Origin of the sequence: Tenacibaculum adriaticum (assembly GCF_008124875.1) — a bacterium.
Lineage (GTDB): Bacteria > Bacteroidota > Bacteroidia > Flavobacteriales > Flavobacteriaceae > Polaribacter > Polaribacter adriaticus.
Genome location: NZ_VNIA01000001.1, coordinates 1 through 57,671 on the forward strand (window position 1 = coordinate 1; position 57,671 = coordinate 57,671).

The following is a 57,671-nucleotide window of genomic DNA, read 5'->3' on the forward strand; positions in this document are numbered from 1 at the left end:
CAATGCGTTAAGCTACTAGTAATAGTGAGTAATTTCTTAAAACCAGAAACGTCATTTCTAAACTGATGCCAAATTCCTTGAGAATCATACACATCGATAACTTCTTTACTAACGTCGATTCCTAAAAATTGTTTATTTTTATCCATAAGAAAAAAGATTGGAAAGAAAGAACTACCTACAATTCAACAACTTAAAGTCGAGATCTAACTCTCACAGAACTGAACGAATTTGAAGTAGTAAAAGCGTAGGGATTATCAATGTTGACGAAATCTAGGTTTCCACGTATATCATAACCTTATTCTACGCTTCTTTCTTTCTGATTTATATCTCTAAATTTAAACAATTGCTAACTTAAGATGTGTATAATTAATTACTTGGCTCAGGTCTGCTCGGAAAATTCCAAAGGAATTTTCTCTGACACGTTTTTATTTGTTAAATTAGTTGCTTAACCACGCAACTAACCATACACAAACATTATAACGAAGAACATTACTCTATGAAAAAAAAATACTTATTTATTTCATTAACTCTATTGTTAATTTCTTGCGGAAGCAGTAGAAGTTTTCAATCGTTTTTTAATGAACATAAAAATGAAATTGGGGTAACCACTTTTCAAGTGCCTAATTTTATGAGAAGTGTGCTAAGTTCCATCTCTCCTGAAATGAATGGAATTTTTAGTAATATTAACGATTTTAAATTTATTACATTCAACGAAATATCTGTTGAAAAACAAAGAGAACTTATTCAGCAAATAAATTTGGTGACAGCGAACAATTACAAAGATGTTTTAAGGCAAAACACCCCTGAGAAAACTAAAATTTTATCAGTTATTGAAGATGGCAATATTGTAAAAAAAGTAATTGTTTTTAATTCAACTTTAGCAAAAACATCCGTTTTTTATTTAAAAGGAACATTTAACCCAAACACTCTACGTAAAATTTCTGAAACCAATCAATTTGACGATCTATCAAAAAAATTACTTCAAAGTTACCAATTACCTACAAATACAGGTTTTAATCCGAATTACTAAAATGAAACAGTACATACCTTTTTTATTACTTTTTATACTGATGTCTTGCAACGCTCAAAAGAAAAGAACTTTGACAGGAAAATCGGAGTTTCAATTAGAAATGAACGCAAAATTTAAAGACGCTAGTAAATCTCCGCTTACCAAAAAAGGATTGAAGAAATTTAAAGGTTTAGATTTTTTTCCAATTGACGAGAAATACAAGGTAACTGCTAAATTAACAAAAACACCAGATGCTCCTCTTTTTAAATTCCCTACAACTACCAACAGAGTAGTTACTTACAAAAAATACGGTGTGGTTTCTTTTATAATTGACAACAAAGAATTTGAATTGGATATTTACCAAGATGAGCATCCGAAGGAAGAATATAAAGACTATTTATTCTTACCTTTTTTAGATAAAACCAACGGAAAGACATCATATGCAGGAGGTCGTTTTGTAGAGGTGTACACTACTGATGAGCAACAAAACGGAACCATAACGATTGATTTTAACAAAGCTTACAACCCGTATTGTGCTTATAGCAACCGGTATTCTTGCCCAATTACACCAAGAAATAATTATTTAGATATTAAAATTGAAGCAGGTGTAATGACTTATAAAAAATAGTAAAAATCGTCATTGCGAGGAGTAAAGCGAAGAAGTAATCTTTATGTTGAGATTGCTTCATTACATCCATAATGACGATTTTTATTCTATCAAAAAACTCTTATTACTGATTAAACGAAATCTCTTCAATTACGTCTAATTCAATCGCTTTTTGTAATCTTTCTAAATAGGGCTTACGCACTTTTAATTTTGTTTGTGCATGTGCTTTTTTATTCAGTTTACTAAACATTTCTGCTATCTTTACAGCTGTTGGTAATAAATGTTCTTGAGAAACGACTTTATCTAAGAAACCAGCTGTTATGGCATCTTTCGGGTTGTAAATTTCTGAATTGTTTACACTTCTTTCAAAAAATACTGGTGCTAAACGGCTTTTTGCAAGCTCAATCCCTGCGTGATGCATGGTCATACCAATCATCACTTCATTTAAACCGATTTTAAAATCACCTTCTACACCTAATCTATAATCGGCAGACAATAATAAAAAAGCCCCTTTGGCTACAGCATGACCAGAACAAGCAACAATTATGGGCATAGGAAAAGACAACATTTTATGAGCCAATGTTGATCCTTTTTTTACCAATTCTTTAGCGGAATCTGCTGATTTTGTCATCACTTTTAAATCATACCCTGCAGATAAAATCCCGTCTTGACCTGTTAAAATCACCACTTTTTCGTCTTGAGCTGCTTGGTCTAAAGCTTCATTTAACGCATCAATTACTTCATGAGAAACTGCGTTCGCTTTTCCGTTCACAATCTTTATGATTGCATACTTATCTTCTGATGTATAGTGTACTAATTTGTTCATTTTTATAAAAATTTAACTAAGTATATTCCTGAAAAAACTGCTAAAAACCCTACCACAAAACTTGCAATCGTATATAATGCAAAAGTGGTGAAATCTCCAGATTTTAAGAAAACATGATTCTCGTAAGCAAAGGTTGAAAAAGTGGTAAACCCACCACAAAATCCTGTAGCCAGCAACAAGGTGTGATTTTGTGTAATCGCTTCATTTTTGGCTGCTAACCCAAGTATAATACCTATAAACAAACTTCCCAAAATATTAGCTGCAAAGGTTCCGAAAGGAATTCCAGTTTGTGAATTATTAAGGGCTTTACCCATTATAAAACGTAAAACGCTACCAAATCCTCCTCCGATAAATACTAATAACAATTGCTTCATTACTTGCGAAAATAAGAAAACCTCACAACAATTGTGAGGTTTTCATTTATAATAAAATTGAATATTATTGCAACGGATAATAAATGTCTGTTTGAATATCTTCTTGTTTTACTTGAGTAGGATCATTTACATACAATTCGTAGATTGGCCATTTAGAAATGAGATTATTTACCTTTAAATAGGTATCAATAGCCATGTGAGCTTCATAATCTCCTTCATTATAATTACCACATTTAGTAATCATAACATTTTTACCTCCTGTTACTTTTATAATTTCCATGTCTTCTCTCGGTTTGATATTTTTCTCTATCAAAATGCCAATATGAAACTCTGTTTCACCTTTTATTTGATCCCATTTATGGTAAAGTGCTCCTGGTGTAAACTCTGCGTATTTTAACCCTGATTGTATAGCATAATCAATTACTTTAGGCATCGCATCAGCAAATACTTTTTGGATTTCTGCGTAATCAATTTTCATTTTATACGGAAAACCAAGAAATATTTTGTCTTGATTTTCAATAATTTTCACCTCCCCAAGACTATATTTTAGAGGTTGGCTTTTAACAACTTCATCTAAATTATTTAAGCCTTTATCTAACATTGGTCCTAACATATTTTCCCAACCGCCCGATAGTGTAGAAAAAACTTTAAAAATAAAAGGTGCTTTATCATCTTTCATCGTCCAAGTAACTTTTGTTCCTTCTGCTATTTTTTCAAAATCCCAAAGAACATCACTTGGTTCATTATCTCCAAATCTAATTTCTTGAACTATTCTTTTGTTCTCTATTATAGAAACAGTTTTTATACTCCCTGAACCGTCTTTGCTCGTCCAACGATTACTTGCCCCAACACCTACTGTTTTATCGGCATACGTAACCATAATTGTTGAGTCTTCATCGTGCCAAGGACCCCATTTTTCCCAAGTTTTTAAATCGTTTACTATATTAAAAACAGAATATACTGGGTATTTCATCAACTTAGTTCTAGAAACTTCATAATTTCCAGATTGGATAGAAACATACAACAACCCTATTACTAGAAGTGTTAACGACAGTAATAGTAAATATTTAAAAAACTTCATAGTTTATGTATTTTAATTGATATTATAAAGATACAAGAACTACTATAAATTAGAATTTTACATCATCAGCATCGGTCCAATTCCATTTTCCTTTTATAACTCCTTTTTCTACAGTTATAATCCCTGGATTTGCTCTAATTGCTGTTTTTAAAGCTGTTTCATCACAAAAGGCGAAAGTATATGGCAAACCAAATTCTTTTTGGGTAGCTTCTAAATCTTCGACATACGATGCAGTTAGCACATAAATTTCGTATCCTGCCGCTTTTGCTTCTGCTGCTGCTTTTGCGATAGCAGGAAGACCTTCTTTTTCCGTTTTATCGAAATTATACAACGTAATTAACATTGCTTTATCTTTTGCCAACATTTCTTCAAGTAAATCTCCTTCATCTGTTTCAATCATAAAATCATGAATTGGTGGAACTTCTCCATCTCCTTGGTATTTCATTCCTTCAGCAATATCAGTTCCAACAGCATATGCTCTAAAATCAATAATTGGTAAATGGTTTAATACATAATACACGATAACCGTTGAAATGAATAATGTAACGAATGTTGATAAGCTTGCAACTTTATCTGAAATTAAAGGTTTTATATATTTTAATCCTGCAATCAACACCAAGATAAAGCCCATAAAAATTACATTTTTATAGAATGTTGCTTTCGGCGAAATTTTTAATGCATCACCAAAACATCCACAATCGGTAACTTTATCATAAGTATACGAATACCAAGTTAAAAACAAGAAAATAAGTGTAAAACCAAAAATACTCCAAACAGTTAATTTTGGCTTATAACCAACAATTAGCATTACACCCAATACTAACTCTGCTATTACTAACAAAATAGAAAATAGTAAGGCGTAGGGAATTAAAAACTCCATATTTAAAACACCTTCGCTAAAGTATTCTTGAAATTTGAATGCAGAACCCATTGGATCTACTAATTTTACGAAACCTGAATAAATAAATAAAGCTCCGATTAGAAATCTTGAAATTTGTGTAAGTAATTTTAACATAATTAGGGATTTTATTTTTTGTTTTCTGATAAATGAATCATTGCAAATATTGCATAGTTAATCATATCTTGGTAATTAGCATCTATTCCTTCAGATACCAATGTTTTTCCTTTGTTGTCTTCTATTTGCTTAACGCGTAATAGTTTTTGTAAAATTAAATCGGTTAATGAAGAAATTCTCATGTCACGCCATGCTTCACCATAATCATGATTTTTGTTCTCCATTAATTCTTTAGTTATTTTCACGTGCTTATCATACAAAGCACTTGCTTCTTCAATATCTAAATCAGGATTCTCTACCACTCCTAGTTCTAACTGAATTAACGCCATTACCGAATAATTAATAATTCCGATAAATTCAGATTTTTCACCTTCATTAACCTTTCTTACTGCATTTTCTTGCAACTGACGAATGCGTTGTGCTTTTATAAAAATTTGATCTGTTAACGATGGTAAACGTAAAATACGCCACGCACTACCATAGTCACTCATCTTTTTTATAAATAAATTTCGACACTCATTAATAACCGCATCGTATTGTTTTGAAGTATTTTGCATTATGTTTCTACTGAAAAAATAACGTAAAAATAGTAAAACGAAAGAGTTTTCATTTATTTTTACAAAGAAATTTAATTAAAAAGCACTTAAACTCAATGACAATAAATTGTCGCGGAAAACTTATCGATTTTTCTAGCCCTAAAGTAATGGGTATTTTAAACGTTACTCCTGATTCTTTTTTTGATGGTGGAAAATACAAAAACGAAAAAGACATTCTTTCTCAAGTAGATAAAATGCTAACTAACGGTGCTACTTTTATAGATGTTGGAGCGTATTCGTCTCGTCCTGGAGCAAAACATATTTCTGAAGAAGAAGAATTACTTCGCATCGTTCCTGTTGTTGAATTACTAGTTAAAAACTTTCCAAAAATCATTATTTCTATAGATACCTTTAGAAGTAAGGTTGCAAAAGAAACCATTATTACAGGTGCTGCAATAATCAATGATATTTCTGGTGGAAAAATGGATGAGGAGATGTTTAAAACTGTTGCTAAACTACAAGTTCCTTATATTTTAATGCATATGCAAGGAACGCCACAGAACATGCAATTAAATCCAAAATACCATGATATTACTCAAGAGTTAATTTCATTTTTTGCGGAACAAATTTTTAAACTTCGTCAATTAAAACTTAATGATGTTATTATTGATGTTGGTTTTGGCTTCGGAAAAACCATAGAGCATAATTTTGAATTATTAAGAAAACTAGAACTTTTTAAAAGTTTAGAAGTTCCTATTTTAAGTGGTTTATCTAGAAAATCTATGCTTTACAAACCTATTGGTAGTTCCGCCAAAGAAGCGTTAAACGCTACAACTTCCGCAAATACAATTGCTTTATTAAACGGCGCTAATATTTTACGTGTACACGATGTAAAAGAGGCAGTTGAAGCGATTAAAATTGTAAATCAATTATAATAAAATTAGTACTTTTACCCAAAACATAGTAAGAATAATGAGCTTAGATTTTATCGATTTTTCGTTTCTCGACATACTTGACATTATTCTTGTTGCTATTTTACTCTATTATATATACAAACTGCTTAAAGGAACCGTAGCTATTAATATTGTTATTGGAATTGCCTTAATTTTTTTAATTTGGAAAATTACCCAAGCACTTAATATGGAAATGCTAAGTGGTATTCTTGGTTATTTACTTTCTGGTGGTGTAATAGCTTTAATTATCGTTTTTCAACAAGAAATAAGGAAATTTCTACTAATGATTGGTACAACCAATTTTTCTACAAAACGTGGTTTCTTAACTCAATTAAAGTTTTTAAAATCAGAAATTAATGCGGAAACCGATGTTGAAACAATGGTAACTGCATTAGAACATCTAGCAAAATCTAAAACAGGCGCTTTAATTGTTATAGAACGTACTAATAAACTAGATTTTTTAGTAAGCTCTGGAGATAAAATGAACGCTTTGGTTAACGAAGCTATTATTGAAAGTATTTTTTATAAGAATAGCCCTTTACATGATGGTGCTACTATTATTCGTGATAATTATATTATAGCTACACGTGTTATTTTACCTGTGTCGGACAATACAAAAATTCCAGCTCGTTTTGGTTTACGACATAGAGCAGCATTAGGTGTTTCTGAAAAAACAGATGCGGTTTGTTTGTTAGTTTCGGAAGAAACAGGAGAAATATCTTATATTAAAGATGGTGAGTTTGTATTATTTAAAAACTCTGAACAGTTAATAGAAAAACTTCAAAAAGATTTAACGGAATAAAAAAAGCTCTCGTATGAGAGCCTTTTTGATGATATAAAATCTAAAATTATTTAGCTGGTGCCATTTTAGATTGAATAGCGTTCATTACGCTTTTGAATTTAGCAGCTGCTTCTTCATCTAAAGATGCTAAAATTTCTTTTCCTTTAGCAGCTAATTCAGTACCTTTTTTTGCTAACTCAGAGTTCTTTACTACATCTCCTTTAGCATCGATATATTCTTTTGCATACTCAGCATAAGCTTTTAAGTGCTCTCCTACTTTAGGATCCTCAAATTCTGGAATTGTTACTCCTTCTAAAGCAGAGTCTACAGCTTCATTAGCTGCATCAACTGCATCTTCCACACCTTCAGCTACTGCATCAGCAGCATCTTCTGTTGCTTCTGCAGCTTCAGTTGCTACTGCTTCAGTTGCATCTTTTAAATCGCTTCCTGCTTCTTTTGCCTTCTTACATGAAGTTGCCATTAATGATCCAGCAACTAATACAGATAAAATTAATTTTTTCATTGTTAATGATTTTTAGTTTAAGATTGAATAACAAATGTAACATTTTGGATGTACTAATCAAATAAAAGTTAAATAATTATACGACTTCTACATTAAATTGTTTTTCATACAAATTACGGTAATAACCATCTTCTTTTTTTAGTAATTCTTGATGGTTTCCTTTTTCTACAATTTGTCCTTTATCCATTACAATAATAGTGTCGGCTTTTTTTATAGTGTCTAATCGATGGGCAATTACTATAGACGTTCTTCCTTTCGTAATTTCATCTGTAGCATATTGAATCATCTGTTCTGAATAACTATCTACTGACGAAGTAGCTTCATCTAAAATTAAAATACTTGGCTTACTCACATAAGCTCTAAGAAACGCAATTAATTGACGTTGCCCAGATGACAACATAATTCCTCTTTCTTTCACATTATAATTATAGCCGTTTGGCAAAGTCATAATAAACTCGTGAATCCCTATTTGTTTGGCCGCATTTCTTACTTCTTCTAAAGTTATATTTTCGTTTTTCAACGTAATATTGTTTAAAATACTATCTGAAAACAAAAATACATCCTGTAAAACAACTGCTACTTTTTCTCTTAAAGATGTTAAATCATAGTCTTGGACGGGTATTTTATCAACTGAAATTAATCCACTATCAATTTCATAAAAACGGCTAATTAAATTAATAATAGTAGACTTTCCCGCACCTGTAGCACCAACAATTGCAACGGTTTCACCTTTTTTAACATCAAAGGAAATTCCTCTTAATACTTCTTCTCCTTTAACATAACTAAATCGAACATCCTTAAAGCTGATGTCTCCTTGTAAATTATCTGCTAGTATTGTTCCCGATTTATCAATAAAACTTTCGGTGTCCATTACTTTAAATACACGTTCACCTGCTACAATCCCCATTTGTAACTGATTAAATTTATCGGCAATTTGACGTAGAGGGCGGAATAGCATTTGTGCCATTTGAATAAACCCTATAATTGCTCCAACTGTTACTACTTTATCACTTATTACTTGCAAACCTCCATACCAAACAATTAATCCGATGGCTATGGAAGAAAGAATTTCTGCAATTGGAAAGAAAATAGAATAATACCAAACTGTTTTTATATGTGCTTTTTTATGTTTGTCATTTATTTCCACAAATTTTTGGTATTCAATTTTTTCACGATTAAATAATTGAACAATTTTCATCCCTGTAACACGTTCTTGCACGAATCCGTTTAAGTTTGCTACTTGATTTCTAACTTCCTGAAAAGTTGCTTTTATAGCAATTTGAAATAGTTTTGTTGCGTAAATTAAAATAGGCATTACTGCAAATGCTATTAATGCCAACTTCCAATTAATAACTAACATAACAACAACTATCACCAACATTTGTAGGATATCACTTACAATGGTAAAAACACCTTGGGTGAAAAAATTTGCGATTGTTTCTATGTCAGAAACAACACGAGTTACTAATCTACCAACTGATGTATTATCAAAATAGGTCATTCTAAACTGCATAATATTTCTAAATATTTTAGCTCGCATATCTCTAATAATATGCTGACCTACCCAATTAGCGTAGTAAATAAAAGTAAACTGTAATAGTACTTTCAATAATAAAATAACAATCATTACTATTGTAAAATACAACAGCCTTGTTAAATCTTTTGTTTCTGTAAAATCGTTGATTGCTTGCATTAGTACAACTGGACTCGCTGCTGAAAATAATGCTAGTGTTATAGTCGAAATAGTCGCTACCCAAAACTGGAAACGATATCGTTTTGCAAAACTCATTAGTCTTACAAAAATCTTCATGTCAAATGCATTACCTGTATTATTCTTGCTCACAATTTATATATAATTGTATTCTACTTTTGTTAAAAATAATCCTTTTGCTGGCACAGAAACTCCAGCATTACTCCTGTTTTTACTTTCAATAATTTTTCTAAAATCTTTTATAGTAATCTTCCCTAAACCTACTTCCAATAAAGTTCCTACAATGGCTCGTACCATATTTCGTAAAAATCGATTAGCAGAAATATGAAAAATCAATTCATTTCCTTTTAAAACCCATTTAGCATGAGTTATAATACAATTAAAGGTATTTACATCTGTTTTTACTTTAGAGAAACACTCAAAATCTTCGTATTCATACAAAATTTTTGCTGCCTTGTTCATTAAATCTATGTTCAGTTTTTGATAATGTAACTGCCATGTAGTATCTAATAAAAAAGGATTACGTCCTAACCAAATTTTATATTCGTAACTTCTGCTATTAGCATCAAATCTTGCATGTGCTTCACCCTTCACTAAAATCGTTTTATAAATAACAATATCTTCTGGTAAAATTGCATTAAGCTTATATGTAAAATTTTCATCCACGGCTTTATCAACATCAAAATGCGCAAACATTTGTGAAGCGTGCACACCTGCATCCGTTCGACCAGCACCAACAACATTAATCGTCTCTTGCAAGATAGTACTAATTGCTTTATTAATTTCTCCTTGCACAGAAATAACATCTGGTTGAATTTGCCATCCAAAATAGTTTTTCCCGTTGTATGAAAGTTCTAAAAAATACCTCAAAAAAACACTGTTTTACAAGTAGCTAAACTACGGATTTTATTTTGTTCTTTGTACATTCGTCGTGTGAAGAAAATCTTACTTTTATCAGACACCCATAGCTATATTGATGATCAAATTTTAAAATTTGTACAACAAGCTGATGAAATATGGCACGCAGGCGATATTGGTGATTTACAAGTTACCGACACTCTTAAAAAATTAAAACCTTTACGTGCTGTCTACGGAAATATTGATGATAAAGATGCACGTACCGAATTTCCTTTAGATAATAAATTTACAATTGAAGGAGTTTCTGTATGGATTACTCATATTGGTGGATATCCAAATAAATACAATCAACGTGTTAGAGAAGAATTAAAGTCGAACCCTCCGAAATTATTTATTTGTGGACATTCTCATATTTTAAAAATTCAGTTTGATAAAAATTTAAACTTATTACATCTAAATCCCGGGGCTGCTGGTAAACATGGTTTTCATAAAGTTAGAACCATGATTCGTTTTGAACTGGACAATAAGGAAATAAAAAATATGGAAATTATAGAATTAGCGAAGCGAAATTAGATTCATCTCTTTTTACATATGGTACCTCAATCATAGCCTTAGTTCCTTGTTTAATTGAAGATTCTATAACAAAAGTTCCTTTCATTATGTGAATTCTTGCCTGAATTTGATTGAGACCAATGCCCACAGTATTTTCACCATTATTTTCAAAACCTAAACCATTATCTTTAACAATAATTAAAAGTTTACTGTTTTCCTCCTCTATCGTAATATAAGCGTTTGTTGCCTTGCTATGCTTTAAAATATTATTAATAAGTTCTTGAACAATATTGAATATTTTAATTTCAAAATCTTGAGAATATCTATCAATATTTGTAATTGCCGTATGTATTTTTATTTCAGAGTTTGAATATTTTTTGGCAGCATCTTTAATTGCGTAGCCCAGACCAAACTTTAATAAAACAGACGAAACTAAATTATGAGATAAATCTCTAATTTTTTGAGAAGCCTCTAAAATTATTTCTTGTGTTTTTTGAATTTCAATAGGTGTTTCTTTACCAAATTGCTTTTGACTTGCTTGTAAATGCATATTTGCCGACGACAATAAAGCACTAACATTATCGTGTAAGGTTTCAGCTATTTGTTTACGTTCGGTTTCTTTTCCATCTAAAGCTGCATTAAGAATTTTTACCTGAGACTCAGATTTTAATTTTTCAAGATTTCTTTGCTGTTCCAATTCACTTTTAGACAATTGTAAATTTAAATCTTTCTGCTTTAATTTATAAAGATTCGCTAAATAGAGCAACAGTAAAGAAACTAAAACTCCTATAACACCGATTAACCAAGTATTTCTTTCTAAACGCAATCTTTTATTCTCTTCTTCTTTTCTGATTAAATCAATGTTATGTCTTAACTCAATTTTTTTTAATTCCGCTTTAAGCTTGTTATCATTTAAACTATCTCTAATATCATATGATTTAGTAACGTACTCATAAGCTGTATAATCTTTTAGATTATATAATGACCATGCCAAATTATCATACAATAATTCTTTATAATCTATAGCTCGATTAGTAGTTTCATTTTCTAAAAACTTTAAAGCTTCCTTATACAAAACTTTTGCTTCTTGGTACTCCTTTCTTTGTACATAAATACTTGCCAAATTACTATAATCCCCTGCCAATAAAATCTTATTATCAAATCTTTCGTGTATTCCTATAGCTTTTTCTAAATATATTTTTGCTTGATCTAAATTTTCACTATCATTTATATATACCGCAGCAAGATTACTATAAGCATCTCCTTTTAATTTCACAACATCTTTATTAATCGACTCAATACCTATTAGTTCTTTTAAATAATAAAGTGCACTGTCCTTTCTTTTTTCCCTAAAAAAAGCAGCTGACATGTGTAGATAATTATCCGCTTTTATTAAACTTAAATCTTTAACAACCATGTTGTCAAAAACATCTATTTTAACATTTAACAACAAAAGAGATTCTCTTAAATAATTTAGGGCTCCTTTGTAATTTTCTGTCTTAATTAAAATTTTACCTATTAGTAAATTCGCCTTAGCTTTTAACCTCTGATTATTATCACCTTCAGTTATAGGAAGTATCATCTTTAGAGCTTTTGAATACTCTTCTTCTTCATAAAGTTTATTTGCTAACTCATATTTTCTTTGAGATATGCTCAAAGTATCATTTTCTTGTTCTATATAAGCAGAAAAAGCTGAGTCTAAAAACTCAGCTCTTACTTGTGAAAATAAAAATATAAATATAAGGGGGACTATATTTTTTAATCTAGAAAAATCAAACACTTCACATTATAAATTTAAAGAGTGATTATAACCACTCTTGGCATTTTTTCAATATTACTTTCAGTAGCTTTAGCAAAATTATTTGAATAATTTACAAAATCTATTTTCAAAACCTCTGAAGTTTTACTATAAGTTTTAGAAAAACTAACACCGTTAGACTTTCCTTCTTTTAAATGTACTTCGTAAATATCTTCAAGTTCATTATACACAAAAACAACATTTACACCATCTCTAACCTTAAAATTCAACTGATAATTTTCATCACCTAAATCCTCTACACTATATTGCTCTAAAAATTCACTTGACTCCTCTCCTTTAGCTAAAACTATATTATCATCTTCAATAATAACAGATTTTCTTTTTTGGTTATTTTCAAAAAAACCTACTTTTAGTTGATCGTTTTCTATTGATAATGATTCAGAGCGTTTATTTCCCATAGCAACTTTCCCTGAGAACAAATAAATTTCATTATAATTCGTTTTAATATCTTTAACAACATCTACTGATGCGTCTTCTTTAACCTCATAATCAATCGAATATCTCCCCTGCTCATTCTTAGTTATTTTATATGATTTTAAAAGAGTTTCATCCAATTCTATGGTTTCTTCAGACGAACAAGATGCTAGAAAAATAAATGCAATAAAAAATGGTATTAATTTCTTCATAATTTATAATTGTTTTGGGTTATATTTCTAGTACAATTTAAAAAATTTGGCAACGTATGCATATAGTTTTAAGGGGCTTATTTTATCGGGGGACTATAATAAAATAAATGAAGGGTTATCTTTAAACTATATTGTTTTTAACAGCATACATTGCCAAACCTACCACATTTTTTACTTTTAATTTTTTATACAGACTTCTTCTGTGTGTCTCTATTGTCTTTATACTTACATCTAGTTTTTCTGCCATTTCAGATGTACTAAATTCTTGAGTAATTAATTTTAAAACTTCTTTTTCTCTATCTGTTAATGGCTCTTCTACAACATTTTTTATGGTTTCATCTGTTTTAGATTCATTAACAAAAAGCTCAAATAAACTACTCTTTATTTCATCACTATAATATTGTTCTCCTTTATGAACAGTTTTAATGGCTCTTATAATATGTTCACTTGCAGAACTTTTTTCTATAAAACCATTTGCTCCTAATGCAATCATTTCTTGCACCAACTTAGGATCGCTTAAACCAGATAAAATAATTGTTTTTTGTGATATATTTCTTTTTTGAAATATTTTCAAAACTCCTATACCATCTAACTCTGGCATATTTATATCAAGTATTAAAACATCTGCCTTATTTGTTTTAAACCACTCTATAACTTCTTTCCCAGTTAATGAATAGCCTTCAACTTCAATATCATCTTCCGTATTTAACAACGCTATAACACCATCAATTAATATCTTATGGTCGTCAGCGACATGAACTTTGATTTTTTTAATCATTATTTCTTTTACAAATCTATATGGTTACAACTTCTCTACCAAATTACAAACACCCTGAATATCGACTAAGGGTTTACCCTAATCATCTAAGGGAAAACCCTTAGGTAACATCTAAGGGTTTTCCCTTAGACATAGCTGTTAATGTATTCAAAAATAAGTAATTATTATATATTAAAAAACCGAGACAAAGCCTCGGTTTTTTTCGCACTAAATATACTAAGATGTTAGGCTTATCGTAATCTATCGACAGATTTTACAAGATCCTCGTCCTTTTTAATGGCCTTATTTGCTAAAACTAACAGCAAAATAACAATAACAGGAAAGAACATCCCAATACCTTTCTCAGAAACTAAAGTTTCTCCAGATAAGTTTAGTGATAGGTATACTAATAATCCTAATAAAATAAGGTTTATCAAAATATTTAATCGCCCTAAAACAAATTGTAACTGACGTTTTTTAAATAAAAAAATAGTTATCATTGATAAGGCGGCTGATAAAAAGAATAATGACGGAATGCTTTTTTCTAGTATAGTACTAGATGAAAACAAATCTAAAGCAAACAAATTTCCATTTGTATTAGACCATAAACTCACAAAAAAAATCAACCCACCAGAAATAATTCCTGCTAATAATAAGTATATAGATTGTATTCTTTGTATCATTCTTTTTTAATAGGTAGCAAATGTAATATTCTTTTTTTTGAAAAAGAAACTTTGCAAATTAAAATATTTATATATATTTGCTTAGAATTAACCGCGCAATATACTTTTTGTATTTTCACTTATACTTTAAGTTAATCATAAAAAACTTAACAATTTAAGCAAAATCTTTCCTCAAAGATTTTCTAACCTTAATTATTTAATTATAATGTTCGAAATTTCGGATTTAAAAGCGAAAAAATTGGCAGAACTTCAAGAGATTGCCAAAACAACCGGTTTAACTAAAGTTAGCCAATTAAAAAAACTAGATTTAGTTTATAAAATTTTAGATGCTCAAGCAGAAGCTAGTGCAAAAGCTACGGAACCTGTGGCAGAAAAACCTAAAAGAAAACGTGTTGCCAAACCTGATGGTAATCAACATCAAGAAACAGCAAAACCTATTGAAACTAGAAAACCTGTTGAAGTTAAAAAAAACGAATCAACTACTCCTAAAGCAGTTGCTCCTAAAAAAGAACTTTCAGAAGAAAAAAAACAATCACAAAGTAATAAGCCTCGCCCTCAACAAGGTCAACAAAATCGTAATGTTAAAAGCAATAAAGGCCAAAACGTAAAACATCATAAAAACGGAAATCGTTATCGTGATCCTGATTTTGAGTTTGATGGCATTATAGAAAGCGAAGGAGTATTAGAAATGATGCCTGATGGTTATGGTTTTTTACGCTCTTCTGATTATAGTTATTTATCATCCCCAGATGACATCTATGTTTCTCAATCTCAAATAAAATTATTTGGATTAAAAACTGGTGATACCGTTCTTGGTAATGTACGACCACCTAAAGAAGGCGAAAAATATTTCCCTTTAATCCGCGTATCAAAAATAAACGGGTTAAATCCAAATATAGTTCGTGATCGTGTTTCATTCGAACACTTAACTCCTTTATTTGCTCAAGAAAAATTCAATTTAGCAGAAAAAGGAAGTTCTCTCTCAACAAGAATTATTGATTTATTCTCTCCTATTGGGAAAGGACAACGCGGTATGATCGTAGCACAACCCAAAACTGGTAAAACCATGTTATTAAAGGATGTTGCCAACGCAATTGCAGCGAATCATCCTGAAGTATATCAAATTGTTTTATTAATTGATGAACGACCAGAGGAAGTTACAGACATGAAACGAAACGTACGTGGTGAAGTTGTTGCCTCTACTTTTGATGAGCCAGCAGATAAACATGTACGTGTTGCTAACATCGTTTTAGAAAAAGCAAAGCGTTTGGTAGAATGTGGGCATGATGTTGTCATTCTTTTAGATTCTATTACACGTTTAGCAAGAGCTTATAATACAGTTGCTCCTGCTTCTGGTAAAATTTTATCGGGTGGTATTGATGCAAATGCATTACACAAACCAAAACGTTTCTTTGGTGCGGCTCGTAATATTGAAAATGGTGGTTCTTTAACTATTATTGCCACTGCTCTTACAGAAACTGGCTCTAAAATGGACGAAGTTATCTTTGAAGAATTCAAAGGAACTGGTAACATGGAGCTACAATTAGACCGTAATATTTCTAACCGTAGAATTTACCCTGCAATCGATTTAATTAAATCGAGTACACGTCGTGATGATTTATTATTAGATGATAAAACCGTACAACGTATGTGGGTATTAAGAAAATATTTAGCAGATATGAATCCAATTGAAGCTATGACATTTATCAATGAAAGAATTAAGTTCTCTAAAAACAATGAAGAGTTCTTAATCTCCATGAATGGATAATTTCAAGAAAAATACCTATAAAAAATCCCGCACTCAGCGGGATTTTTTATTTTGGATAAATTACCGTTTGCAACGGAACATCGAACTCGTTAATATCTTCAATCTTTTTTATAGGCTCAAAAAAATTGAGCCCAATCGTTTTTACTTCGGATGAACATTCTGATAAAAATCGATCGTAAAATCCTTTTCCGTAACCCACTCTATAATTTTTTTCATCAGAAATTAATAACGGAACAAATACCAAGTCAATATCTTTTACATCTATTTTTTTAGCATTTATAGGTTCAGGAATTCCGTAAGTATTGGTTTCTAATTGAGTTTCTTCTTCAAATAAAAAATGCTGTAAAGTAACGGTTGAAAAATCAGTTTTACTGATAATGATTGTTTTATTAAGCTTCCGAAGAAAACTAATAATCGGATATGTATTAATTTCTTTTTGTCTTTCAATAGGTAGAAAAATATGAATGTTTTCTACAGAAGAAAAATCAAACTTAAAAAGTTGCTGATAAATGTTTTTTTGCAACCGATCAATTTCAACTTCTTTTAAATTTTTTCGTTTTTGTTTGTATTGTTTTCGAAGATCCTGTTTTCGCATTAATTACATTGCTTTTAATTCTTCTCGTAGTTTTTTAGTTAACCCTTTTACAATTAAATCATACGAATGATCTATCAATTCAAAGGCAAATACGTCAGAAACATCTGCATTTAACGTAACTGTATTCCAATGCTTTTTATTCATATGAAACCCCGGATTAATACTTTCATATTCTCCTCGTAATTCTTCTGCCCAATCAGGATCACATTTTAAATTTACTCTAGCTTCACCTTGTTCCCAATGATCTAATCCTATCAATATAAATATTTTTCCCATAACTTTAAAAACTAAAGTTACTTCATCAAAAGGAAAATGTTCGGTAACCCCTTTTTTATTTAAACAATACTCACGAAGTTGTTCTATGTGCATTACTCTAATAATTTTTGATCTCCTTCAGGTAATTCTATAGCAGAATAATCTAATTCCCAACCAATAGTTTCGACCAAGTTTTTCATTAAGGCAATTGCTTCTAACGCTTCCAAGCTGGCTGTTTGCATCAAGTTACTTTCTGGTATTTTTTGTAAAATAAACTCCTTAGCTTCTTTATTTACTTGGGTTAAATCTTCTGAATTAAATTTATTTAATAATCCATTTTGAATATCGTAAAACTGAATGTTTGGCTCTATCGATAAAACTTCAGGTTTTGGAAACTCAGACATTACAATTATTTTTTTAGCATTGTCTGCATGCATTCTTATTTTTCTAAAATCGAACCCAATATGCGTTTTTGCATTGATAATAATAATGGCTTTTTTCTTACTCGAAATAAGTCCTAAAAATTTTTCCTGGGTATTTTCATGATGATAAATTTCTGCAAATTCACCTTCTACCGTAATCAATTTTGATACCTTCTTTATTTTATCTAACAAAATAACAGATTGCTTTTCTGTTAAATTTTTCTTTTTTACGGAAGTAAACTTTTGAAAAATAAAATAAGAAATGATGGCGCCAATGGCTAATCCTAAAAACAATAATTCCATAAATACGAAGTTACAAATTTGGTTTGATTTTAGGATAAATTTCGACTAACTTCGCTACTGCACGAAGAAAAAATATACAATGAAAAAATATATTCTACTTATACTAATTATAATTCTAACCATTGGATGCAATGAGAGAAAAGAAATTAGCTCTATAAATTCAGAAAATTGGTCAAAAAGAAAAATAGATATTAGTAAAAAAGATTCATTAGAATATGGAAAATCATATCTCTCTATTTATTCTCAAATTTATAGTCTTTCCGAACACAAAACACACAACCTAACCGCCATGGCTAGTTTACGTAACACAAGTGATGCAGACACTATTTACTTACTAAAAGCAGAATATTTTGACACCCATGGCAAATCTATTAGAGTATATTTTAACAGCCCTATCTATTTAGCGCCTATGGAAACTACCGAAATAATAATAATAGATGAATCAGATATTGAAGGAGGAACTGGCTCGAATTTTATAATTGAATGGAAAATACCTAAAAATTGCCCTGAACCTTTATTTGAAGGAATCATGAATTCAACTATGGGGCAACAAGGACTCTCATTTACAACACAATCTAAGCGAATCAAATAAGAAGAAGAAGTCCTAAAACGCTAATTCCATAAACACGAAGTTACAAATTTGGTTTGATTCTTAAGTTATTTTCTAATAACTTCGCTATCGTACGATATTCATCATTAAAACGACGGGTATCTTAACATTGACAAACATATGAAAAAATCATTTTTATTATTTATATATGCAATTATATTGACAGGATGTGCTTCGAATCCTTCCAAACTTGCACCAACGACTTTCAATCTAAATAGCTCAAACGGACTAATGATTGGAACAATAACAATCATAGATGAAAAACCGAGATTTAATTCGTACGATTTTTTTTATCGTCCAATAAATGAAAAAAAAATCATCGAATCAATATCCAACCAAATCAAGGCGGATTTAAAAAAGTTCTTAAACCTGACTACACAGACGGTGAAAAAATGATATTTCAGTTTGCAATGGAGCACCCTCAAGACGAATATGAATTTTGGTCTTATAGCCTTTTTACTAATCTAGGCTATATTCAAGATACATTTCGCCCGAAAAAAGACTTCTCTATTCCGATTGAATTAAAAAGTGGTGTTATCACCTATATTGGAAATATAATTTTTTATCCCCAAGGCAATGAAAATGGATATCAAATTGAATGGACTGATAATTCAGAATATGACTTAACGAAATTCAAAGAAAAATACCCTAACTACAATTGGTCTAGTCTTGAAAAGAACGTTCCAAGTGAAGGAAAAAATTTGACTGATAAATTAATTGAGTTTAAATAACGCTTTACAACAACGTATAAAAATAATCGTTATTTTTAGGCTTAAACAAGGGTCGTTATACTTTTGCTACATCAGATTTTCCTAACGGAAAATTCTCGCATACAAAACCGCACAATTCTTATACATAAACGATAGCGAAATTTTCTACTTTTCCAACATAAAAATTCAATTTTTAAAATCATTAAACTAAAAGAACTTCTTATATAAATTTTCCATACTTCATTTTTAAATGAAATATCATAAATACTAATCAAATATTTTTGAGGTATTAAATGATTAATAATTATAAAATGAAACATCACACTAAAATAGTTTGGAAAAAAAACACATCAGAGAATTTTACTTCGGGCAAATACAGTAGAGTACATAAATGGTATTTTGATGAAGGAACAGAAATTAGAGCATCCTCCTCTCCAAAAGTTATCCCTGTCCCAATGTCTGATCCTTCTGCTGTAGATCCTGAGGAAGCATTACTCGCTGCACTTTCTAGTTGCCACATGTTATTTTTTCTTTCCATTGTCTCTTCTAAAAAATATACTATCGAAAGTTATGAAGATACAGTTGAAGGCATTATGCAGAAAAATGATAACGGGAAGATATCAATGTCTGAAATAACCTTAAATCCAAAAACTAAATTCTCTAGCACAAACATTCCTTCAGTAAAAGAAATTACAGACATGCACCAACTAGCGCATAGTCAATGCTATATAGCAAATTCATTAAATTCAAAAATCAACATCTTTCCAAATTAAACTAAATATATAAATGAATTCCATTGAAATTATAGTACTAAATTTTTCAGAAATTAGAAGGAGAAACATAAAATTATGGGAAGCAATTCCTAGTAAATACCTGAACTGGCAACCAGACAAAGATGCCTTTTCAATTATTGAAATGATAAGACATGTGCTAGAAGGCGAACATTTATATCATAAAATAATCGAAAACAAGGGAGACTTAGGTAATTATAAATCTCCTTGGAAACAATTAGAATATACTGATTTAAAAAATGAATTAAAACAATCTGAAAAATATCGGGCTCAATTTTTAGAGATGGTTAAAAGCCTCAAACAATCCGATTTAGAAAGTACAACCATTGAGCGAAAAGAGATAAACCAAAGTAGAAAACTAGGAGATTATTTAAACCGAATTGCTTATCATGAAGCTGTTCATACAGGACAAATGTTAAGTTATTTAAGGACATTGAGAATTGAAATTCCTAAAATATGGGATTAACTAACAACTATAAAAAATGAAAGATTTAGAAATACGATTAAAAAATACACCCGGTGCAATTGCCGAAATGGGAGAAATTTTAGCAGAAGCCAATATTAGTGTAGAAGGTGGTGGAGTTTGGCTTTCTGGAAATAAAGGAATTGCGCATTTTTTATTTAAGGATACCGCTAGAGCTCGTAAAGCTTTAGAAGCAGCAGGCATTGAAGTAATTAAAGAAAATGAAATTCTTATTCAAAAACTAAAACAAGATGTTCCGGGTCAATTAGGTAAAATTACACGCCTTATGGAACAAGCAGGAGTGAATATTGAAGTACTTTATAGTGATCATTACAATCAATTAATTTTAGTCGTTGATGATTATAAAAAAGGTAAATTTGTTTCAGATAAATGGACAAATGAGCAATAACACAATAAATTATGGAGGAATTTGAAAGTAAATTTAGTCAGATTGCCTCTATTATTGGAGATAAAGCACGCTCTGTTATTCTATGGAATTTATTAGATGGCAGAGCTTATACTGCTACAGAGTTAGCCACAAGTGCTAATATCTCACTTCAATCTACTAGTAATCATTTATCAAAAATGATTAAAGCGAATATACTTTCTGTTGAAAAACAAGGAAGACATCGTTATTACAACTATGCAAGTGCAGAAGTAGCTCAAGTTATTGAATCGATGGCTAGCTTGGTTCCTTTATCTGAAGCATACACCAAAATTAAGAAACCAAAAGCCAATGACTTTACATATGCTCGAACTTGCTACGATCATATTGCTGGCTGTGTGGGCGTTAAAATAACCAATTCTTTAATAGACCATAAAATACTCGAGATTTCAGAAAAAAAATATATTGTGACTGATTATGGAAAAGAGTGGTTTCAGAAAATTGATATTGACACTAATCTTATTAAACTTCAAAAACGTTCATTCGCCCATCAATGTTTAGATTGGAGCGAGAGAAAACATCATTTAGCTGGAGCCCTTGGAGCCTCTCTTCTTGAAATAATGATAAAAAAAGATTGGATTCGAAAGAAAAAAAACTCTAGAGAATTAATTATTACCTCTATCGGAAAAACAGCTTTGAAAGACACCTTGAACTTAGAAATTTAATTTGGGTTACCCACATTAAATAGGCCATTCTACTTTAATCTTTTCCTATTTTTCCTAAATGTGTGTTTTTAAAACTATCAGGGTATTTTAATCCGTAACCGAAAAATCTATCCATTGCAGAATGGGAAAATAAAATAACTCCTATTAGTGTATAAAACTCGTTTTTCAGAATAAACATTCCGGTAACAAGAATTGTTAATGCAATAGCTTTATTGTGAAATAAATTATAGGTAATTGCTCCGATTTTTGTATTAAATAAATACCCAACCATACCGATATCTGGCAGTAAAATGAACGCTGGAAAAATCCACCAAGCATATTCTGTTTGCGAAAAAAGTAGTATTCCAAAAATAAACTGAGCAAGTTCTTCTATTTTTAATGTGTTTTTCATGGTATTATTTGATATAAAACAGGCTTACTTGGTGTTGCATCATTTTCAAAAGGCGCAACCATTAAATTGAGAAAATACGTTTCGTCTTCTACTGAATTTGGCACGTAAATAAACTCCGTAATCGTAGCGTCTAATCGTAATTTACCCGAGGTATTCCAAAATGCGTTATGCGCTAATAACAAACCACCATCCTTTTCTTTATCTACCGAAGGTAAATCAATCAACAAATGTCTTACTCCTTTCTCACGTAAATAAATAGCTGCTTCTTCTAATAAATAAGGTGGATTCGTATTTGAATATCTGTACGATTTTTTTTCATCTAAATTTGGTAACGTTCTAATTACAACCGCATCTCTTTTTTTATTTCCTAAAGCAAATTGTAATTGCTTTTTAGAAATCACCTCATCATCATTTAAAGTTTCCGGAACAACCGTAATCACTTCTGTCAAAAAGAAAAACTGATTTAAGTTTTTATTTATAGAGTATACTTTTTCAGTAATATGCCCTACACATTCTGTATGTGTAATATGCGAATGCGGATTAAAATGAATATTATTAAAATTAACATCAGCTCCTTGTGCTACGCTTCCTACCCATTTTCCATCAGATACAGGAAAAATTTTCGGATCATCAATATACCAAGCATTTACATTCTGCTTAGATACATCTATAGGAATAGAAATGTCTATAGGTTTCGATAAATCTATTTCGTATTTTCTTGAGTTATATTTTATTTCTGCAATCAAAATTAATCTAGTTTAAAAAGGTCAGACGCAATTCCATCCGTTAAAAATTTTCCTTTTTTAGTAGTTTTTAACGTTTGTTTTTCAATATACAATAAATCTTGTACAATAAATTTTTCGGCTTGCTTTTGTAAATAAACAGCAAATTCACATCCAAAATCTTCTCTAATTTTATCTAACGAAACCCCCCAAATAGTTCGCAAACCTGTCATTATATATTCGTTGTAGTTGTCTTTTTTTGATAACTCCTCCACTTCAAAAGGTAATTTACCTTGCTGAATTTCTTTTATATATTTTGCATTATTAGCTACATTCCAACTACGTTCTTTTCCGTTAAATGAATGTGCTGAAGGACCAATTCCTATATATTTTTTTCCTTGCCAATAAGCAGAATTATTTTTACTGAAAAAGCCTTCTTTTCCAAAATTAGAAAGCTCATAGTGTATGAAACTTGCTTTATCAAGCTCTTCAATTAGAATATGGAAATGTTCTTGTGCCACCTCATCTTTTACCTCATCAATAACTCCTTTTTTAATAAAGGTTTCTAACGCAGTTTTTGGTTCAACTGTGAGTGCATAACTCGAGATATGTGGTACACCAAACGACAATGCCATTTTAATATTTTCTCGCCAACGTTCGTTACTCATATTCGGGATTCCGTAAATTAAATCAACCGAAATATTACTAAAATACTGAGTCGCTAATAACAAGCTCTTTTTTGCTTCTTCCGCATTATGCGCACGATTCATGAGCTTTAAATCCTCCTCAAAAAATGATTGAATTCCGATGCTTAATCGATTAATCGGGCTTTGTGAAAGCTCAATAATTTTTTCTTCGGAAAGATCGTCTGGATTGGCTTCAAGTGTGACTTCAGGACTCTCAATCACCTTATAATTCTCGTAAACAGTATCAATTAATAATTGAATTTCTTTTGTTGATAAAACAGAAGGTGTTCCTCCTCCAAAATAAATAGTTGCAACGGTTTCATCTGCAAATTCATCTTTTCGCATTTTTAGTTCAGAAACCAATGCTGAAAGCATTTCATCTTTCTTTTTTAACGAAGTAGAAAAATGAAAGTCGCAATAATGACAAGCTTGCTTACAAAACGGGATATGAATGTAGATTCCGCTCATCTATCCTATTTTTTTCGGATTTTGTTTTACAAAAGCCGCCCAACCTGTATAGTTTTTTCCTCCTACTTTAGTTCCTGAATTGTAAAAATGACAAACAGCAGCTGCCAAACCATCTGTAGCATCTAAATTTTTCGGCAATTCTTTTAAGTTCAATAATGATTTTAACATCATAGCGACTTGTTCTTTGCTTGACGTTCCTTTACCTGTAATTGCCATTTTAATTTTCTTTGGCGCATATTCTGTTACGGGAATTTCTCTCGATAAACCTGCTGCCATCGCAACTCCTTGTGCTCGACCTAACTTTAACATCGACTGCACATTTTTACCAAAAAATGGAGCTTCCAGAGCTATTTCATCTGGATTATAAGTATCTATCAATTCAATAGTACGCTCAAAAATTACTTTTAATTTTAAATAATGATCGTCATATTTTTTCAACATCAATTCATTCATTTGAATAAATTCCATCTTCTTTCCCACTACTTTTATCAATCCAAAACCCATAATGGTTGTTCCTGGATCGATGCCTAATATGATTTTTTCTGTCTTCAAATTTTATCGTACTTTGTACAAATACAAATCTAATCAATAAAAACGAATGGGGGTATTTGGTTTACAAACTTCGAACCCAGCTTTTAACAGCTATTTCTGGAAAAAATCGAGAAATTACACTAAAGATAAAATGTCTATTAACGGTATTATCTTAAAATCATTCGCAATGTTAACTTTAGTTACCATTACCGCAACGTATACTTGGCAATTATTTTTTAGTGGCGTAAGCATAAAATGGTATACCGCTATCGGTATGTTTGTTGCTATTTTTTGTAGCTTATTTATCTCATTTAAACACGATTCATCCAAATATTTACTTCCAATTTATGCATTAGCAAAAGGTTTTTTTCTTGGTGGAATTAGTGCTTACGCTCATAAACATTTTCCTTATTTACCTTTTCAAGCAATTGCCGTTACCATACTTACTTTTTTTGTGATGTTTATTTTATACCGATTCAAAATTATTAAAGTAACACGTGAATTCAGAGCGATTATAATAACGGCAATAACAACTATTTTCATGTTATATTTTATAGGATGGATTTTACGTTTTTTAGAAATTGATGTTTCTTTTTTATGGGGAACTTCGTGGATTGCTATTGGTTTTAACACTTTAACTGCTATTGTTGCTTCTTTTTCCTTACTTCTAGACTTTTATTATATAGATAGACAGCTAGGTCGCTACTCAAAAGAACGAGAATGGCTCGCTACTTGGGGATTGTTAATTACCCTTGTTTGGTTATATGTGGAAGTCTTACGTTTGATGAAGAAGTTAGCGATACGGTTTTAGATTTCGTTCCCTAAAGCCTTGCTTTCATACCAAAGAATCTTGCTTTTATACTTTTTAGCTTTTTATTTGTTATTTTTATTTGTTATTTTGGACTAATCTAAACTTTTAAATAAAATTTAACCTTTTATAATCTACCCAAACATTATGAAGATAGCATACAATAATACACCTGTTCAAAACATTTTTAAAGACCTATCATTTACAGCTCAAAAGGCTTCTGGGCAATCAATTTTAACAACCTCTATTGATTTTAAAATACCTACGGATAAACAACCTAACAAATTAACTCCTTTACCTCCTTTAGTTCAAGCTAGTGCTACTGACCCTGTTTTTTGTCCATCTGGAAAAATACTTTGCTCTCTTAATATGTATATTATAGCTTTTATTGATACAGAAGAAAATTCTATAAGCCTTAATGTCGATATGAACTCTGTTCGCTATCTACGAGAAAACCAATTAGAATTTTATGTATCATATACTAAAACTCCAACTCCTTCTTCAACTTTTAAACCTTTCCTGATCTCTTTTACTCTTACTAATTTACCGACAAACATAACTCCTACTACGGTAAAATTATTTTTATGTAATGACGATCCAGAGACCTCTAGAGGTACTGAAACAACTGTAATGCTTCCAGCTTAATATATAAATACGAAATTATCAGAAGAATAAAAACACTCCTTTTTTATAAAACTCAATAATCCTCAATGATTCTACTACTCTATATCCTAATGAAATAAGTTTACAACATCATACACAAATTATTTCTCTATGAGAATTACTAAAATAGAAATATAACTGTATGAAAAGAAGGTTCTGAAACCTTAAGAGAAACAGAAAAATAAAGTTATTTACATCTTTGCTTTAGGAGAAATTTAACTTTAATAATAGTGTATTTTTTTAGTGTAAATTTGTTTGTAACCAAACAAATTCAAATGAATAAATTTATTACATTAGTCTTGTTGTTCTTTTTATGCAACCCACAATCAATTATTTCTCAAGAAAAAAACACTACATCAGTATTAAATAGAGAAATGATTGATATTTCTAAACAATTTCCATCAGATATTTTTTTTAAAAAAGCTGTTCTGTTTTTTTTAGAAAAAAATTGGGATTCTACATTAGTTTATTCGCAAAAACAAATACTAACTTCTCAAACAAAACCTTTACTAGATTACTCAAAGTTTCTTCGTGTCTATAGCTTTACTCAAAAAAAAGTTTTTAAAGAAGCTGAAAAGGAGTACAGTCTCATATCTAAGAATTTCAAGCTTTATAATTTAGCGAAAACATATTTAGGGGTATTAGCTCTTGAACAAAGGCAATTTAAAAAAGCCATAACATACTTTGAAGATGTTATTGATCTCCCTGAAAGAGAGTATGAGCTTATTAAAAAAAGCTCTATAATTCATAATTTAGGTTTATGCTATTTGCACTTGAAAAAAATCCCTCAAGCTGAATTTTATCTAATTAAAAGTATTAAAATTAAAGAACAACAAAAAGATACTTTAGCTTTAATTGGAACTTATGGTAATGTTGCTAGTTTATATTATGAACAATATAAAGACGCTTTAGCAATACCTTATTTTGAAAAAGCTTATCTATTAGCAAAAAAGACTAATGATTTTGACCTAAAAAGAAAAGCTACTAAAAACATGGCTGTCGTAGAAGAAAATAGAAAGAACTACAAAAAAGCCCTAGTTTACAGAAAAGAAATGGAGCAATGGAAAGACTCCTTAAACGATCAAAATAAAATATGGGAAGTTGCCAAGCTCGAAAAAGAATTTGCTGTAAAAGAAAAACAAAAAGAGGTTAACATACTACAAGTAGAAAATAAACTAAAAGAAACCCAACGTAACTTATTTTTATATTCAGCTGCAGGTTTGTTCATTTTATTAGGTATTGGTACTTACTTTTATAGAGAAAAAGTGAAAGCAAATAAAACGATAGCGCTCCAAAAAGAAAATTTAGATGCTTTAAACAGCACTAAAGACAAATTATTTTCTATTGTGAGTCACGATTTACGTTCGTCTGTAAACGCCTTAAAAAGAAGTAATGTTACGTTGTTAGATAACTTAGCTTCAAAAAATATAGATGCAATCGGTACTTTATTACACAAAAACAGTGCTATTGTAAATGGTGCTTATAATTTATTAAATTATGCTTTACTACAAACCAAACAAAGTTATTTTAATATTACTTCTATGTCTTTGTTTTTTATTACTGAACAAGTAGCTTACAATTATAAACCTTTACTTCTCGAAAAAACTATTCATTTTGAAAATACCGTTTCTAAAAGTAGTCTTATTAATGCCGACCAAGAATCTTTAAAAATTATACTTAGAAACTTATTAGACAATGCCATAAAATTTTCTAAACAAAACGGGACGATAAAAGTATATTCTCAAAACAATTCTCCCGAATATTGTGATTTAGTGATTGAAGATACTGGTTTTGGCATGAATGAGGCAACACGTTTAAAACTTCTTGAAACTAATTTTACACTTTCTAAAAAAGAACACGAAGAAGTAATTGGTACTGGATTAGGAATACAACTGTGCAAATCGATGATTAAAAAAAATAACGGAAAATTTTCTATTAAATCTGAATTAGGAAAAGGTACAAAAATGATTGTATCTTTACCTAAAACACAAGATAATGGATAATATAAATGTATTTATTATAGAAGATACTGCTTCTGAAAGTGATGCTTTGGTTAAAGTACTTACAGCCAACAACTATAATATTACAGGTATAGCAACCAATTTTAAAGACGCTTTAAACTTGTTTTACAACATTAAAGTAGACATTGTTATTATCGATATTTTTTTAAACGGGACTCCTGATGGAATTTCTTTTGCAGAAACAATTAACGCCGTACCTAATGCTTCAAAACCATTTGTTTTTTTAACCAGTTCTACCGATCGGAAAATATTTGAACGTGCTAAACTTACACAGCCTTTTAGTTATTTAATGAAACCTTTTAATGAATTAGAAATATTATATGCTATTGAAATGGCGGTGGAAAAATTTTTTACACAAGAAAATGTATTCTTAAGTGAGGAAGAAGATACCGTTATTAGTAGTGAGTATCTATTTATAAAGAAAGGAAAATCATTAAAAAAAGTACTAATTACCGATATTGTTTACATTGATGTAGAAGAAAAGTATTGCAACATTATAACTGAAAACGAAAAGTTTGTGATTCTTATATCTTTAACTAAAATTCTTCAACTATTAGATAATTCCAATTTTCAAAGAACACATCGAAATTTTATTGTCAATACTAAACACATTAAAGAAATTGTCCCTGCCGATAATTTAATACTACTTACAGGGGGTTATAAAGCGACATTAAGTGAACGTTATAAAGATATTATAAAGAAAGTACGCACTTTAAAATAACACATAATACACTATAAACAGTGATTTATTTACAATAAAAACAAATAAAAAACTTATCCTCTTTTTTTCTGCTTTTTATGAAAAAAAATACTCCCTTTATTCCATTTTTCTTATTTCCGCTTTAATTCTGAAGTAATTTCATATCAGAAATAAAATGCTAGCAAACTTATTTTCTTAATTATTAAATAAATAAAACGTAGAAACCCAACCGTGTTTATGGTATTTACAAACGCTACGATTGCTCGTATTTAATAGCTAACCAAACAAAAGAGGTGCAGTAACCACTTAAAAAACGAGACGGAATCCGAAAAGCCTTATGAGTAGGAAAAACTAATTAAACTTTAAAAAAATGGGAAAAGGTGCATTTATAACAGTACACAACAAAAGTAATTCCTTAATTAAAATAGAAACAGGAGGTACACAATGTATGTATGGTACTGGAGATTGGTCTAATTTAATACCATCTGGTAACACATCTAAAAGACAATATATTGAAGCTAAATCTTCAGGTATACCATGTTGTTGTGAGCACAGTAGTGTTGATTACGGTATTTCTATTTTAAATACACAGACTGGAGAGTTTCAAAATGTTGGTGGTTTTAATCTTTATGAATCGGGAAACAATTGGTCTTCAACTTATGTTTCGTCTAATTCAACTGTATCAGTCACACCTGGTGAGCAATTTACAGTTACAGTAACTTTTAATGGGTAAAAATGAGTAATTAACTTTACTCCTAGTTAAATAATATGTTCATTGTTTTTAAACAATGAACATATTATTCTAAAAACTTAAACATAATTTAAAATTGTAATATCATGATTGATTTTTTGAAAAAAAAATACAACAAGGAGGTGATTTACAAACTGAAATTACCAAATTATTAGATCTTAAAATTCCTTTTCCTAAAGCATTAGTTGAAAGAGTTAAAATTGATGATGTTTTTGCTAAATTAATTTATCAAGCATCAATTGAGAAAGAATTAATTCCAAGTATACTTATGTTAGACATTTCAAAAGAAAACAATCAACATAAAAATATTAATCTTCTTAAAAACGGGGTCAATTCATATATCAAATGGGGTCTTAATGGTTTTTCTACAGCTCCAAAAGAAATAATCGACAATAGAATTTCTATCTGTAATTCTTGTCCAAACTTAACTAAACCAACCAATCAATTTGTATATAAAATTAAATTGCATAAGAATGAAAACGCCAATATTTGTTCTCTATGTGGATGTATAGTAGCTAGAAAAACTACACGAAAAGATGAATCTTGCCCAATAGGTAAATGGTAATAAAAAAGTAGTTTCTATAAAAAAATTCTTATTATAAATATTCACCTTTTAATGGATAAAAAATCCTTTCTTATTCCTTTTTTTTTATTTCTTTTTCTATTGTCATTTAATTTTACTTTATAGAAAGCTAACTAGTTAACTCTATTTTAAATGTATTTACTACTAACCTTAAAAAAATAGAAATTATGTCTAATACAATCAGTATCAAAAAATGTGACAATCAACTTATTCTTTTTGCCGTAAACGAAAATGAAAGTTATGAAATTTGTAATGTTCAAAGTGGCAACTTTCATTCAGTAGATCTTGATATCGAAATTAAAGAAGGTGCTTTTTCTGGGACCTACATACCAGAAGGAGGAACATCGAAAGATTTAAGCGGAACAACTACTGTAAAAATCCCTAAAGGAAACTATTCTTTAGTTTACGTTGGTTTAAACTGGGGTGGTCCTTACAATTTCGAATTTGAATTTAATGGTGAAACATACCAGTTGTTAAACAATCCTAAAAAAGAATTAGAAGGTGCTATTTGGAATTTAGGTAATCTACAAATAGCTTTTGATGTTAAAGTTCCTACAGCAGTATAAAAAAACATCTAAATAAATTAAAAAATAATTAGATTTATATATTATGTCAAAAAATAAAAACACATTTCAATTATCAGCTTTAAGTCAAAACGACCCAGGAGCTGCGGACGGAAATAAATTAGTTTGTGAAGTTACTGCAAATGGACCTTTACGTAAAGGATCATCTCCTGTTAATAAGCCTGTTAAACTACCTATTCCTCCTAGCGAATCCAAAAAAATTGAAACACCTACTTGGTATTTGGAAACAACAAAAGGAGAAAATGCTTCTTTTGAAATAAAAATATCTGGTCCAACAGGTTCAAAATACCCTTCAAAATCAATAAAGGTTAAACAATCTGATGTACAAGAATGGGCATCTGTTCCTTTTAATGATAGAGAAAATCAAATTTATCAAGAAGGTGAATATGGTATTTTTGGTTTTGCGCAAGAAGGTCCAGATGGTTCTATTTATACCATAACTGCGGGTGTATTAAACCCTAGGTTATATGGAAACTAAACTGTTTTTTTAACATAATTAACCTCTGTAAAATTTACAGAGGTTTTTTTTAAAGAAAATCAAAATAGATTCTAATCTAAAAGAATCTTAACTCATCATGGTTTTCCTCTCTTTTATAACATCAATTATAGATCTTATTACATTTTTAAAATACTACATTTAATTTCAAATTACTTTTATTAAGAATTTATAAAAAATACACTAATCATGTCTATATTAAACGTAAAATTTAAAAACAAAAGTACTCTACCTAACTCAAACGTGTTTATAGGATTTGTTTCAGGAAGCTCAACTAGTCTTTTTAACATAAGTTCTCTTGCTGGTGAAGATATTAAACAACTTAACACAACCAAAGGCAACGGTAACTGGTATAGCTTAGATGAATTAAATAATAGTGTACAAATACAAAATTTTAGTGGTCGTATTTATGTATCATACGGTAAAACTTGGAAGATTTTAAATAATTATTATGAACCAGCTCAAAACATTACTGACCCCAATTTTTTTCTTCGTTACGACAAAATGGAATTAACATTTAACGGAAAAGCTGATGATGTTGCAGATTTAACAAGTATTGATTATTGGAGTATCCCTATGCAATTAGAAACCTTTTTAAATGGAGCTTCTGTTCAAACAGATAATGGTCTTAAAACAAATATAACCACTAAAATGGTATATAATGAATTAAATAGTCTTACTTCCACTCCACAATCGGGATTAGAGAATGCGTTACCCGCTCTTGTTCCTGGTAATTTTACACAATCCCATAACCAACCAGGTACTGGATTTGCACGTATTATAGGGCCATCATCTTATCCATCAATTGGAGGTGTTCCTGTTACTCCCTATAACCTTTTTAAAGGTTATCTAAATTTTCTAATTCAAAAATTGGGTCCAAATACAGTTGTTGGAGAATCAATTCCAAATTTAGGAAATGGAACTATAGCTACAATTGCTGGTCATTTTAACGGTGTTGGTCCTCATGTACCTCTATCTGGTTCAAAAAGTGCTCAAACCTATAATTTAACCTCTACAATTGATAATTCAGGTGATATTACTTTAACAGGAACTGTTAGCAGTGTTTCTGGAACAACTACGATGCTCTATAAAAAAAGTGACCTTATCAACCCAAACGGTATCTACGGTGCTAATGCTCCTTTTTCTCTTAATGGAGCAGTTTCTCAAAATCCAGCAAACGATGTGTATGGATGGATAACTGGAGATTTATTAGCAGGATTAAATATTGGAGCTATAGGTTCTGAAACCATGATTGGTGAAAAAATTGTAGGAGCAATGAAAAGTAGTGATTGGTTTACAATATCTAATACTTCTTTATTTAGTAATTTACAAAGTAATTCTGCCAATTACAATCAGTACGCTGCTACTTTACAAAAACTTTCAGACGCATATAATTTTGCTTATTCAGATCGTTTTTCTCCAGTTTTAATTTCATTGAATCCAACAACGGTAAATACTTTACAAATTTCACTTCTTGACGCCAATGTTCTAGATGCTTAAAAAATAAAAACTATCATAAAATTTGAAACAAATGAAAACTACTCAAAATGTAGCTCCAGCAATTCAGGAACATTTAGAAAACATTAAAAATAAAATCGCTAAAATCAATGATTCAAATGGCCATCCAATTAAAATTCCTAATTATAATGATTTGTATGCTGCTGCTGGAAAACTAGATAAAACCGAAAATCCAACTCAATTTATGAACCTTATTCAATCTTTATTAGGAAGAGCTGGAAATGTTGGGTCTGAAACAATTTCTTACAATAAAAAAGGAGCTGAGTATTATCTTAAGTTTCCTGAAGACCATCGTATGCACGGTAGTATGGGAAATGAATGGTATTGGTTAGCTTGTCATCTAAACGTAACTGATCAAAATAATAAAAAAGGTAAAATCTCTATTTTAGATACTATGCAAAAAACACGTAGTATGGGCACAGATATACAAGCTAAGTACAATTGGACGGAAGAGCAAATATGCTTAATGGCTAATATTGCTACTGTTACTGTTAAAATGGATGAGAATGATGAAACCACTTATTATAGAAGAGACACTAACGAACAGTGGCCATTAAAAGGAGGAACATCTTCTTTTAGTTCTATTGGAGAACCTTTTTCTTTTAAAGTAGGAACAGACTCCTTAACAGGAACGAATGATGTATTGCCCTTAAGGTTAGTGGTTAATAATGAGGATAATATGCAAATTGATCTTACTTTCACTAATTCTGAAAAATTAAATATTGAATCTTCTTTTTTTAAACAAGGTACTCCTATAGATTTTGGAAATGGAGGAACTGGTATTACACCATTACCAACTCCTGGAATATATTATAGTTGGCCTCAAGTTTTAGTAACTGGCACTATTACTGTAGGTGGAAATAATTATACTGTAAACTCAGGAATAGGATGGATTGATCACCAATTAATGATGTCTTCAATTTTAGACGCTGATGGAAAACCTGATCCAAAATTATTTGAAAACACACCTACTAACTACCCATATAACGGTTGGATTTGGCAATACTATAATTTAGAAAATGGCACTTCATTTACTGGTGCAGGATTTATTCAAGGTGAAATTCCAGCCAATAATCAAGTAGAAATGGTATATGGCTATTACTTAAAACCTAACCAAAAAAAAGAATGGGATGCCACTTTTATTATGGGAGATTTAGAATTAAAAGACCCTCAAAATTTTCCTTCTATTTGTAATGATCCTCATAGTACTCCTGTTACCATACCTATTAAGAGAAATTATAAAGGTTTAAAAAATATCTTTGATCTCTCTTTATTGGAACACCCAATTTCCGGACAAGCATTACCATGGTATCATAACGGAACATTTAACAATCCTGATAATAGTTTATGTGCAGAGTTTCCAGCTGATTTTATTAGCGCAAATCCAGATCATCATCCTAATGGAGTAGGATATTTAGAAACAGTTGGTTTTGAAAAAGTAAATCAACATAGAGCCTATGCTTTAGGTATTTTAAAAGGATAATTCTAGAGTAAGACAAAGTAGTAATTCGAATATTCATACAAACACTTTATAAAATTTGACTTTTATAAGGTGTTTACTTTACTTCCAAAGAAGTAAACTTAAACGTATTCCCATCAAACAAACCTTTATCTGATAATTTTAAAGACGGAATTACCAACAATGCCATAAACGACAAAGTCATATAAGGTGCTCGCAATTTACTCCCCATTTGTTTTGCTATTTTATCTAATTCGGCATATGACTTCCCTATTTCAACAGCAGATTTATCGCTCATGATTCCTGCTACAGGAAGAGAAACTATTTTTTCTTCGGATACTGAAACTGCGCAAACCCCTCCTTTATTTTCAATTAATAAATTCACTGCTTTACAAATCATTTCATCCGAAACCCCGACTGCTATTATATTATGAGAATCATGGCCAACAGAACTTGCAATGGCACCTTCTTTTAATCCGAAATTTTTAATAAATGCTATTGATGGTTCAGCATTTTTATAACGATTTACCACCGTCATTTTTAACACATCATTTTCAATACTTGAAACTAAATTTCCATCTTTAATTAAGGAATCTACTTCAATTTCATTGGTTACTAATTCTCCGTCCAACGCTTCAATAACTCTAATTTTATCTGCAGCGGAATAAAACTCAAAATCAGACACTTTCTTTTTATCGGTATCAAAATTATTTAATACTTCAAAATCTACTGATTTCACAAATGTTTTCCTGTTTTCTGCAACCAATTCTCCGTTTATATATGTTTTCAAAACATTAAATTTCTCTAAGTCTTTAATCACAATAAAATCGGCATCATCTCCTTTTTGTAACAACCCAACATCCAACTTATAGTGTTTTACAGGATTTACACAAGCTGCTTGCAACACTTTAAAAACATCTAGTCCTTTAGCAACGGCACGTTCACACAACTGATTAATATGTCCTTCCAACAAATCATCTGGATGTTTATCATCAGAACAAAACATCATATTTTCAAAATGTTGAGGAAGTAAGTCTATTAAGGCTTCAAAATTTTTAGCTGCACTTCCTTCGCGAATAATCACTTTCATTCCTTTTTGTAGCTTCTCTAAAGCTTCTTCATAGGTAAAACATTCATGATCGGTAGAAATTCCAGCGGAAATATATTTGGTAATATCATCTCCTCTTAATCCTGGAGCGTGACCATCTATAGGCTTATTATTATTTCTTGCATATTTAATTTTAGCTAAAACCTCTTCATCATCAAACAAAATCCCTGGATAATTCATCATTTCAGCTAAATATTTGATATCTGGATTTTCCATCATCAACTCAATATCATCAGAATTTATTATAGCTCCAGCACTTTCAAAAGAAGTTGCTGGCACACAAGACGGAGCTCCGAAATTGAACTTTAACGGAACTTTCTTTCCGTTTTCAATCATAAAATCCACTCCTTTTACTCCCAACACATTTGCTATTTCGTGAGGGTCAGAAACCGTGGCAACTGTACCGTGAGTTACTGCAATTTTTGCAAATTCGGAAGGAACCAACATTGAGCTTTCAATATGAATATGTGCATCTACAAAGCCTGGAAGTATATAACTTCCTACAGAATGATTTGATTCTCGAATTTCCTTAATTTTTCCATTCTCTACTTCGACTTCTCCTTTAAAAATTCGCCTGTTTTGTATATCAACAATATTTCCTTGTATTATCATTTTGTAAATTTTTAGCTAAAATAGGTACTTCTTTCCCATAAAAAAAGCACCCAAATTGGATGCTTTTTAAAATTTTATTCTTCAATAATTGGTGGTCCACCAGCTAAAATTTCTTCGTTTGCATATTCTTCAAACTTTTTGAAATTAGATCTAAATGAATTTGCCAATTTATGTGCTGTTTTATAATACTCAACATCATTGTCCCATGCTTTTCTTTGACTTAGCATTTCAGAAGGCACTCCAGGGCATTGTCTTGGCTGCGCTAAACCAAATACAGAATGTGTATGGTAATTATCGTAACTCATTTCTCCTAAATCACCATTTAATGCTGCATTAATCATAGCACGTGTGTACTTCAATTTCATTCTATGTCCAATCCCATAAGGACCTGCTGTCCAACCAGTATTTACTAGCCAAACATTTACACCCGTTTCTTTCATTTTTTCACTAAGCATTTCTGCATAACGCGTTGGGTGTAATGGCATAAATGGCGCTCCGAAACAAGCTGAAAAACTTGGTAAAGGCTCAGTTACTCCTGCTTCTGTACCAGCTACTTTAGCTGTGTACCCTGAAATAAAATGGTATGCTGCCTGACCTGGTGTTAACTTAGATATTGGAGGCAATACTCCAAAAGCATCGGCAGTTAAGAAAAATATATTCTTAGGATTTTTTCCTATAGATGGTGTTTGAATATTTTCAATATGATAAATAGGATAACTTACACGTGTATTTTGTGTAATTGAAGTATCATCAAAATCTACATTTCCTTTCTCATCTAAAATTACGTTTTCAAGAATAGCTCCTTTTTTAATAGCTCCGTAAATTTCCGGTTCTTGTTCTTTAGATAAATTAATCACTTTAGCATAACAGCCACCTTCAAAATTAAAAACAGTGTTTTCAGCTGTCCAACCATGCTCATCATCTCCAATCAAACTTCTATTTGGATCTGTAGATAAGGTTGTTTTTCCTGTACCCGACAATCCGAAGAAAATAGCGGTATCTCCATCTTTACCAACATTAGCAGAACAGTGCATTGGTAACGTGTTTTTGTATACCGGTAAAATGAAATTTAAAGCAGAAAAAATTCCTTTTTTAATTTCTCCTGTATACCCTGTACCACCAATTAAAGCTATTTTTTTTGAAAAGTTTAAAATAGCAAAGTTGTGTTGACGTGTTCCATCTACTTTAGCATCTGCCATGAAACCTGGTGCATTAATTACAGTCCATTCTGGTGAAAAGTTTTTTAATTCTTCTTCTGTTGGACGTAAAAACATATTGTAGGCAAACATATTACTCCATGGATATTCGTTTACAACACGAATATTCAATTTATAATTTTCATCTGCACACGCATAACTATCTCTTACAAATAACTCCTTATTTGAAAGATAACCTACTACCTTGTCGTAAAGTTTATCAAATTTTTCTGAGTCAAAAGGAATATTGATGTCTCCCCACCAAACTTTATCTTTGGTAACATCATCTTTTACAATAAAACGATCCTTTGGCGAACGCCCTGTAAATTCTCCTGTGTTTACTGCAATTGCACCTAAAGTTGTTTCTTTTCCTTGTCCTTTTTCAATTGTTGCGTTATGTAACTCCTCTGAAGTTAATTGATAACGTAGCGTAGCGTTTTTGATTCCTAAGCTATCTAACGAAATCGTTTTCGTATCAAGATTTGTCATCCTTATATTTTTTAGTTGTGTTTAATGTTAGACAAAAGTAACCCTTTTTGTCTAAACTTATTAGTGATGAAAAAAATTTATGAATCTTTTACTTTTGTAGACTTATTTTGAGGAATTTATAAAATAATAGGCTCCATCCCATAATAAATAATAATCCCCCTAAAGGAGTTATGAACCAAATTGATTTTGCTGACACTCCAAATAGATTAATTAAATAGATTGATCCAGAGAAAAAAAGAATACCAGCAGTGAATAAAAGAGTTAACGTTCGCTTCATTTTTTCAGAAAAGCCATCATATAAATTAATAACTAATAAAACTAAAACATGATACATTTGATAGCGAACTGCCGTCTCAAAACTTTGCATTGCTTCTACTGATAATTGTTTTTTTAAAGCATGTGCCCCAAAAGCTCCAAGAATTATTGTTAAAGCTCCCAACAGCGAAGTGATTGTTAAATTTTTATACATTTTTTATTATATTGTTTAAAATTAAACTTTTTTAACGATATTGTCATTCCAAATTTTGAACAAAAGTACATCATAATTTTATGCGAAATATATTAATCATAGGTGCAGGACGATCAAGCTCGTCCCTAATTAAATATTTATTAGATAAATCTTCAGAAGAAAATTTACATATTACTATTGGTGATTTATCATTAGAAAATGCTGAAGAAAAAATTAATAATCATTCGAATGCATCTGCAATAGCATTAAATGTTTTTGATGAAGACCAACGTAGAGAAGCTATTAAAAATGCTGATATAGTTATATCTATGCTTCCTGCACACCTTCATATAGAAGTGGCTAGAAACTGTGTTGAATTTAATAAACACATGGTAACAGCTTCCTACATCTCTAAAGAAATGCAAGCTTTAGATGATGAAGTAAAAAAGAAAGGTCTTGTTTTTATGAACGAGATTGGTCTTGATCCTGGTATAGACCACATGAGCGCTATGCAAGTCATAGATAAAATAAACGAAAGTGGTGCTAAAATGTTGTTGTTTGAATCCTTTTGTGGTGGATTGGTTGCCCCAGAAAGTGATGACAATTTGTGGAATTATAAATTTACTTGGAATCCTAGAAATGTGGTTTTAGCAGGACAAGGTGGAGCTTCTATGTTTATTCAAGAAGGAACTTATAAGTACATTCCGTATCATAAATTATTTAGAAGAACAGAGTTTTTAACGATTAACGGTAGCGGAAAATTTGAAGCTTATGCAAATCGTGATTCTTTAAAATACAGAAGCATTTATGGTTTAGATAACATTCCTACGATGTATCGTGGTACGATTAGAAAAGTTGGTTTCTCTCGTGCATGGAACGTTTTTGTACAATTAGGCATGACAGATGATAGTTACACTATTGAAGACTCAGAAAACATGAGTTATCGTGATTTCACAAACTTATTCCTTGCGTATTCTCCTTCAGATTCTGTGGAATTAAAATTCAGATCTTATTTAAAAATCGATCAAGACGATGTGATGTGGGATAAATTTTTAGAACTTGATATTTTTAATCCGAAGAAAAAAGTAGGATTGAAAAACGCGACTCCAGCACAAATTCTTCAAAAAATATTAATGGATTCTTGGACACTCCAACCTCATGACAAAGACATGATTGTAATGCACCATATTTTTGGTTACCAAAACGAATCTAGCAAACACCAAATAGAAAGTAGTATGGTAATTAAAGGTGATGACCAAATCTATACTGCTATGGCAAAAACCGTCGGTTTACCTGTTGCAATCGCTACTTTACGCATTTTAAATGGAGATATAACCACTCCTGGTGTTCAATTACCAATTAAAAAGGAAGTATACGGACCTATTTTAAAAGAATTAGAAGAGTATGGAATTAACTTTGTTGAAAAAGAGGTGCCTTATTTAGGATATAATCCAGAAAGTGTAAAAGGCTAAAAATATTTGGTTTGATTTTTAAGTAATTTCTGATAACTTCGTTATTTCCAAAAAGTTATTATATGAAAAAAAGTGTAGCCTTAGTTTTCCTCGTATTGTTAATCATATCTTGCGATTCACAATTAAAAAGTAGTGATTTTACAAATGAAGAAAGTTTTACAGAAGGAATTGAAGGACCTGCCACAGACTATGCTGGAAATATTTATGCTGTAAATTTTAAAGAACAAGGTACCATAGCAAAAACTACACCAAATGGAGAAAGCTCTGTATTTCTAAATTTACCTAATGGAAGTATTGGGAATGGAATACGATTTGGAGAAAAAAACCAAATGTTCGTTGCTGATTATGTTAATCATAATATTCTGGAAATAGATTTACGAACTAAAAAGGTTGAAATATTTGCAAATGAACCAAAAGCAAATCAGCCAAATGATATCGCTATTTCTCCAAACAAAACGCTTTATGCTAGTGATCCAAATTGGTCAAACAACACGGGTAAGTTATGGAAAATAACAAAAGAAAAAGGGTTTGAATTATTGGAGGAAAACATGGGAACTACGAATGGAATTGAAGTAAGTAAAAATGGTAAAAAATTATACGTAAATGAATCTGTACAACGAAAAATATGGATGTATGATATACTAGAAAATGATTTACTAAACAATAAGCAAGAATTCTTTTCATTTGAAGACTTTGGATTAGATGGAATGCGATGCCATGAAAATGGAAATCTATACATATGTCGATATGGAAAAGGAACGGTTGCAATAATATCTCCAGAAGGAAAATTATTAAAAGAAATAAAACTAAAAGGCCAAAAACCAACTAACATTACGTTTAGCAATGATTACAAAAATTGCTATATAACAATTGCAGATAGAGGCTGTATTGAAATTGTAGAATTATAATCTAAAAGAAAAGTAATTAAAAGAATAAAAGAGGTCCCGTATTTAGGATACACACCAGATAGCATGAAAGTGTAAAGAAATTTAACTTGATTAACTTACTTTCGATAACTTCGCTATCGCCTGATATAAGTCATTAAAACGAACCTCATATCATTAAAGATAGCGAAACACTATTTTTATTTTACATCTTCAAATAAAAATCCTTAGTCAAATTTATATAAGCATCAGTATATTGGTGTCTTTTTGTTTCTATAGTTAGTTCTTCTTCTATAACTTCAGAAACTTTAAAAGAAAACGCTAACAAACTTCGTTTTACTTCAGAAGTTGGATTCCCTTTTACCCGACAAACACTGTTTAAATTCAAATTAAAGGTTTCAGCTAACCTAACAAAATTTTCTTCCTCTTTAAACGGAATGATCGTTGAGAAAACTCCTTCTTCTGATAAAATTTTAGAAACTCCTTTTAGTAATTCCTCAAAAGATAAAGAACTTGTAAAGCGCGCTTTATTTCTAGCTTCATCATCACTTTCAAACTCATCCGTATAAAATGGAGGATTCGAAATTATTAAATCATACACTTCTTCCTCTTCTGCCATTTCATCTGCAAATTCTTCAAAAGAAGTGTGGTAACAAAACAAACGGTCTCCCCAATCCGATTGCTCAAAATTTTCTACCGTTTGCTCATACGCACTTTCATCAACCTCAACCGCATCTATTGTCATAGCATCACAACGTTGTGCTAACATTAAAGCAATTACCCCGGTGCCAGCACCAACATCTAAAATAGTATCAGGATACTTCTCTATAGAAGACCAAGCACCCAACAACACAGCATCTGTACCAATTTTCATCGCAGTTTTATCTTGATGAACTGTAAATTCTTTAAATTGAAATGGTTTCATTTATAAAAATCTTCCGATGATTTTATCGGCATTAAAAAATAAGTAGAGTACTATAATTAATAAAACAACAAGGAATAACCCTCGTTTAGGATTTGTTTTTTTTTGATTCCCGAATCGTCTTTCGAATTTCATTCTATATATTATTTTACTTTTTTGTTGCTCTTAACATATGCCATTTACCAGGAGGCCCAGGTAAACGCTCTATAGTAAACCCAACTGCTTTCATAGTTCGTTTCACTTCTCCTTTTGCTGCATACGTAACTAAAATTCCATTTGGTTTTAAAGCAGTATACATTTTTTTAAAAATAGCTTCTGTCCATAATTCTGGTTGAATATCTGGCGCAAAAGCATCAAAATAAATCAAATCAAACTTATTTTCGTCAGTAATATCTTTAAAAAACTGATTTCTTTTTGTTAGCTGAAAATTTTTGTTAATCTGATGCTTTTCTCCCCAAGAAACAGCATGAATTTTATCGAAAACAGTATTGAATTCATTAGCTTTTAACTCAGATACATAATTCAGTTTTTCAACTTCCTCTTTCGTAACAGGATAAGCCTCTACACCAACATAATTGATTCTTTTATCGCTTTCTAATAGGGTAATAAAGCAGTTTAAACCTGTTCCGAAACCAATTTCTAGAATTGAAATATCTTCTGATAAAATCTCTTCCAATCCACTTTTTATATACACATGATATGCTTCTTGTATAGCACCATGTTTAGAGTGATATCGTTCATTCCACTCAGGCAAATAAATAGTGGTTGAACCATCTGAAGTTATAATAATTTCTCTTTTCAAGCTAATGGATTCTTAACTTTTCGATTCTAGGAATTGGACCTGTACATCTATCTTTGTGACAAGCGATACAAGCATCTACTGTTCTATTAAATTGTTCTTTTTGTTCTGCCGATGAAACTTCAAAGATTTCTTTTTGCATATCAGCAAAATGTTTTGCAAACGTTGGAAAAGTTTCATCTAAATCTGAGCTATCCGTAAGTTTTTCAGTATGAATTTTTAAATAAGCTTCGTTAAAATCGCCTATTTCTTCACCATTTATAATTTGCTGCCTTAATTCTTTATTCTTAGCAAGCATTGTTCTCATAAGCCCTGCCATTTCAGATGTTTTATACATCTCGAAATTGGCAGGAACTTCATTTATTACTTTTATCTTTTTAGTAGCTTTTTTGTTTTGACAACTTACTAATAAAATAAAAGCTATAAAAATTATGAATCGTTTATTCATTTGGCTTAGACTCTTCTTTAGCTTCTAACAAAACACCGTTTGCAAGGATAGAATACGTTATTTTAGGCTCTGTAATTTTTGCAATCTCTTCAGCAGATTTACCAGCATCTTCGGCATAGTGCTGTAATTCTTTTACAGAAATTTCAGATTTGAATGCTTTTCCGTTTAAAATCACTTCACTTCCAGCGGCATTAAAAGGCATAAAAAAAGCGTAATCCTTAAATCGCACAAAAGATTCTTTCTCTCCTTCTAAAGGCACTTTAATCCAACATCCTTTCTTTTGACAAACCTCCCCTACTTTAGTTGCAAATTTCACATCAATTGTATCTCCAACCAACATGTTTTCAAACTTTTTACTCATCTCTGCCTGAGAAATTGCATCCTCTGCAGAAATCTTATCCCCAAAAGACACAAAAGTTGAAGTTTCATTTACTGCAGTTTCCTTTTTTTCTGTTTTACAAGAAGTAAAAACCATTACAGACACAAACAAAAGACTAAGTATTTTTTTCATTTTAAACAAGTTATAGATTTAAAGCAAAGATACAATTTTAGCTTACAACTCCTTTTGTATTGTATCTAAAAAAGTAATATTGATTTTGTATTTTTGCTAAAACCAAAAACTATATTCAATGGATTCATCATACATTCAAGTTACGCCAATAAAACAATCTAAAATAGATACTGTTGATTTTAACAAATTAGATTTTGGTCGTGTTTTTTCGGATTATATGTTTGAATGTGATTATAAAAATGGTGAATGGCAAACTCCCGTTATTAAACCTTACGGACCTATTTCTTTAGATCCTTCTGCTAGGGTGTTTCATTACGGGCAAGCTGTTTTTGAAGGTATGAAAGCTTACAAAGATGATAACGATGATATCTTTTTATTTCGTCCAGATGAAAACTTAAAAAGAATAAATAAATCGTCTGAACGTTTAGCTATGCCTGCCTTTCCTGAGAATTATTTTTTTGATGGCTTAACAAAATTACTTCACTTAGAAAAAAACTGGATAAAAAAAGGGTTCGGCAACTCGCTATATATTCGTCCGTTTGTTATTGCCACACAACCTGCAATTTCTGCATCACCTTCCGAAGATTATAAGTTTATGATTATTTTATCTCCAGCTCAAGCATATTATGCGGGCGAGGTTCGTGTATTATTTGCAGAAAAATATAGTCGTTCTGCAAATGGAGGTGTTGGTTTCGCAAAAGCTGCGGGTAATTACGCGGCTCAGTTTTTCCCAACAAGTTTAGCTCATAAAAAAGGGTACCAACAAATTATTTGGACAGATGCAAATACGCATGAATATTTAGAAGAAGCAGGTACTATGAACATCTTTTTTAGAATTGGCGACAAATTGATTACTGCACCAAATAATGATCGAATTTTAGACGGCATTACTCGTAAATCAATAATTCAACTCGCTAAAGATAACGGAATTGAAATTGAAGTACGACCTGTATCGGTTGCAGAAATTAAGGACGCTGCAAGAAAAGGTGAATTAAAAGAAATTTTTGGTACTGGTACCGCAGCAGTTATTAATCCGATTGTTGGTTTTGGTCACTCTGAAGAAGATTTTGAATTACCAAAATTAGAAAAATCATACGCTTCTTTTTTCAAAGAAAAATTAATGAATATTCAATACAACAAATCTCAAGACCCTTATGGATGGCGAGTAAAAATCTAACTCACTCCTATTTCAAATATTTAACAACCAATAAACTAGTCGAGATTTCGTTATATTTGTCTAACTACAATCTTAGATTAAAAGAATGTTATGAAAAATTTTCTAATTTCCATACTATCTATTTCTATATCATTTTTTGTTACAACATTCATTCTACAAAAAATTGATAACAGTAAAGTACCTAGTATAGTTGTTAAAGAAGAACAAAGTATAGCTACAGAAAAAATTAAACCAATCGAATCAACAGTAAAAGCTGGCTTAGCTAAAATTGTTGTTGACTTTGAAAAATGGAAAGACTACCATAAAGAAAATATTGACCTCTCTACAGATTTTATAGGTGTTGATGAAGATGGCATTGAAATTGAAAAAGAAGATTTTTTAAGCAATCTTTTAACAGGAGAATACATCCCTATAAAGCTCCCTGATGCTGATTATATGTATCAGTTATATGAACTTACCGAATCTTCTGATGAAAAAATTAGCAAGTCAATTAAAAGTTCTTCAACTATTATTTATAGTTATTTTAAAAAAGAAGGAGAACCTTTGCCCGAATTTAATTTTGTTGATTTAAATAGTAATAGCTACACATCAGAGAGCACAAAAGGAAAAATTCTTGTTATAAAATGCTGGTTTATTAATTGTACTGTTTGCGTACAGGAATTTCCTAAACTAAATGAACTGTATGATCGATATGAAGGATATGATAATGTAGTTTTTTTAAGCTTAGCATTTGATGAAGCAGATAAACTTAAAAATTTTCTCAGTAAAAAAGAATTTAGATATCCAGTAGTTGCGGAACAAAAAAAGTACATGACCGATGAAATGGAGGTAAAACAATACCCAACTCATTTAATTATTGATGAATATGGTAATATTGAAAAAATGGTGAATAATGTAGATTCTTTAATTTTAGCTTTAGATACTATGATGAATGATAATGCTTTAGAAAACGAAATATAAATTTTTACCTTTAAATAAAAAAAATGAGCATTTTGCTCGCTTTTTTTATTTGTCTAAGATAAATTGAATATTCGGTTTAAAATAATTTGGCCCCTTTAATACTTTACCATCTTCCCTATAAATTGGATTTCCATCTTCTCCTAATTTACTCATATTACTTCGTTGAATTTCTTCAAAAACTTCTTCAATTTTATGTTGCATTCCATGTTCTATAATAGTACCACATAAAATATACAGCATATCACCCAAGGCATCTGCAGTTTCAACTAAATCATTATTTTGTACAGCTTCTAAATATTCTTCATTCTCTTCTTTCATTAAATTATAACGAAGTAATTGTCTTTCTTCGCCAATATTAACCGTTGGTTCATTTTTTATACCTAACCCAAAGGCTGTATGAAATTCGTGAACAGCGTTTATTTTATTTTTCATTTTTATAAATTTAAATTAAACATTTCTTCTGTTTTATTAAGATCGAACTCCGTCCAATCGTTGATATGGTATTTAACGTTTTGTTTTTTAAAATCCTCTACATTCTTTGTGTTAACACCTACAAAATGAAGTCCTAAATTTTTGGCGGTTGTAGCATCCCATAAGCCGTCTCCAAAAGAGATGATATTCTCAAAATGGGAAACCTCGTAATATTCTTTTGCTTCTTTTATAGCAGACTTCACTATTTCTTCTCTTGTAAATATATAGTTTGAAGATGACAACACCTCAGGAACAAAATTAATATCAGCTTGCAACAATTTTAACAATGCAGGTTGATGAATAGATCCCGTAGCAAAACAAACAGCATAGTTAGTTTCATTTAACAAATAATTTACTGTGTTTTTTGCTCCCTCTACTTCGGTTGTGTTGGGATATGTTAAAAAACGTTCCGTCATTACTTTCTCAAATTCTTCAATTAAATCAAAACTAAATATATTTTGATATGTTTTCTCATAGTTATCCTTAAAAATATAACTATCTGTAGCATTTTTATAATTTCTCCAATCTGTATCTACTTTTGTTATACCAAAATACTTCATGGCAAACAACAACGAATCGGTATGTTTTTCTTCACTTTGAGTAAGTGTATCGTCAATATCTAAAACTATTAAATTTTCTTTTTTCACAGGAATTTGAGTTGGGTTTTAATTCGTAATTTTGCTCAAAATACAATTTTATGTTTACGACAGGTCGAATAATTTTTGCTTCAATTTTTGTAGTTGTTTTTGTAACACTAATGATTTTTAGCTACAAAAAAGATTCTAAAAACAACCAAAAACATTATCAAAACGGAGCTTTATATGTAGCAATCGGAATCTTAGTCGTGATTGGATTATTATTCTTATCTAAATTTTTAATTAGAGATTAATCACATTCTTTATGCCTAAAACAATCTATTGTGTGGTCGTTTACCATTCCTGTTGCTTGCATATGTGCATAAATAACCGTTGATCCTACAAACTTAAATCCGCGTTTTTTTAAATCTTTAGAAATCGCATCTGAAAGCTCAGTTGTTGCAGGTACTTCTTCTCTGTTTTCAAATTTATTCTTTATTGGCTTTCCATCTACAAAACCCCAGATATATTTAGAAAAAGAACCAAACTCTTTTTGTACTTCCATAAATGCTTGTGCATTCGTTATCGTAGCTTTTATTTTTAGTTTATTACGTATAATTCCTGCATCTTGTAATAATTCCTCATATTTCTCTTCTGAATAATTGGCTATTTTTAGATAGTCGAAATCATCTAGAGCTTTTCTAAAATTTTCACGTTTTTTAAGAATGGTAATCCAGCTAAGCCCTGCTTGGAACGTTTCTAAAATTAAAAACTCAAACAATTTTTCATCATCATACACAGGAACGCCCCATTCTTTATCGTGATACTCTATGTATAACGGATCATTATTTACCCAAAAACAGCGATTTTTCATACTTTTAAAATTTAAGCTTAAAGGTAACTTTTATACCCAAAAAAACAATGGTGAAAAATTATCTTATTTTATTTTGTATGAAAAAGGTTACATTTACGTCTCACTAAAACAAAACATTTTTTAGTCTTCCTTATTATGAAAAAAATACTTTTTCTTTTAATTTTTATAACTTCCATAAGTAATTCATTTTCTCAAGTTTTCGATCCTGTAAAATGGAAAACAGGTATAGAAAAAATCTCAGAAACAGAATATAACTTGGTTACTACTGCAATCATTGATGCTAATTGGCATTTATATGCTCAAGAAGTTCCTAAAGGAGGGCCAAGACCCACAATTTTTGTCTACAAACCAAATGAAAATTATGAATTAATTGGAGAAACTTCTGAAGATATTGGTATTACAGAAGACGATAAAACCTTTAAAATGCGAATTAAATATTTCGCAAAAAAAGCGACATTTAAACAACGCATAAAATTACTATCTCCTTCGGCTAAAATTGATGCAGAAGTGGAATTTATGGTATGTGATGATGTTCGTTGTTTACCCCCTAGAGTAGAACCTTTAGTGTTTAATGCTCCAAAAGGAGCTAAAACAAATTCAGCTAAAAAGAATGCAGATATAGCAAACTTATCTGATGAAGCGGCAAGTGAATTACTATATGGAATCTCAAACAAAGATTTACAACAACCTATTGCAGTAAGTAATGATTTAGAAACAGATAATAGTACTATCGAAAAAAACAACAAAAGCGAAACGCTATGGAGTATCTTCGGATTAGGTTTTTTAGGTGGATTATTAGCTTTATTAACTCCATGTGTATTTCCAATGATTCCTTTAACCGTTAGTTTTTTCACTAAAAAAGATAGCTCTAAAGGATCTGGAATTTCAAAAGCTGTTTTATACGGACTTTTTATTTTAGGAGTTTATTTAATATTAAGTATCCCTTTTCATTTATTAGATTCTATCAATCCTGATATTCTAAATGAAATTTCTACCAACGTTTGGTTAAATGTTATTTTCTTTGTGGTGTTTGTGTTTTTCGCAGGTTCTTTCTTTGGTTTTTATGAATTGACCTTACCTAGTAGCTGGACAAACAAAACAACAGAAGCAGAAGGTTCTGGTGGTATTTTAGGTGTCTTTTTTATGGCGCTTACTTTAGCAATAGTTTCTTTTTCTTGTACAGGACCTATCTTAGGATCTCTATTAGCAGGTTCTTTATCTTCAGATGGTGGTGCATGGCAATTAACAGCAGGTATGGCAGGATTTGGAGTCGCTTTAGGATTACCTTTTACCTTATTTGCAATGTTTCCCGGCATGTTAAAATCTTTACCAAAATCTGGTGGATGGATGAACACTGTGAAAGTAGTTTTAGGATTTTTAGAGTTAGCCTTGGCTTTTAAATTCTTATCAAATGCAGATTTAGTAGAGCACTGGGGGATTTTAAAAATTGAACCTTTCTTAATCATTTGGATTATTCTTTTCGCGGGATTAGCATTATATTTATTAGGTAAAATCAAGTTTCCGCATGATTCTCCTCTTCAAAAAATATCATTCCCAAGAATTGCCTTTGGAGTTTTAGTAGCTGCTTTTACCATTTATTTGGTTTCTGGATTTAGAGTAAACAAAGAAACCAATACGTTTACACCTTTATCGTTATTAAGCGGGTTAGCACCACCTGTAGGCTACAGTTTTGTATATCCTAATAGTTGCCCGAACAACTTAACGTGTTTTAAAGACTTAAAAGAAGGTTTGTCGTATGCTAAAAAAGTAAACAAACCAATTATGTTAGATTTTACAGGGTACGCTTGTGTAAACTGCCGTAAAATGGAAGAACACGTTTGGCCAATTAAAAAAGTAGATGATGTATTACGAAACGATTATGTATTGATTTCTTTATACGTTGATGATAAAAAAGAATTACCAAAAAACGAACAAATCATAGTAAATAGAATTAACGGAGGAACTCGTAAACTAGATAATTACGGACATAAATGGTCGCATTTTCAAACTGTTTTCTTTAAAACAAATACGCAACCTTACTATGTTTTACTAAGTCCAGACGGAAAACAAATTTTAAATGATCCTGTTGGATACACTCCTAACGAAAATGATTACTTAAATTGGTTAAATGATGGAAAAGAAAAAGCAACCAATACATTAGACAATCTTTTTAACACCTCGGAAGATTTACTAAAATAAAAACAAATAACTTATTAAATATCAAAGAGAAACGCTTTTATCAGCGTTTCTTTTTTTATCTTTATATATCTAAAAATAGTCATCATGAAAAATTTACGATATATAGTAACTATTGGTATTATTAGTTTATTAGTATGGTCTTGTGGTTCTTCACCAAAAGCCATTAATAACGATGTAAAAGAAGAGCCTGTAGTAATTGCTAACGATAGTTTAGAGTATGAAATAATCATTTTTGATATAGGTTTCAATAACTACTTAAACACTATTGCGAAACCTGAAGGATTTTACTCACAGAATTATCTAGAAAATAAAAATCGATTTTATGTTCCTGAATGGAACTCTAGAGTTCGTAACCCATCAAGATTTAATCCTAACATCTACGAAAATATCATTGATTATGATCCAAATATTGATTACGGGTATGATGTTAACTATAAATTATTTAACTATTTCGAGTTTGCACAACGTAAATACCGAATGCGTTTACGATAATATAATTACTTCTCTTAAAAACGTATATTTGCTCTTCAATTTTAATAAAGAGAAATGAACTTTTTACGTAATTTATTAGCGGCTATTATTGGTTTTTTTATAGCCTTTTTCTTACTGATATTTTTATTCGTCATAATCGGCACTGTAGTGGGCTCTGACCAAGAAGTTGTAGTTAAATCCAATTCTATTTTAGAATTAGATCTTTCTACTCCAATTAAGGACTATGCTCCTAAAGATGAAAACCCTTTAGGAGAATTATTAGGATTAGTTGATGAAAAACTAGCGTTAAATAAAATCATTAATGCCATTGATAATGCTAAAACGGATAGCAATATTAAAGGAATCAGTATAAAATCTACCTCTATAAATGCGGGTATTGCACAAACACAAGCTATTAGAAATAAATTAGAAGAATTTAAAGAAAGTGGAAAATTCGTTTTTGCTTATAACGATGTGTATGATCAGAAAAGTTACTATTTAAGTTCGGTTGCCGATAGTCTTTTCTTAAATCCTGTTGGAGCTATCGATTTTAAAGGTTTGTCATCAGAAATTCTGTATTACAAAGATTTTGAAGATAAATACGGAATTAAAATGGAGGTAATCCGTCACGGAAAGTACAAAAGTGCTGTTGAGCCTTATTTAGAAAACAAAATGAGTGAAGCTAACCGCGAACAAATTACTTCTTTTTTGAATTCAATTTGGTCTGAAATTACAGAAGACGTTAGCCAAAGTAGAAATATTACTGTAGAAAATTTAAATCTTATTGCTGATGCTTCCGAAGGAAGAAATGCTGAACTAGCTAAAAAAAACAACTTAATCGATGCCGCTATTTATGAAGATGAATATGAAAGTAAGTTAAAATCGATTGCAGATGCTTCTAAAGTAGAACTGATTTCTATTGAAGATTATATTACTTCTGGCAAAGGACGAAAATCATCAGTCGCAAAAAATAAAATTGCGGTTATTTATGCACAAGGTCAGATTATGTATGGAGAGGGAAATGAAGACATCATCGGACAAGGAATTATTAACAAAGCCATTAAAAAGGCGGTTAAAGATAAAAATGTCAAAGCAATTGTTTTACGTGTAAATTCTCCTGGGGGTAGTGCTTTAGCTTCTGAGTTAATTTGGCGTGAATTAGAATTAGCAAAAAAAGAAAAACCTTTAGTGGTTTCTATGGGGAATTTAGCAGCCTCTGGCGGATATTACATTGCTTGTAACGCTGATAAAATAATTGCAGAACCAACAACGATCACAGGATCTATTGGTGTTTTTGGAGCAATTCCTAATGCTTATGAATTTGCTAATGACATTGGTATCAATGCAGAACAGGTTCGCACGAATAAGAGTGCAGATTACAGTGTTTTTGAACCCATGGATGAAAAGTTTTATACGATTACCAAAGAAGGTGTTGAACAAATTTACACCACCTTTGTAACTAGAGTTGCTACTGGCAGAAAAATGTCTTTTGAAGATGTAAATGAAATTGCACAAGGTAGGGTTTGGACAGGTAAAGAAGCAATAGAAAAAGGATTAGTGGATGAATTGGGAAGTTTAGACGATGCTATTAAAACTGCCGCTGAATTAGCTGAAGTAGACAACTATCGTGTAAGAAACTACCCAAGCTATAAAAAAGATTTTAAAGATGCCTTAAAATTCTCCCCGTTTGCAAAAGTTCGCAAAGAAGAGATTTTAAAAGAAGCTTTAGGAGAAGAAAGTTATCGAATGTTTAACAACATTAATCAAATGAAAAACTTAAAAGGGGTTCAAGCTCGAATGCCATTTCTCATTGAAATAAAGTAACAAAAAAATGTTCAACGTATGTTGAGCATTTTTTTACACTTATATCTAACTTTTATGATTCTTACAAACCAAAAGCTTTTTTCACTTTATCAAGATAATCTAACTTTTCCCAAGTAAATAACTCAACATCTACTGTTTTGGTTTCACCGTTAGGTTGAGAAAAAGTTTTAGAAACCACTTCATTTTCTCGTCCCATATGCCCATAAGCAGCTGTTTCACTATACATAGGTGAACGTAATTTTAAACGAGATTCAATAGCTGCCGGACGCATATCGAAAATTTCTGTTACTTTTTTTGCAATTTCACCATCAGTTAAACCTACTTTAGAGGTTCCGTAAGTATCTACAAAAATTCCCATTGGTTCTACAACTCCAATTGCGTAAGAAACTTGTACTAAAATTTCGCTAGCTACGCCTGCTGCAACTAAATTCTTTGCTATATGACGTGTAGCGTATGCTGCACTTCTATCTACTTTACTCGGATCTTTCCCTGAAAAAGCACCACCTCCATGAGCTCCCTTCCCTCCGTACGTATCAACAATAATTTTACGCCCTGTTAAACCTGTATCTCCGTGAGGCCCACCAATTACAAACTTCCCTGTAGGGTTGATATGATATTTAATATCTCCATTAAATAAAGCTTGTACTTCTGGTGATAATTTTGCTTTAACTCTCGGTATTAATATTTCAACAATATCTTTTCTAATTTTAGCTAACATTTCTTCATCTTCAGCAAAATCATCATGCTGTGTAGAAACTACTATAGCTTCAATACGTTCTGGTATATTATTATCTGAATATTCAATAGTAACCTGACTTTTTGCATCTGGACGTAAATAAGTAATATCTTTATTCTCTCTACGTAAATCTGCTAATTCTTTTAAAATTAAATGAGATAAATCTAATGCTAAAGGCATATAGTTTTTAGTTTCACTGGTTGCATAACCAAACATCATTCCTTGATCTCCTGCACCTTGCTCCTCCTTACTATCTCTATCTACTCCTCTGTTAATATCATCAGATTGTTCGTGGATTGCAGAAAAAACTCCACAAGAATTCCCATCAAACATATATTCACTTTTCGTGTAACCAATTTTATTAATTACATCACGTGCAATCTTTTGCACATCAAGGTAAGTATTTGATTTTACCTCTCCAGCTAACACTACTTGACCTGTTGTTACTAAAGTTTCACATGCTACTTTTGAGTTTGGATCAAAAGCTAAAAAATTATCAATTAATGCGTCACTAATTTGATCTGCAACTTTATCTGGATGTCCTTCAGAAACACTTTCCGAAGTAAAAAAATAAGACATATAACTTCTTTTTAATTTGTTAATTGAAGATAATTTGGTATGATTGGTCGCAAAAGAAGTAATAAATTACTGCTTTAGCATTTTTTAATGAGGTTGCAATCAGATCAAATTTATCCTCTAAAATTTCAGTGGCAAATTTATAACTATATATTAAAATGAAAAAAAAATAACGTGAAATTTGGTTATTAAATTTTAATTACTGAATATTTGCAGACACAAAGTTCAATATCTTATTGATTATGTTATCAAGAAAGGTGGAGGGATTAGACCCTTTGAAGCCTTAGCAACCCTTTGTTCTATACAAAGAAGGTGCTAAATTCTACCAAAACTTTAAAAGTTTTATGGATAGATAACTCGTTAAAAGCTTAAACAATATTTAGCTTTATAACTATTCTTTTTAACATTTTTCTATTAAGCACATTAGTTTTACTAATGTATTTGGCTTTTGTTTTAATTTTTTATTAACTCAAAAACACAGAAAAATGAGTACACAAAATTTTGCAACCAACGCGTTGCACGCAGGTCACGATGTAACTTCTAATGGAGGTACAAGAGCAGTTCCTATTTATCAATCTACAGCATATGTGTTTAACAATTCAGACCACGCTGCTAATTTGTTCAACTTATCTGAACCAGGAAACATCTATACCCGAATTAATAATCCTACCAACGATATTTTAGAACAACGTTTAGCAGCCTTAGAAGGAGGTATTGCTGCAGTAGTAACAGCTTCTGGAACCGCTGCGATTGCAACAACTTTATTAACTCTATTAAGAGCTGGCGATCGTATTGTTGCTTCAAATAGTTTATACGGAGGCACTTATAACCTACTGAATGTTACCTTACCAAGACACGGTATTACGACAACGTTTGTAGATCCTTCAGACACATCAGCTTTTAAAGAAGCGGTTCAAGAAAATACGCGAGTGTTCTTTATAGAATCTTTAGGAAACCCCAAACTAGATGTTTTAGATATTGAGGCCATTTCTTCGGAAGCAAAAGCAGCTAAAGTACCGTTAATTGTAGATAATACAGTGGCCACACCCGCTTTATTAAATCCGATAAAATATGGCGCTAATATTGTAATTCATTCACTAACAAAATACATTAATGGTAACGGAACAGCTTTAGGGGGCGTTATTATTGATGCTGGAACATTTGATTGGACTAATGGTAAGTTTCCTGAATTCACAGAACCCTCGGCAGGATATCATGGTTTGGTGTATGCAGATGTTTTAAAAGAAGCTTCTTTCATAGCAAAAGTACGTATCGAAGGATTGCGTGATTATGGTTCTGCATTAAGTCCGTTTAATGCATTTCAAATTATTCAAGGTTTAGAAACACTAGAAATCAGAATTAAAAGGCATAGTGAAAATGCACTAGCTCTAGCAAAATGGCTACAAATTCAAGAAGAAGTTGCCTGGGTAAATTATCCTGGATTAACATCAAGCAATTATAAAAATTTAGCAGATAAATATTTCCCTAAAGGACAAAGCGGTATCGTAACCTTTGGTTTAAAGGGAGGTTTTGAAGCTGCAAAAAAAGTTGCAGATACGACTAAACTATTTTCATTGTTAGCAAATATTGGCGATACAAAGTCTTTAATTATTCACCCTGCAAGTACTACGCATCAACAGCTCTCTGAAAAACAACAAGAAGCAACAGGTGTTACTAAAGATTTAATTCGATTATCAGTAGGATTAGAAAATATAGAAGATTTAAAAACAGACTTGCTAGAGGCTTTCAAATTAGTTAGAGAATTCGTTCCACAAAATTAAGCATCAATCTAAAAAACAATTATGAGTGATTTAATATTTACTGTAAAAGGGGAAAGTGCCTCATCCACACAATTTATAGCAAAAGCAAGACATTTTAAATTAGTTATAGATGAGCCAAAAGATTTAGGGGGAAATGATGAAAGCGCAAATCCAGTAGAATATATATTGGCTGGATTAGCTGGTTGTTTAAATGTGGTGGGACACATTGTGGCTAAAGAATTAGGTTTTACTATTAACAAATTACAAATAGAGGTGAAAGGAAGTCTCAACCCCAACCGTCTGTTTGGAACTTCAAAAGATGAAAGAGCTGGTTTTAAAGAAATCTATTTGAATTTAATTCCAGAAACGGACGCATCTATTGAAACACTTGTTAAGTGGTTAGAAATAGTAAAAGACAGATGCCCTGTTAAAGATAACTTAACCAATAATACACCTGTTAGAGTTGGAGTTGAAAAACAATATATCACTAAATAAAATGAAAGAATTACAATTTATTTATGTTTCTGATTTTATTACTGAAAGTGGTAAGACAATACCTATAAAATTGTCTTACCAAATTTTTGGTAAGCCTTTACATGACTCTCCTGTTGTGTTGGTAAATCATGCTTTAACAGGTAATAGTAATGTTTCTGGAGAAGATGGATGGTGGAAAGATTTAATAGGTGATGGCAAAGTTATCAATACCAATGAATACACCATTTTAGCCTTTAATATTCCAGGAAATGGGTTTGACGACTTCTTAATCAATGATTATAAAAGCTTTATAGCTAAAGATATCGCTAGACTCTTTTTAGTTGGATTAAAAGAATTAAAAATTCAAAAACTTTATGCTTTAATTGGAGGTTCACTTGGAGGCGGAATAGCATGGGAAATGGTTGGATTAAACCCAAAAATTACGCAACATTTTATTCCTGTAGCAACCGATTGGAAATCGACCGATTGGCTAATCGCTAACTGCCAAATTCAAGAACAATTTTTAGTAAACTCAAATAACCCAGTACATGATGCGCGTATGCATGCAATGTTATGTTATCGGACACCAGAATCATTTAAAAAACGTTTTCAACGATCAAAAAATGAAGAACTACAAGTTTTTAATGTAGAAAGTTGGTTGTTGCATCATGGCGAGAAATTACAAGAACGTTATCAATTAGCCTCTTATAAATTAATGAATCAATTATTAAAAACAATTGATGTTACTAAAGAAAGAGAAAATCAAAATGTTTTAGAAACTATTCAAGCTGATATTCATATTGTCGGTGTGGACTCTGATTTGTTTTTCACAGCTGAAGAAAATAGAGAAACACAAAAAGCGCTAGCATTAACACATCCTAATGTAACCTATAATGAAATAAACTCTGTACATGGGCATGATGCTTTTTTAATGGAATACGAACAATTAGAAAAAATTATTGAGCCTATTTTCAATAAAAATTTAAGGAAAATGAAAATTTTAAAATTCGGTGGAAAATCATTGTCTAATGAAGGAATACAAAATGTAATTTCTATCATTGAACAAAAGATAAATGACGGAGAAAAAATAGCAGTAGTCGTTTCTGCCAGAGGAAACGCAACTAATCAGCTAGAACAAATTCTAGAGAAAGCTTCTAAAAATGAAGTTTATATAGAACAATTAGAAGCCTTTAAATACGAACAAACACAAATTACACCCTTAGTCGATTTTTCTTCAGAATTTTTAAGATTAGAAAAATTATTTGAAGGCGTTAATTTATTAGGAGACTATAGTCAAAAAGTTAAGGATGAAGTATTAGCTCAAGGAGAATTATTATCAATAAAAGTAGTCTCTCAATTATTAAATGATCGTAACATAAAAGCAAATGCTACTGATACAAGACAACTATTAAAAACTGATGAAAATTTTGGCTATGCGCAACCAATTTTAGATTTATCTAAGGAAAATGTCCTCAATTATTTTAAACAATTTAATGGAAATACAGTTAATGTTGTAGCAGGTTTTATTGCTTCTAATCTAAAAAATGAAACAACAACTTTAGGTAGAAACGGTAGTAATTATACAGCATCGTTATTAGCTAATTATTTAGACGCAGAAGAATTACAAAATTACACTCATGTAGATGGTATTTTTACTGCAAATCCTGATTTAGTTTCAGACGCTAAAAAAATTGAAGAGTTATCTTTTTCTGAAGCAAATGAGTTGGCCAATTTCGGAACTAATATTTTACACGCTAAAACCATTATTCCTCTATTAGAAAAAAATATTAATCTTAGAATCCTAAACACCTTTAATTCGAATGACAAAGGAACATTAATAACCGCTAAATCAAGTTTAAAAGGAATAAAATCATTATCCGTTTTAGATAATGTAGCATTAATAAATTTTGAAGGAAGAGGGTTACTCGGAAAAGTAGGCGTTGATGCTAGGATTTTTAAAACCTTGAGCAATCGAAATATTAGTGTTAGCATTATTTCTCAAGGCTCTTCAGAAAGAGGAATCGGTTTGGTTATAGCCCATAATAGAGCCAAAGAAGCTGTTATTGCACTAGAACAAGAGTTTGAAAACGATTTTAACACTAGAGATGTAAATCAAATATCAATTATTGAAGATATTTCTGTAATTTCTATTATTGGTCAAGATTTAAGTGAATTTCATCATCCATATAATGCACTAATTAAAAACCAAATAGTTCCTTTACTTTTTAACAATACCATTACAGGTAGAAACGTCAGTTTAGTCGTGAAAAAGCATCAACTACACAAAGCATTAAATGTAATTCACGGACAAGTTTTTGGGGTTGCAAAAAAAATAAATATTGCCGTTTTTGGTAAAGGCTTAGTTGGAGGAACCTTAATCGATCAAATTTTAGAAAACGCAGAATATATCTTAGAAAAACGAAAAATTAAATTAAATGTATTTGCCATAACTAACTCTAAAAAAGTCTTACTAACCAAGCAAGGAGCTAACCAAAACTGGAGTGATGATTTAACAAACACCCAACAAGATAGTTTGTTAGTTGACAGCGTTATAGACTATGCTAAA

The 57,671-nt window shown here is 30.8% G+C and carries 63 protein-coding genes and 1 riboswitch (1 of these 64 running past the window's edge); of the genes, 33 read left to right on the top strand and 30 right to left on the bottom strand.

The window, feature by feature from the left end; genetic code table 11:
• The first annotated feature begins 496 nt into the window (after positions 1-496).
• Positions 497-1,030 (top strand): DUF4252 domain-containing protein, encoded by a 534-nt coding sequence (locus tag C7447_RS00010; RefSeq protein WP_148868133.1) that lies wholly within the window; start codon positions 497-499, stop codon positions 1,028-1,030.
• 1 nt (position 1,031) lies between these two features.
• The gene (locus C7447_RS00015) at positions 1,032-1,637 is read left to right on the top strand and encodes a DUF1684 domain-containing protein (protein ID WP_148868134.1); all 606 of its coding nucleotides are present in this window, start codon (positions 1,032-1,034) and stop codon (positions 1,635-1,637) included.
• A gap of 103 nt (positions 1,638-1,740) precedes the next feature.
• Here C7447_RS00015 and C7447_RS00020 read toward each other — a convergent pair whose 3' ends face one another.
• From C7447_RS00020 to C7447_RS00040, 5 genes are all read right to left on the bottom strand, one after another.
• Complete coding sequence (locus C7447_RS00020) at positions 1,741-2,442, bottom strand: crotonase/enoyl-CoA hydratase family protein (RefSeq protein WP_148868135.1); 702 nt, start codon at positions 2,440-2,442, stop codon at positions 1,741-1,743.
• 2 nt (positions 2,443-2,444) lie between these two features.
• Positions 2,445-2,816 carry a fluoride efflux transporter CrcB gene (gene crcB / locus C7447_RS00025; RefSeq protein ID WP_148868136.1) on the bottom strand — a complete coding sequence of 124 codons (372 nt, stop codon included), beginning with the start codon at positions 2,814-2,816 and terminating at the stop codon, positions 2,445-2,447.
• Between the two features lie 64 nt (positions 2,817-2,880).
• The gene (locus tag C7447_RS00030) at positions 2,881-3,897 is read right to left on the bottom strand and encodes an SRPBCC family protein (RefSeq protein ID WP_148868137.1); all 1,017 of its coding nucleotides are present in this window, start codon (positions 3,895-3,897) and stop codon (positions 2,881-2,883) included.
• 49 nt (positions 3,898-3,946) lie between these two features.
• Positions 3,947-4,912: a DoxX family protein gene (locus tag C7447_RS00035; protein WP_211354880.1), complete on the bottom strand. Its 966-nt coding sequence runs from the start codon at positions 4,910-4,912 to the stop codon at positions 3,947-3,949.
• A gap of 11 nt (positions 4,913-4,923) precedes the next feature.
• Entirely contained in the window at positions 4,924-5,469 is a 546-nt protein-coding gene (locus C7447_RS00040) for a DUF1599 domain-containing protein (protein ID WP_148868139.1), read from the bottom strand.
• 95 nt (positions 5,470-5,564) lie between these two features.
• On the opposite strand from C7447_RS00040, the gene folP reads away from it, so the two are divergent.
• A complete protein-coding gene (gene folP / locus C7447_RS00045; RefSeq protein WP_148868140.1) occupies positions 5,565-6,383 on the top strand; it encodes a dihydropteroate synthase in 819 nt (272 codons plus the stop codon).
• 37 nt (positions 6,384-6,420) lie between these two features.
• Positions 6,421-7,203, top strand: coding sequence for a diadenylate cyclase CdaA (gene cdaA, locus C7447_RS00050; protein WP_148868141.1), 783 nt, complete (start codon positions 6,421-6,423; stop codon positions 7,201-7,203).
• 46 nt (positions 7,204-7,249) lie between these two features.
• On the opposite strand, the gene C7447_RS00055 is transcribed toward cdaA, so the two are convergent.
• From C7447_RS00055 to truA, 3 genes are all read right to left on the bottom strand, one after another.
• The gene (locus C7447_RS00055; protein WP_148868142.1) at positions 7,250-7,705 is read right to left on the bottom strand and encodes a hypothetical protein; all 456 of its coding nucleotides are present in this window, start codon (positions 7,703-7,705) and stop codon (positions 7,250-7,252) included.
• 76 nt (positions 7,706-7,781) lie between these two features.
• Positions 7,782-9,515 carry an ABC transporter ATP-binding protein gene (locus tag C7447_RS00060; RefSeq protein WP_394343752.1) on the bottom strand — a complete coding sequence of 578 codons (1,734 nt, stop codon included), beginning with the start codon at positions 9,513-9,515 and terminating at the stop codon, positions 7,782-7,784.
• Positions 9,516-9,551: 36 nt separating this feature from the next.
• Complete coding sequence (gene truA, locus C7447_RS00065) at positions 9,552-10,286, bottom strand: tRNA pseudouridine(38-40) synthase TruA (RefSeq protein WP_148868143.1); 735 nt, start codon at positions 10,284-10,286, stop codon at positions 9,552-9,554.
• 63 nt (positions 10,287-10,349) lie between these two features.
• Between truA and C7447_RS00070 the strand changes: the two genes are divergently transcribed.
• Positions 10,350-10,847, top strand: a complete 498-nt coding sequence (locus C7447_RS00070) for a metallophosphoesterase family protein (protein WP_148868144.1) — start codon at positions 10,350-10,352, stop codon at positions 10,845-10,847.
• Here the strand turns inward: C7447_RS00070 and C7447_RS00075 are convergent.
• From C7447_RS00075 to C7447_RS00090, 4 genes are all read right to left on the bottom strand, one after another.
• The gene (locus C7447_RS00075; protein WP_148868145.1) at positions 10,822-12,483 is read right to left on the bottom strand and encodes a sensor histidine kinase; all 1,662 of its coding nucleotides are present in this window, start codon (positions 12,481-12,483) and stop codon (positions 10,822-10,824) included. The genes C7447_RS00070 and C7447_RS00075 overlap by 26 nt on opposite strands.
• A gap of 137 nt (positions 12,484-12,620) precedes the next feature.
• On the bottom strand, positions 12,621-13,271 hold the full coding sequence (locus C7447_RS00080) for a hypothetical protein (RefSeq protein WP_148868146.1): 651 nt from the start codon (positions 13,269-13,271) through the stop codon (positions 12,621-12,623).
• 121 nt (positions 13,272-13,392) lie between these two features.
• Positions 13,393-14,049 carry a response regulator gene (locus tag C7447_RS00085; protein ID WP_148868147.1) on the bottom strand — a complete coding sequence of 219 codons (657 nt, stop codon included), beginning with the start codon at positions 14,047-14,049 and terminating at the stop codon, positions 13,393-13,395.
• A 230-nt stretch (positions 14,050-14,279) separates the two neighbouring features.
• Positions 14,280-14,711, bottom strand: coding sequence for a DUF4293 domain-containing protein (locus tag C7447_RS00090; RefSeq protein ID WP_148868148.1), 432 nt, complete (start codon positions 14,709-14,711; stop codon positions 14,280-14,282).
• Positions 14,712-14,916: 205 nt separating this feature from the next.
• Between C7447_RS00090 and rho the strand changes: the two genes are divergently transcribed.
• A complete protein-coding gene (rho, locus tag C7447_RS00095) occupies positions 14,917-16,479 on the top strand; it encodes a transcription termination factor Rho (protein WP_148868149.1) in 1,563 nt (520 codons plus the stop codon).
• A gap of 46 nt (positions 16,480-16,525) precedes the next feature.
• On the opposite strand, the gene C7447_RS00100 is transcribed toward rho, so the two are convergent.
• From C7447_RS00100 to C7447_RS00110, 3 genes are read right to left on the bottom strand one after another with little or no spacing between them, the layout of a single operon-like run.
• Positions 16,526-17,074 (bottom strand): 5-formyltetrahydrofolate cyclo-ligase, encoded by a 549-nt coding sequence (locus C7447_RS00100; protein WP_148868150.1) that lies wholly within the window; start codon positions 17,072-17,074, stop codon positions 16,526-16,528.
• A 3-nt stretch (positions 17,075-17,077) separates the two neighbouring features.
• Complete coding sequence (locus C7447_RS00105; protein ID WP_148868151.1) at positions 17,078-17,443, bottom strand: MmcQ/YjbR family DNA-binding protein; 366 nt, start codon at positions 17,441-17,443, stop codon at positions 17,078-17,080.
• Entirely contained in the window at positions 17,443-18,054 is a 612-nt protein-coding gene (locus C7447_RS00110; protein ID WP_148868152.1) for a DUF4230 domain-containing protein, read from the bottom strand. Before C7447_RS00110 ends, C7447_RS00105 begins: the two co-directional genes overlap by 1 nt.
• 79 nt (positions 18,055-18,133) lie before the next feature.
• Here C7447_RS00110 and C7447_RS00115 point away from each other — a divergent pair, with 79 nt between their 5' ends.
• From C7447_RS00115 to C7447_RS00140, 6 genes are all read left to right on the top strand, one after another.
• The gene (locus C7447_RS00115) at positions 18,134-18,646 is read left to right on the top strand and encodes a DUF3124 domain-containing protein (RefSeq protein WP_148868153.1); all 513 of its coding nucleotides are present in this window, start codon (positions 18,134-18,136) and stop codon (positions 18,644-18,646) included.
• Between the two features lie 428 nt (positions 18,647-19,074).
• Positions 19,075-19,395 carry a hypothetical protein gene (locus C7447_RS00120; RefSeq protein ID WP_148868154.1) on the top strand — a complete coding sequence of 107 codons (321 nt, stop codon included), beginning with the start codon at positions 19,075-19,077 and terminating at the stop codon, positions 19,393-19,395.
• 290 nt (positions 19,396-19,685) lie between these two features.
• Entirely contained in the window at positions 19,686-20,147 is a 462-nt protein-coding gene (locus tag C7447_RS00125; RefSeq protein ID WP_148868155.1) for an OsmC family protein, read from the top strand.
• A 13-nt stretch (positions 20,148-20,160) separates the two neighbouring features.
• A complete protein-coding gene (locus C7447_RS00130; RefSeq protein ID WP_148868156.1) occupies positions 20,161-20,631 on the top strand; it encodes a DinB family protein in 471 nt (156 codons plus the stop codon).
• A gap of 16 nt (positions 20,632-20,647) precedes the next feature.
• On the top strand, positions 20,648-21,037 hold the full coding sequence (locus C7447_RS00135; protein ID WP_148868157.1) for an amino acid-binding ACT domain-containing protein: 390 nt from the start codon (positions 20,648-20,650) through the stop codon (positions 21,035-21,037).
• 11 nt (positions 21,038-21,048) lie between these two features.
• Positions 21,049-21,738, top strand: a complete 690-nt coding sequence (locus C7447_RS00140) for an ArsR/SmtB family transcription factor (protein WP_148868158.1) — start codon at positions 21,049-21,051, stop codon at positions 21,736-21,738.
• Positions 21,739-21,772: 34 nt separating this feature from the next.
• Here the strand turns inward: C7447_RS00140 and C7447_RS00145 are convergent, their stop codons facing one another.
• The 4 genes from C7447_RS00145 to ruvC are packed head-to-tail and all read right to left on the bottom strand — an operon-like array spanning position 21,773 to position 24,557.
• Positions 21,773-22,129, bottom strand: coding sequence for a DUF4260 domain-containing protein (locus tag C7447_RS00145; protein ID WP_148868159.1), 357 nt, complete (start codon positions 22,127-22,129; stop codon positions 21,773-21,775).
• Entirely contained in the window at positions 22,126-22,875 is a 750-nt protein-coding gene (locus tag C7447_RS00150) for a cyclase family protein (RefSeq protein ID WP_148868160.1), read from the bottom strand. Before C7447_RS00150 ends, C7447_RS00145 begins: the two co-directional genes overlap by 4 nt.
• A gap of 2 nt (positions 22,876-22,877) precedes the next feature.
• Positions 22,878-24,005 (bottom strand): radical SAM family heme chaperone HemW, encoded by a 1,128-nt coding sequence (gene hemW / locus C7447_RS00155; protein ID WP_148868161.1) that lies wholly within the window; start codon positions 24,003-24,005, stop codon positions 22,878-22,880.
• Positions 24,006-24,557 carry a crossover junction endodeoxyribonuclease RuvC gene (gene ruvC, locus C7447_RS00160; RefSeq protein WP_148868162.1) on the bottom strand — a complete coding sequence of 184 codons (552 nt, stop codon included), beginning with the start codon at positions 24,555-24,557 and terminating at the stop codon, positions 24,006-24,008.
• A 46-nt stretch (positions 24,558-24,603) separates the two neighbouring features.
• Between ruvC and C7447_RS00165 the strand changes: the two genes are divergently transcribed.
• From C7447_RS00165 to C7447_RS00210, 10 genes are all read left to right on the top strand, one after another.
• The gene (locus tag C7447_RS00165) at positions 24,604-25,347 is read left to right on the top strand and encodes a Bax inhibitor-1/YccA family protein (protein ID WP_148868163.1); all 744 of its coding nucleotides are present in this window, start codon (positions 24,604-24,606) and stop codon (positions 25,345-25,347) included.
• A 144-nt stretch (positions 25,348-25,491) separates the two neighbouring features.
• Positions 25,492-25,989, top strand: a complete 498-nt coding sequence (locus C7447_RS00170) for a hypothetical protein (RefSeq protein ID WP_148868164.1) — start codon at positions 25,492-25,494, stop codon at positions 25,987-25,989.
• Between the two features lie 293 nt (positions 25,990-26,282).
• The gene (locus C7447_RS00175) at positions 26,283-28,010 is read left to right on the top strand and encodes a tetratricopeptide repeat-containing sensor histidine kinase (RefSeq protein ID WP_246142995.1); all 1,728 of its coding nucleotides are present in this window, start codon (positions 26,283-26,285) and stop codon (positions 28,008-28,010) included.
• A complete protein-coding gene (locus tag C7447_RS00180) occupies positions 28,003-28,749 on the top strand; it encodes a LytR/AlgR family response regulator transcription factor (protein WP_148868165.1) in 747 nt (248 codons plus the stop codon). Before C7447_RS00175 ends, C7447_RS00180 begins: the two co-directional genes overlap by 8 nt.
• A gap of 349 nt (positions 28,750-29,098) precedes the next feature.
• Positions 29,099-29,461: a hypothetical protein gene (locus tag C7447_RS00185; protein ID WP_148868166.1), complete on the top strand. Its 363-nt coding sequence runs from the start codon at positions 29,099-29,101 to the stop codon at positions 29,459-29,461.
• Between the two features lie 286 nt (positions 29,462-29,747).
• The gene (locus tag C7447_RS00190; protein WP_211354881.1) at positions 29,748-30,044 is read left to right on the top strand and encodes a hypothetical protein; all 297 of its coding nucleotides are present in this window, start codon (positions 29,748-29,750) and stop codon (positions 30,042-30,044) included.
• Positions 30,045-30,229: 185 nt separating this feature from the next.
• Positions 30,230-30,628, top strand: coding sequence for a hypothetical protein (locus C7447_RS00195; protein ID WP_148868167.1), 399 nt, complete (start codon positions 30,230-30,232; stop codon positions 30,626-30,628).
• Between the two features lie 43 nt (positions 30,629-30,671).
• On the top strand, positions 30,672-31,124 hold the full coding sequence (locus tag C7447_RS00200) for a hypothetical protein (protein WP_148868168.1): 453 nt from the start codon (positions 30,672-30,674) through the stop codon (positions 31,122-31,124).
• Between the two features lie 207 nt (positions 31,125-31,331).
• The gene (locus tag C7447_RS00205; protein WP_148868169.1) at positions 31,332-32,642 is read left to right on the top strand and encodes a beta-1,3-glucanase family protein; all 1,311 of its coding nucleotides are present in this window, start codon (positions 31,332-31,334) and stop codon (positions 32,640-32,642) included.
• Between the two features lie 31 nt (positions 32,643-32,673).
• Entirely contained in the window at positions 32,674-34,143 is a 1,470-nt protein-coding gene (locus C7447_RS00210; protein ID WP_148868170.1) for a lipocalin-like domain-containing protein, read from the top strand.
• 73 nt (positions 34,144-34,216) lie between these two features.
• Here C7447_RS00210 and ade read toward each other — a convergent pair whose 3' ends face one another.
• The 3 genes from ade to C7447_RS00225 form a co-directional block, all read right to left on the bottom strand.
• A complete protein-coding gene (gene ade, locus C7447_RS00215; RefSeq protein WP_148868171.1) occupies positions 34,217-35,839 on the bottom strand; it encodes an adenine deaminase in 1,623 nt (540 codons plus the stop codon).
• Between the two features lie 74 nt (positions 35,840-35,913).
• Positions 35,914-37,524 carry a phosphoenolpyruvate carboxykinase (ATP) gene (pckA, locus tag C7447_RS00220; RefSeq protein WP_148868172.1) on the bottom strand — a complete coding sequence of 537 codons (1,611 nt, stop codon included), beginning with the start codon at positions 37,522-37,524 and terminating at the stop codon, positions 35,914-35,916.
• Positions 37,525-37,612: 88 nt separating this feature from the next.
• On the bottom strand, positions 37,613-37,993 hold the full coding sequence (locus C7447_RS00225; RefSeq protein ID WP_148868173.1) for a DUF423 domain-containing protein: 381 nt from the start codon (positions 37,991-37,993) through the stop codon (positions 37,613-37,615).
• A gap of 80 nt (positions 37,994-38,073) precedes the next feature.
• Between C7447_RS00225 and C7447_RS00230 the strand changes: the two genes are divergently transcribed.
• Together C7447_RS00230 and C7447_RS00235 are read left to right on the top strand one after the other, a co-directional pair.
• Entirely contained in the window at positions 38,074-39,444 is a 1,371-nt protein-coding gene (locus C7447_RS00230; RefSeq protein WP_148868174.1) for a saccharopine dehydrogenase family protein, read from the top strand.
• Positions 39,445-39,506: 62 nt separating this feature from the next.
• Complete coding sequence (locus C7447_RS00235) at positions 39,507-40,352, top strand: SMP-30/gluconolactonase/LRE family protein (protein ID WP_148868175.1); 846 nt, start codon at positions 39,507-39,509, stop codon at positions 40,350-40,352.
• 181 nt (positions 40,353-40,533) lie between these two features.
• Here the strand turns inward: C7447_RS00235 and C7447_RS00240 are convergent, their stop codons facing one another.
• The 4 genes from C7447_RS00240 to C7447_RS00255 all read right to left on the bottom strand — a co-directional run bounded on the left by C7447_RS00240 (position 40,534) and on the right by C7447_RS00255 (position 43,008).
• On the bottom strand, positions 40,534-41,253 hold the full coding sequence (locus tag C7447_RS00240; protein WP_148868176.1) for a tRNA1(Val) (adenine(37)-N6)-methyltransferase: 720 nt from the start codon (positions 41,251-41,253) through the stop codon (positions 40,534-40,536).
• A 145-nt stretch (positions 41,254-41,398) separates the two neighbouring features.
• Positions 41,399-42,052 carry a tRNA (5-methylaminomethyl-2-thiouridine)(34)-methyltransferase MnmD gene (gene mnmD, locus C7447_RS00245; protein WP_148868177.1) on the bottom strand — a complete coding sequence of 218 codons (654 nt, stop codon included), beginning with the start codon at positions 42,050-42,052 and terminating at the stop codon, positions 41,399-41,401.
• Between the two features lies 1 nt (position 42,053).
• Positions 42,054-42,497, bottom strand: coding sequence for a hypothetical protein (locus C7447_RS00250; protein ID WP_148868178.1), 444 nt, complete (start codon positions 42,495-42,497; stop codon positions 42,054-42,056).
• Positions 42,490-43,008: a DUF4920 domain-containing protein gene (locus C7447_RS00255; RefSeq protein ID WP_148868179.1), complete on the bottom strand. Its 519-nt coding sequence runs from the start codon at positions 43,006-43,008 to the stop codon at positions 42,490-42,492. Before C7447_RS00255 ends, C7447_RS00250 begins: the two co-directional genes overlap by 8 nt.
• Positions 43,009-43,126: 118 nt before the next feature.
• Here C7447_RS00255 and C7447_RS00260 point away from each other — a divergent pair, with 118 nt between their 5' ends.
• On the top strand, positions 43,127-44,185 hold the full coding sequence (locus C7447_RS00260) for a branched-chain amino acid aminotransferase (protein WP_148868180.1): 1,059 nt from the start codon (positions 43,127-43,129) through the stop codon (positions 44,183-44,185).
• 90 nt (positions 44,186-44,275) lie between these two features.
• Positions 44,276-45,145 (top strand): TlpA family protein disulfide reductase, encoded by an 870-nt coding sequence (locus tag C7447_RS00265; protein WP_148868181.1) that lies wholly within the window; start codon positions 44,276-44,278, stop codon positions 45,143-45,145.
• Positions 45,146-45,190: 45 nt separating this feature from the next.
• Here the strand turns inward: C7447_RS00265 and C7447_RS00270 are convergent, their stop codons facing one another.
• Positions 45,191-45,577 carry a pyrophosphohydrolase domain-containing protein gene (locus C7447_RS00270; protein ID WP_148868182.1) on the bottom strand — a complete coding sequence of 129 codons (387 nt, stop codon included), beginning with the start codon at positions 45,575-45,577 and terminating at the stop codon, positions 45,191-45,193.
• Positions 45,578-45,579: 2 nt separating this feature from the next.
• Entirely contained in the window at positions 45,580-46,263 is a 684-nt protein-coding gene (locus C7447_RS00275) for an HAD family hydrolase (RefSeq protein WP_170245857.1), read from the bottom strand.
• A gap of 50 nt (positions 46,264-46,313) precedes the next feature.
• Between C7447_RS00275 and C7447_RS00280 the strand changes: the two genes are divergently transcribed.
• Positions 46,314-46,505: a hypothetical protein gene (locus C7447_RS00280; RefSeq protein ID WP_148868184.1), complete on the top strand. Its 192-nt coding sequence runs from the start codon at positions 46,314-46,316 to the stop codon at positions 46,503-46,505.
• Here the strand turns inward: C7447_RS00280 and C7447_RS00285 are convergent.
• Complete coding sequence (locus tag C7447_RS00285; protein ID WP_148868185.1) at positions 46,502-47,065, bottom strand: DNA-3-methyladenine glycosylase I; 564 nt, start codon at positions 47,063-47,065, stop codon at positions 46,502-46,504. The two genes, C7447_RS00280 and C7447_RS00285, sit on opposite strands and share 4 nt — an antisense overlap.
• A 135-nt stretch (positions 47,066-47,200) precedes the next feature.
• Between C7447_RS00285 and C7447_RS00290 the strand changes: the two genes are divergently transcribed.
• From C7447_RS00290 to sppA, 3 genes are all read left to right on the top strand, one after another.
• Positions 47,201-49,264: a protein-disulfide reductase DsbD family protein gene (locus C7447_RS00290; RefSeq protein ID WP_148868186.1), complete on the top strand. Its 2,064-nt coding sequence runs from the start codon at positions 47,201-47,203 to the stop codon at positions 49,262-49,264.
• A gap of 84 nt (positions 49,265-49,348) precedes the next feature.
• A complete protein-coding gene (locus C7447_RS00295; RefSeq protein ID WP_148868187.1) occupies positions 49,349-49,756 on the top strand; it encodes a DUF6146 family protein in 408 nt (135 codons plus the stop codon).
• A 54-nt stretch (positions 49,757-49,810) separates the two neighbouring features.
• Positions 49,811-51,559 (top strand): signal peptide peptidase SppA, encoded by a 1,749-nt coding sequence (sppA, locus tag C7447_RS00300; RefSeq protein WP_148868188.1) that lies wholly within the window; start codon positions 49,811-49,813, stop codon positions 51,557-51,559.
• Between the two features lie 61 nt (positions 51,560-51,620).
• Here the strand turns inward: sppA and metK are convergent, their stop codons facing one another.
• Positions 51,621-52,874, bottom strand: a complete 1,254-nt coding sequence (metK, locus tag C7447_RS00305; RefSeq protein ID WP_148868189.1) for a methionine adenosyltransferase — start codon at positions 52,872-52,874, stop codon at positions 51,621-51,623.
• A gap of 239 nt (positions 52,875-53,113) precedes the next feature.
• Positions 53,114-53,230, top strand: a riboswitch (SAM riboswitch).
• A gap of 126 nt (positions 53,231-53,356) precedes the next feature.
• Here metK and C7447_RS00310 point away from each other — a divergent pair.
• The 3 genes in view from C7447_RS00310 to thrA are tightly spaced (at most 21 nt apart) and all read left to right on the top strand, a layout consistent with a single transcriptional unit that may run on beyond the window.
• Positions 53,357-54,652 (top strand): O-acetylhomoserine aminocarboxypropyltransferase/cysteine synthase family protein, encoded by a 1,296-nt coding sequence (locus tag C7447_RS00310; RefSeq protein WP_148868190.1) that lies wholly within the window; start codon positions 53,357-53,359, stop codon positions 54,650-54,652.
• A 21-nt stretch (positions 54,653-54,673) separates the two neighbouring features.
• Positions 54,674-55,126, top strand: a complete 453-nt coding sequence (locus C7447_RS00315) for an OsmC family protein (RefSeq protein ID WP_148868191.1) — start codon at positions 54,674-54,676, stop codon at positions 55,124-55,126.
• Position 55,127: 1 nt separating this feature from the next.
• Positions 55,128-57,671, top strand: partial view of a bifunctional aspartate kinase/homoserine dehydrogenase I gene (gene thrA, locus C7447_RS00320; protein ID WP_148868192.1) — the 5' portion only. It continues 843 nt past the right edge of the window; only the first 2,544 of its 3,387 coding nucleotides appear in the window; its start codon is at positions 55,128-55,130; its stop codon lies beyond the right edge, outside the window.

What these genes read in the sequence shown, in the direction of transcription:
- C7447_RS00010 (WP_148868133.1), top strand. Translation starts at nt 497, where the DNA reads ATGAAAAAAAAATACTTATTTATTTCATTAACTCTATTGTTAATTTCT.
- C7447_RS00015 (WP_148868134.1), top strand. Translation starts at nt 1,032, where the DNA reads ATGAAACAGTACATACCTTTTTTATTACTTTTTATACTGATGTCTTGC.
- C7447_RS00020 (WP_148868135.1), bottom strand. Translation starts at nt 2,442, where the DNA reads ATGAACAAATTAGTACACTATACATCAGAAGATAAGTATGCAATCATA.
- crcB (WP_148868136.1), bottom strand. Translation starts at nt 2,816, where the DNA reads ATGAAGCAATTGTTATTAGTATTTATCGGAGGAGGATTTGGTAGCGTT.
- C7447_RS00030 (WP_148868137.1), bottom strand. Translation starts at nt 3,897, where the DNA reads ATGAAGTTTTTTAAATATTTACTATTACTGTCGTTAACACTTCTAGTA.
- C7447_RS00035 (WP_211354880.1), bottom strand. Translation starts at nt 4,912, where the DNA reads ATGTTAAAATTACTTACACAAATTTCAAGATTTCTAATCGGAGCTTTA.
- C7447_RS00040 (WP_148868139.1), bottom strand. Translation starts at nt 5,469, where the DNA reads ATGCAAAATACTTCAAAACAATACGATGCGGTTATTAATGAGTGTCGA.
- folP (WP_148868140.1), top strand. Translation starts at nt 5,565, where the DNA reads ATGACAATAAATTGTCGCGGAAAACTTATCGATTTTTCTAGCCCTAAA.
- cdaA (WP_148868141.1), top strand. Translation starts at nt 6,421, where the DNA reads ATGAGCTTAGATTTTATCGATTTTTCGTTTCTCGACATACTTGACATT.
- C7447_RS00055 (WP_148868142.1), bottom strand. Translation starts at nt 7,705, where the DNA reads ATGAAAAAATTAATTTTATCTGTATTAGTTGCTGGATCATTAATGGCA.
- C7447_RS00060 (WP_394343752.1), bottom strand. Translation starts at nt 9,515, where the DNA reads ATGAAGATTTTTGTAAGACTAATGAGTTTTGCAAAACGATATCGTTTC.
- C7447_RS00080 (WP_148868146.1), bottom strand. Translation starts at nt 13,271, where the DNA reads ATGAAGAAATTAATACCATTTTTTATTGCATTTATTTTTCTAGCATCT.
- C7447_RS00085 (WP_148868147.1), bottom strand. Translation starts at nt 14,049, where the DNA reads ATGATTAAAAAAATCAAAGTTCATGTCGCTGACGACCATAAGATATTA.
- C7447_RS00090 (WP_148868148.1), bottom strand. Translation starts at nt 14,711, where the DNA reads ATGATACAAAGAATACAATCTATATACTTATTATTAGCAGGAATTATT.
- rho (WP_148868149.1), top strand. Translation starts at nt 14,917, where the DNA reads ATGTTCGAAATTTCGGATTTAAAAGCGAAAAAATTGGCAGAACTTCAA.
- C7447_RS00100 (WP_148868150.1), bottom strand. Translation starts at nt 17,074, where the DNA reads ATGCGAAAACAGGATCTTCGAAAACAATACAAACAAAAACGAAAAAAT.
- C7447_RS00105 (WP_148868151.1), bottom strand. Translation starts at nt 17,443, where the DNA reads ATGCACATAGAACAACTTCGTGAGTATTGTTTAAATAAAAAAGGGGTT.
- C7447_RS00110 (WP_148868152.1), bottom strand. Translation starts at nt 18,054, where the DNA reads ATGGAATTATTGTTTTTAGGATTAGCCATTGGCGCCATCATTTCTTAT.
- C7447_RS00115 (WP_148868153.1), top strand. Translation starts at nt 18,134, where the DNA reads ATGAAAAAATATATTCTACTTATACTAATTATAATTCTAACCATTGGA.
- C7447_RS00120 (WP_148868154.1), top strand. Translation starts at nt 19,075, where the DNA reads ATGGAGCACCCTCAAGACGAATATGAATTTTGGTCTTATAGCCTTTTT.
- C7447_RS00125 (WP_148868155.1), top strand. Translation starts at nt 19,686, where the DNA reads ATGAAACATCACACTAAAATAGTTTGGAAAAAAAACACATCAGAGAAT.
- C7447_RS00130 (WP_148868156.1), top strand. Translation starts at nt 20,161, where the DNA reads ATGAATTCCATTGAAATTATAGTACTAAATTTTTCAGAAATTAGAAGG.
- C7447_RS00135 (WP_148868157.1), top strand. Translation starts at nt 20,648, where the DNA reads ATGAAAGATTTAGAAATACGATTAAAAAATACACCCGGTGCAATTGCC.
- C7447_RS00140 (WP_148868158.1), top strand. Translation starts at nt 21,049, where the DNA reads ATGGAGGAATTTGAAAGTAAATTTAGTCAGATTGCCTCTATTATTGGA.
- C7447_RS00145 (WP_148868159.1), bottom strand. Translation starts at nt 22,129, where the DNA reads ATGAAAAACACATTAAAAATAGAAGAACTTGCTCAGTTTATTTTTGGA.
- hemW (WP_148868161.1), bottom strand. Translation starts at nt 24,005, where the DNA reads ATGAGCGGAATCTACATTCATATCCCGTTTTGTAAGCAAGCTTGTCAT.
- C7447_RS00165 (WP_148868163.1), top strand. Translation starts at nt 24,604, where the DNA reads ATGGGGGTATTTGGTTTACAAACTTCGAACCCAGCTTTTAACAGCTAT.
- C7447_RS00170 (WP_148868164.1), top strand. Translation starts at nt 25,492, where the DNA reads ATGAAGATAGCATACAATAATACACCTGTTCAAAACATTTTTAAAGAC.
- C7447_RS00175 (WP_246142995.1), top strand. Translation starts at nt 26,283, where the DNA reads ATGAATAAATTTATTACATTAGTCTTGTTGTTCTTTTTATGCAACCCA.
- C7447_RS00180 (WP_148868165.1), top strand. Translation starts at nt 28,003, where the DNA reads ATGGATAATATAAATGTATTTATTATAGAAGATACTGCTTCTGAAAGT.
- C7447_RS00185 (WP_148868166.1), top strand. Translation starts at nt 29,099, where the DNA reads ATGGGAAAAGGTGCATTTATAACAGTACACAACAAAAGTAATTCCTTA.
- C7447_RS00190 (WP_211354881.1), top strand. Translation starts at nt 29,748, where the DNA reads ATGTTAGACATTTCAAAAGAAAACAATCAACATAAAAATATTAATCTT.
- C7447_RS00195 (WP_148868167.1), top strand. Translation starts at nt 30,230, where the DNA reads ATGTCTAATACAATCAGTATCAAAAAATGTGACAATCAACTTATTCTT.
- C7447_RS00200 (WP_148868168.1), top strand. Translation starts at nt 30,672, where the DNA reads ATGTCAAAAAATAAAAACACATTTCAATTATCAGCTTTAAGTCAAAAC.
- C7447_RS00205 (WP_148868169.1), top strand. Translation starts at nt 31,332, where the DNA reads ATGTCTATATTAAACGTAAAATTTAAAAACAAAAGTACTCTACCTAAC.
- C7447_RS00210 (WP_148868170.1), top strand. Translation starts at nt 32,674, where the DNA reads ATGAAAACTACTCAAAATGTAGCTCCAGCAATTCAGGAACATTTAGAA.
- ade (WP_148868171.1), bottom strand. Translation starts at nt 35,839, where the DNA reads ATGATAATACAAGGAAATATTGTTGATATACAAAACAGGCGAATTTTT.
- pckA (WP_148868172.1), bottom strand. Translation starts at nt 37,524, where the DNA reads ATGACAAATCTTGATACGAAAACGATTTCGTTAGATAGCTTAGGAATC.
- C7447_RS00225 (WP_148868173.1), bottom strand. Translation starts at nt 37,993, where the DNA reads ATGTATAAAAATTTAACAATCACTTCGCTGTTGGGAGCTTTAACAATA.
- C7447_RS00230 (WP_148868174.1), top strand. Translation starts at nt 38,074, where the DNA reads ATGCGAAATATATTAATCATAGGTGCAGGACGATCAAGCTCGTCCCTA.
- C7447_RS00235 (WP_148868175.1), top strand. Translation starts at nt 39,507, where the DNA reads ATGAAAAAAAGTGTAGCCTTAGTTTTCCTCGTATTGTTAATCATATCT.
- C7447_RS00240 (WP_148868176.1), bottom strand. Translation starts at nt 41,253, where the DNA reads ATGAAACCATTTCAATTTAAAGAATTTACAGTTCATCAAGATAAAACT.
- C7447_RS00250 (WP_148868178.1), bottom strand. Translation starts at nt 42,497, where the DNA reads ATGAATAAACGATTCATAATTTTTATAGCTTTTATTTTATTAGTAAGT.
- C7447_RS00255 (WP_148868179.1), bottom strand. Translation starts at nt 43,008, where the DNA reads ATGAAAAAAATACTTAGTCTTTTGTTTGTGTCTGTAATGGTTTTTACT.
- C7447_RS00260 (WP_148868180.1), top strand. Translation starts at nt 43,127, where the DNA reads ATGGATTCATCATACATTCAAGTTACGCCAATAAAACAATCTAAAATA.
- C7447_RS00265 (WP_148868181.1), top strand. Translation starts at nt 44,276, where the DNA reads ATGAAAAATTTTCTAATTTCCATACTATCTATTTCTATATCATTTTTT.
- C7447_RS00270 (WP_148868182.1), bottom strand. Translation starts at nt 45,577, where the DNA reads ATGAAAAATAAAATAAACGCTGTTCACGAATTTCATACAGCCTTTGGG.
- C7447_RS00280 (WP_148868184.1), top strand. Translation starts at nt 46,314, where the DNA reads ATGTTTACGACAGGTCGAATAATTTTTGCTTCAATTTTTGTAGTTGTT.
- C7447_RS00285 (WP_148868185.1), bottom strand. Translation starts at nt 47,065, where the DNA reads ATGAAAAATCGCTGTTTTTGGGTAAATAATGATCCGTTATACATAGAG.
- C7447_RS00290 (WP_148868186.1), top strand. Translation starts at nt 47,201, where the DNA reads ATGAAAAAAATACTTTTTCTTTTAATTTTTATAACTTCCATAAGTAAT.
- C7447_RS00295 (WP_148868187.1), top strand. Translation starts at nt 49,349, where the DNA reads ATGAAAAATTTACGATATATAGTAACTATTGGTATTATTAGTTTATTA.
- sppA (WP_148868188.1), top strand. Translation starts at nt 49,811, where the DNA reads ATGAACTTTTTACGTAATTTATTAGCGGCTATTATTGGTTTTTTTATA.
- metK (WP_148868189.1), bottom strand. Translation starts at nt 52,874, where the DNA reads ATGTCTTATTTTTTTACTTCGGAAAGTGTTTCTGAAGGACATCCAGAT.
- C7447_RS00310 (WP_148868190.1), top strand. Translation starts at nt 53,357, where the DNA reads ATGAGTACACAAAATTTTGCAACCAACGCGTTGCACGCAGGTCACGAT.
- C7447_RS00315 (WP_148868191.1), top strand. Translation starts at nt 54,674, where the DNA reads ATGAGTGATTTAATATTTACTGTAAAAGGGGAAAGTGCCTCATCCACA.